This is a genomic window from Paraburkholderia sp. RL17-383-BIF-A (assembly GCF_046028015.1).
Lineage (GTDB): Bacteria > Pseudomonadota > Gammaproteobacteria > Burkholderiales > Burkholderiaceae > Paraburkholderia.
In genome coordinates, this window is record NZ_JARESR010000024.1 from 57672 (window position 1) to 114913 (window position 57242).

At 63.6% G+C, this 57242-nt stretch carries 55 protein-coding genes (1 of these 55 only partly in view); 35 read left to right on the forward strand and 20 right to left on the reverse strand.

The window, feature by feature from the left end:
• The first annotated feature begins 638 nt into the window (after positions 1-638).
• The 3 genes from P0D71_RS24540 to P0D71_RS24550 all read left to right on the forward strand — a co-directional run bounded on the left by P0D71_RS24540 (position 639) and on the right by P0D71_RS24550 (position 2941).
• Positions 639-1865, forward strand: coding sequence for a ribonucleotide-diphosphate reductase subunit beta (locus P0D71_RS24540; protein ID WP_091798990.1), 1227 nt, complete (start codon positions 639-641; stop codon positions 1863-1865).
• Positions 1866-1951: 86 nt separating this feature from the next.
• The gene (locus P0D71_RS24545; protein ID WP_091798993.1) at positions 1952-2278 is read left to right on the forward strand and encodes a hypothetical protein; all 327 of its coding nucleotides are present in this window, start codon (positions 1952-1954) and stop codon (positions 2276-2278) included.
• Between the two features lie 30 nt (positions 2279-2308).
• Complete coding sequence (locus P0D71_RS24550) at positions 2309-2941, forward strand: histone H1-like repetitive region-containing protein (RefSeq protein WP_408186857.1); 633 nt, start codon at positions 2309-2311, stop codon at positions 2939-2941.
• A gap of 252 nt (positions 2942-3193) precedes the next feature.
• Here the strand turns inward: P0D71_RS24550 and P0D71_RS24555 are convergent, their stop codons facing one another.
• The 10 genes from P0D71_RS24555 to P0D71_RS24600 form a co-directional block, all read right to left on the reverse strand.
• Positions 3194-3670 carry an outer membrane lipoprotein gene (locus tag P0D71_RS24555; protein ID WP_091798999.1) on the reverse strand — a complete coding sequence of 159 codons (477 nt, stop codon included), beginning with the start codon at positions 3668-3670 and terminating at the stop codon, positions 3194-3196.
• Positions 3671-3696: 26 nt separating this feature from the next.
• A complete protein-coding gene (locus P0D71_RS24560; protein ID WP_408482554.1) occupies positions 3697-4635 on the reverse strand; it encodes a carbohydrate kinase family protein in 939 nt (312 codons plus the stop codon).
• A gap of 94 nt (positions 4636-4729) precedes the next feature.
• Positions 4730-5230 (reverse strand): thiol peroxidase, encoded by a 501-nt coding sequence (tpx, locus tag P0D71_RS24565; protein WP_091799005.1) that lies wholly within the window; start codon positions 5228-5230, stop codon positions 4730-4732.
• A 73-nt stretch (positions 5231-5303) separates the two neighbouring features.
• Complete coding sequence (locus P0D71_RS24570) at positions 5304-6584, reverse strand: zinc-ribbon and DUF3426 domain-containing protein (RefSeq protein WP_408482556.1); 1281 nt, start codon at positions 6582-6584, stop codon at positions 5304-5306.
• A 48-nt stretch (positions 6585-6632) separates the two neighbouring features.
• A complete protein-coding gene (prmA, locus tag P0D71_RS24575) occupies positions 6633-7535 on the reverse strand; it encodes a 50S ribosomal protein L11 methyltransferase (protein ID WP_408301154.1) in 903 nt (300 codons plus the stop codon).
• Between the two features lie 3 nt (positions 7536-7538).
• Entirely contained in the window at positions 7539-8906 is a 1368-nt protein-coding gene (gene accC / locus P0D71_RS24580; protein ID WP_091799014.1) for an acetyl-CoA carboxylase biotin carboxylase subunit, read from the reverse strand.
• A gap of 132 nt (positions 8907-9038) precedes the next feature.
• A complete protein-coding gene (accB, locus tag P0D71_RS24585; protein ID WP_012434379.1) occupies positions 9039-9509 on the reverse strand; it encodes an acetyl-CoA carboxylase biotin carboxyl carrier protein in 471 nt (156 codons plus the stop codon).
• 69 nt (positions 9510-9578) lie between these two features.
• Positions 9579-10034: a type II 3-dehydroquinate dehydratase gene (aroQ, locus tag P0D71_RS24590; protein ID WP_091799017.1), complete on the reverse strand. Its 456-nt coding sequence runs from the start codon at positions 10032-10034 to the stop codon at positions 9579-9581.
• A 194-nt stretch (positions 10035-10228) separates the two neighbouring features.
• Positions 10229-10780: a TlpA family protein disulfide reductase gene (locus tag P0D71_RS24595; protein ID WP_091799020.1), complete on the reverse strand. Its 552-nt coding sequence runs from the start codon at positions 10778-10780 to the stop codon at positions 10229-10231.
• A 9-nt stretch (positions 10781-10789) separates the two neighbouring features.
• Positions 10790-11443, reverse strand: coding sequence for a UDP-N-acetylmuramate--alanine ligase (locus P0D71_RS24600; protein ID WP_408482557.1), 654 nt, complete (start codon positions 11441-11443; stop codon positions 10790-10792).
• A gap of 279 nt (positions 11444-11722) precedes the next feature.
• On the opposite strand from P0D71_RS24600, the gene mpl reads away from it, so the two are divergent.
• The 5 genes from mpl (at position 11723) to mtgA (ending at position 17663) form a co-directional block, all read left to right on the forward strand.
• Complete coding sequence (mpl, locus tag P0D71_RS24605) at positions 11723-13117, forward strand: UDP-N-acetylmuramate:L-alanyl-gamma-D-glutamyl-meso-diaminopimelate ligase (protein ID WP_408186840.1); 1395 nt, start codon at positions 11723-11725, stop codon at positions 13115-13117.
• Positions 13114-13716 (forward strand): YqiA/YcfP family alpha/beta fold hydrolase, encoded by a 603-nt coding sequence (locus P0D71_RS24610; protein ID WP_091799030.1) that lies wholly within the window; start codon positions 13114-13116, stop codon positions 13714-13716. Before mpl ends, P0D71_RS24610 begins: the two co-directional genes overlap by 4 nt.
• 184 nt (positions 13717-13900) lie before the next feature.
• Positions 13901-16015 carry a ribonuclease catalytic domain-containing protein gene (locus P0D71_RS24615; protein WP_408482558.1) on the forward strand — a complete coding sequence of 705 codons (2115 nt, stop codon included), beginning with the start codon at positions 13901-13903 and terminating at the stop codon, positions 16013-16015.
• Positions 16012-16875, forward strand: a complete 864-nt coding sequence (gene aroE / locus P0D71_RS24620) for a shikimate dehydrogenase (protein WP_091799036.1) — start codon at positions 16012-16014, stop codon at positions 16873-16875. The genes P0D71_RS24615 and aroE overlap by 4 nt, the downstream gene beginning before the upstream one ends.
• A 65-nt stretch (positions 16876-16940) precedes the next feature.
• Complete coding sequence (mtgA, locus tag P0D71_RS24625) at positions 16941-17663, forward strand: monofunctional biosynthetic peptidoglycan transglycosylase (protein WP_408482559.1); 723 nt, start codon at positions 16941-16943, stop codon at positions 17661-17663.
• Between the two features lie 572 nt (positions 17664-18235).
• Here mtgA and P0D71_RS24630 read toward each other — a convergent pair.
• Positions 18236-18688 (reverse strand): hypothetical protein, encoded by a 453-nt coding sequence (locus P0D71_RS24630; protein ID WP_408482560.1) that lies wholly within the window; start codon positions 18686-18688, stop codon positions 18236-18238.
• Between the two features lie 1196 nt (positions 18689-19884).
• Between P0D71_RS24630 and P0D71_RS24635 the strand changes: the two genes are divergently transcribed.
• The 11 genes from P0D71_RS24635 (at position 19885) to pyrF (ending at position 31395) form a co-directional block, all read left to right on the forward strand.
• The gene (locus P0D71_RS24635; RefSeq protein WP_408482562.1) at positions 19885-20865 is read left to right on the forward strand and encodes an IclR family transcriptional regulator; all 981 of its coding nucleotides are present in this window, start codon (positions 19885-19887) and stop codon (positions 20863-20865) included.
• Entirely contained in the window at positions 20862-21941 is a 1080-nt protein-coding gene (locus P0D71_RS24640; RefSeq protein ID WP_408352197.1) for a 2-dehydro-3-deoxygalactonokinase, read from the forward strand. The genes P0D71_RS24635 and P0D71_RS24640 overlap by 4 nt, the downstream gene beginning before the upstream one ends.
• 36 nt (positions 21942-21977) lie before the next feature.
• Positions 21978-22658, forward strand: a complete 681-nt coding sequence (locus P0D71_RS24645) for a 2-dehydro-3-deoxy-6-phosphogalactonate aldolase (protein ID WP_091799049.1) — start codon at positions 21978-21980, stop codon at positions 22656-22658.
• The gene (locus tag P0D71_RS24650; RefSeq protein WP_408482564.1) at positions 22655-23431 is read left to right on the forward strand and encodes an SDR family oxidoreductase; all 777 of its coding nucleotides are present in this window, start codon (positions 22655-22657) and stop codon (positions 23429-23431) included. The genes P0D71_RS24645 and P0D71_RS24650 overlap by 4 nt, the downstream gene beginning before the upstream one ends.
• 132 nt (positions 23432-23563) lie before the next feature.
• Positions 23564-24562, forward strand: coding sequence for an arabinose ABC transporter substrate-binding protein (locus tag P0D71_RS24655; protein ID WP_091799055.1), 999 nt, complete (start codon positions 23564-23566; stop codon positions 24560-24562).
• Positions 24563-24694: 132 nt separating this feature from the next.
• A complete protein-coding gene (gene araG / locus P0D71_RS24660; RefSeq protein WP_091799058.1) occupies positions 24695-26227 on the forward strand; it encodes an L-arabinose ABC transporter ATP-binding protein AraG in 1533 nt (510 codons plus the stop codon).
• 54 nt (positions 26228-26281) lie between these two features.
• Positions 26282-27298 carry an L-arabinose ABC transporter permease AraH gene (araH, locus tag P0D71_RS24665; protein ID WP_091799061.1) on the forward strand — a complete coding sequence of 339 codons (1017 nt, stop codon included), beginning with the start codon at positions 26282-26284 and terminating at the stop codon, positions 27296-27298.
• Positions 27299-27337: 39 nt separating this feature from the next.
• Positions 27338-28138, forward strand: coding sequence for an SDR family NAD(P)-dependent oxidoreductase (locus tag P0D71_RS24670; protein ID WP_408482566.1), 801 nt, complete (start codon positions 27338-27340; stop codon positions 28136-28138).
• Positions 28135-29049 (forward strand): SMP-30/gluconolactonase/LRE family protein, encoded by a 915-nt coding sequence (locus tag P0D71_RS24675; RefSeq protein ID WP_408301178.1) that lies wholly within the window; start codon positions 28135-28137, stop codon positions 29047-29049. Before P0D71_RS24670 ends, P0D71_RS24675 begins: the two co-directional genes overlap by 4 nt.
• 226 nt (positions 29050-29275) lie before the next feature.
• Complete coding sequence (locus tag P0D71_RS24680) at positions 29276-30337, forward strand: aldose 1-epimerase (RefSeq protein WP_091799071.1); 1062 nt, start codon at positions 29276-29278, stop codon at positions 30335-30337.
• 242 nt (positions 30338-30579) lie between these two features.
• Positions 30580-31395, forward strand: a complete 816-nt coding sequence (gene pyrF / locus P0D71_RS24685; protein ID WP_408482568.1) for an orotidine-5'-phosphate decarboxylase — start codon at positions 30580-30582, stop codon at positions 31393-31395.
• Positions 31396-31439: 44 nt separating this feature from the next.
• On the opposite strand, the gene P0D71_RS24690 is transcribed toward pyrF, so the two are convergent.
• The 4 genes from P0D71_RS24690 to thiL form a co-directional block, all read right to left on the reverse strand.
• Positions 31440-31958 carry a cupin domain-containing protein gene (locus P0D71_RS24690; RefSeq protein ID WP_408482569.1) on the reverse strand — a complete coding sequence of 173 codons (519 nt, stop codon included), beginning with the start codon at positions 31956-31958 and terminating at the stop codon, positions 31440-31442.
• 23 nt (positions 31959-31981) lie between these two features.
• The gene (locus tag P0D71_RS24695; protein WP_091799080.1) at positions 31982-32482 is read right to left on the reverse strand and encodes a CinA family protein; all 501 of its coding nucleotides are present in this window, start codon (positions 32480-32482) and stop codon (positions 31982-31984) included.
• 67 nt (positions 32483-32549) lie between these two features.
• Positions 32550-33131 carry a phosphatidylglycerophosphatase A family protein gene (locus tag P0D71_RS24700; protein ID WP_177205066.1) on the reverse strand — a complete coding sequence of 194 codons (582 nt, stop codon included), beginning with the start codon at positions 33129-33131 and terminating at the stop codon, positions 32550-32552.
• Positions 33121-34119: a thiamine-phosphate kinase gene (gene thiL, locus P0D71_RS24705; RefSeq protein WP_408482571.1), complete on the reverse strand. Its 999-nt coding sequence runs from the start codon at positions 34117-34119 to the stop codon at positions 33121-33123. The genes P0D71_RS24700 and thiL overlap by 11 nt, the downstream gene beginning before the upstream one ends.
• Positions 34120-34326: 207 nt before the next feature.
• On the opposite strand from thiL, the gene P0D71_RS24710 reads away from it, so the two are divergent.
• From P0D71_RS24710 to P0D71_RS24720, 3 genes are all read left to right on the forward strand, one after another.
• Positions 34327-36666: an NADP-dependent malic enzyme gene (locus P0D71_RS24710; protein WP_091799086.1), complete on the forward strand. Its 2340-nt coding sequence runs from the start codon at positions 34327-34329 to the stop codon at positions 36664-36666.
• Between the two features lie 442 nt (positions 36667-37108).
• Positions 37109-37525 (forward strand): ribonuclease, encoded by a 417-nt coding sequence (locus P0D71_RS24715; protein WP_408301185.1) that lies wholly within the window; start codon positions 37109-37111, stop codon positions 37523-37525.
• A 16-nt stretch (positions 37526-37541) separates the two neighbouring features.
• The gene (locus P0D71_RS24720) at positions 37542-38102 is read left to right on the forward strand and encodes a barstar family protein (RefSeq protein ID WP_091801013.1); all 561 of its coding nucleotides are present in this window, start codon (positions 37542-37544) and stop codon (positions 38100-38102) included.
• Positions 38103-38254: 152 nt separating this feature from the next.
• Here P0D71_RS24720 and P0D71_RS24725 read toward each other — a convergent pair whose 3' ends face one another.
• From P0D71_RS24725 to speE, 3 genes are all read right to left on the reverse strand, one after another.
• Positions 38255-38995, reverse strand: a complete 741-nt coding sequence (locus P0D71_RS24725) for a 16S rRNA (uracil(1498)-N(3))-methyltransferase (RefSeq protein WP_408482588.1) — start codon at positions 38993-38995, stop codon at positions 38255-38257.
• Positions 38996-39014: 19 nt separating this feature from the next.
• Complete coding sequence (locus tag P0D71_RS24730; protein WP_011489849.1) at positions 39015-39428, reverse strand: VOC family protein; 414 nt, start codon at positions 39426-39428, stop codon at positions 39015-39017.
• Between the two features lie 114 nt (positions 39429-39542).
• Positions 39543-40415, reverse strand: coding sequence for a polyamine aminopropyltransferase (gene speE, locus P0D71_RS24735; RefSeq protein WP_408482573.1), 873 nt, complete (start codon positions 40413-40415; stop codon positions 39543-39545).
• A 279-nt stretch (positions 40416-40694) separates the two neighbouring features.
• Here speE and tkt point away from each other — a divergent pair, with 279 nt between their 5' ends.
• Both tkt and gap read left to right on the forward strand, forming a co-directional pair.
• On the forward strand, positions 40695-42716 hold the full coding sequence (tkt, locus tag P0D71_RS24740) for a transketolase (protein WP_091799099.1): 2022 nt from the start codon (positions 40695-40697) through the stop codon (positions 42714-42716).
• A gap of 95 nt (positions 42717-42811) precedes the next feature.
• Complete coding sequence (gap, locus tag P0D71_RS24745) at positions 42812-43822, forward strand: type I glyceraldehyde-3-phosphate dehydrogenase (protein ID WP_408182856.1); 1011 nt, start codon at positions 42812-42814, stop codon at positions 43820-43822.
• 97 nt (positions 43823-43919) lie between these two features.
• Here the strand turns inward: gap and P0D71_RS24750 are convergent, their stop codons facing one another.
• Complete coding sequence (locus P0D71_RS24750; protein ID WP_091799105.1) at positions 43920-44615, reverse strand: FadR/GntR family transcriptional regulator; 696 nt, start codon at positions 44613-44615, stop codon at positions 43920-43922.
• Positions 44616-44844: 229 nt separating this feature from the next.
• On the opposite strand from P0D71_RS24750, the gene P0D71_RS24755 reads away from it, so the two are divergent.
• From P0D71_RS24755 to P0D71_RS24765, 3 genes are all read left to right on the forward strand, one after another.
• The gene (locus P0D71_RS24755; RefSeq protein ID WP_091799108.1) at positions 44845-46167 is read left to right on the forward strand and encodes a C4-dicarboxylate transporter DctA; all 1323 of its coding nucleotides are present in this window, start codon (positions 44845-44847) and stop codon (positions 46165-46167) included.
• A 121-nt stretch (positions 46168-46288) separates the two neighbouring features.
• Positions 46289-47299 (forward strand): allantoicase, encoded by a 1011-nt coding sequence (alc, locus tag P0D71_RS24760; protein WP_408352180.1) that lies wholly within the window; start codon positions 46289-46291, stop codon positions 47297-47299.
• Positions 47300-47315: 16 nt separating this feature from the next.
• Entirely contained in the window at positions 47316-47828 is a 513-nt protein-coding gene (locus P0D71_RS24765; protein WP_408482575.1) for an ureidoglycolate lyase, read from the forward strand.
• A 118-nt stretch (positions 47829-47946) separates the two neighbouring features.
• Here the strand turns inward: P0D71_RS24765 and fur are convergent, their stop codons facing one another.
• Entirely contained in the window at positions 47947-48375 is a 429-nt protein-coding gene (fur, locus tag P0D71_RS24770; RefSeq protein WP_012434340.1) for a ferric iron uptake transcriptional regulator, read from the reverse strand.
• A 158-nt stretch (positions 48376-48533) separates the two neighbouring features.
• Here fur and P0D71_RS24775 point away from each other — a divergent pair, with 158 nt between their 5' ends.
• The 8 genes from P0D71_RS24775 to P0D71_RS24810 form a co-directional block, all read left to right on the forward strand.
• Positions 48534-49358: an outer membrane protein assembly factor BamE gene (locus P0D71_RS24775; protein ID WP_091799118.1), complete on the forward strand. Its 825-nt coding sequence runs from the start codon at positions 48534-48536 to the stop codon at positions 49356-49358.
• A 201-nt stretch (positions 49359-49559) separates the two neighbouring features.
• The gene (gene dapB / locus P0D71_RS24780; RefSeq protein WP_408482577.1) at positions 49560-50357 is read left to right on the forward strand and encodes a 4-hydroxy-tetrahydrodipicolinate reductase; all 798 of its coding nucleotides are present in this window, start codon (positions 49560-49562) and stop codon (positions 50355-50357) included.
• 100 nt (positions 50358-50457) lie between these two features.
• The gene (locus tag P0D71_RS24785; RefSeq protein WP_408301197.1) at positions 50458-51168 is read left to right on the forward strand and encodes a MotA/TolQ/ExbB proton channel family protein; all 711 of its coding nucleotides are present in this window, start codon (positions 50458-50460) and stop codon (positions 51166-51168) included.
• Between the two features lie 28 nt (positions 51169-51196).
• Complete coding sequence (locus P0D71_RS24790) at positions 51197-51628, forward strand: ExbD/TolR family protein (protein ID WP_408482578.1); 432 nt, start codon at positions 51197-51199, stop codon at positions 51626-51628.
• A gap of 128 nt (positions 51629-51756) precedes the next feature.
• A complete protein-coding gene (gene leuS / locus P0D71_RS24795; protein ID WP_408301201.1) occupies positions 51757-54348 on the forward strand; it encodes a leucine--tRNA ligase in 2592 nt (863 codons plus the stop codon).
• Between the two features lie 91 nt (positions 54349-54439).
• Entirely contained in the window at positions 54440-54991 is a 552-nt protein-coding gene (locus P0D71_RS24800; RefSeq protein WP_091799135.1) for an LPS-assembly lipoprotein LptE, read from the forward strand.
• 66 nt (positions 54992-55057) lie between these two features.
• On the forward strand, positions 55058-56176 hold the full coding sequence (gene holA, locus P0D71_RS24805) for a DNA polymerase III subunit delta (protein WP_408482580.1): 1119 nt from the start codon (positions 55058-55060) through the stop codon (positions 56174-56176).
• A gap of 254 nt (positions 56177-56430) precedes the next feature.
• Positions 56431-57242, forward strand: partial view of a glutamate-5-semialdehyde dehydrogenase gene (locus tag P0D71_RS24810; protein WP_408482582.1) — the 5' portion only. It continues 460 nt past the right edge of the window; only the first 812 of its 1272 coding nucleotides appear in the window; it begins with the start codon at positions 56431-56433; the stop codon falls past the right edge of the window.

Genomic DNA, 57242 nt, shown 5'->3' on the forward strand with positions numbered 1-57242 from the left:
AGTGAAGTGGAAGTGAAGTAGATGAGCAGCGCAGCGAGTGAAACAGGAAGCGCGCCGCTCATCGCAACGCAGCGAAGCAGCGCAGGTCACTGAAGCCGTGACGCGGTCATCGTGACCCGGCCATCGTGACGCGGTCAATCGGCAGTCAGCAGTCGGCAGCACCAGACGAAGCGCGCGACACAGTGCGCGCAGCAAACGCTTCGATCGATGGGTCGATCAACGCAGCCGGCCCGATGCATCGCTCGACATGGCATTGAACTTCACCTCGCCAGCACTGACGAAGCAGCAGATGCGAGGCACATGCGAAGCACACGCAGGGCAAGCGCGGACCACCGCGACGAGTAACGCGACGAGCCACGCAAGTGAGCAGTCAGCAATCGCAAGACGCTACGAGCACGCTCCGCAATACAGATAGATAGAGCAGCGAAACGTCGCATCGACACGTTGCTCTTCGAGCTCGCGAAGCACCTCGACGACACTCGTTCAACACGCTTCACATGAGGTGACGCACACACTCTGTTGAACAAAGTGTTGTATGAACGTAGCAACGCGAATCGAAAACAGGATTTTTCATCAGCGAACTCTTTTATCGCTCGTGAAAAGATGGTACAAACCGTTCTAAATTGATGGTGACATTTATGCTCAACTGGGATGACGAGATCACTGCCGTAACTCCCTCGAGCGCTACGCAACAGAATGTGTTGCGCAACGCTGCGGGATCGGCTGTCGGTTCGCAAGTCGGAACGCGTTCCGCTCCTCATGCTCCCTCGGCTCAAGACGTATTCGCGAACGACATTGCTGTCGCTCCCGTCGCTCATGCTGCTACCGGAACGGCTGCCGTTTCGGAAGCGCGAGTCAACGTCGCCGACAAGCGCATCATCAACGGCCAGACCGACGTCAATCAGTTGGTGCCGTTCAAATACAAGTGGGCTTGGGAAAAGTATCTGGCTGGTTGTGCCAACCACTGGATGCCGCAAGAAGTGAACATGTCGCGCGACATCGCCCTCTGGAAAGACCCGAACGGTCTGACCGAAGACGAGCGCCGCATCGTCAAGCGCAACCTGGGCTTCTTCGTGACGGCCGATTCCCTCGCCGCCAACAATATCGTGCTGGGCACCTACCGCCACATCACGGCGCCCGAATGCCGCCAGTTCCTGCTGCGCCAGGCGTTCGAAGAGGCGATCCACACGCACGCCTACCAGTACATCGTCGAATCGCTGGGCCTCGACGAAGGCGAAATCTTCAACGCGTATCACGAGGTCTCCTCGATCCGCGCGAAAGACGAATTCCTGATTCCGTACATCCACGTGCTGACCGATCCGGCCTTCAAGACCGGCACGCTCGAGGCAGACCAGACGCTGCTGCGCTCGCTGATCGTGTTCGCCTGTGTGATGGAAGGCCTGTTCTTCTACGTCGGCTTTACCCAGATCCTGGCGCTGGGTCGCCAGAACAAGATGACCGGCGCGGCGGAACAGTACCAGTACATCCTGCGCGACGAGTCGATGCACTGCAACTTCGGCATCGACCTGATCAACCAGATCAAACTCGAAAACCCGCAACTCTGGACGGCTGAATTCCGCGCGGAAATCCGCGAGATCTTCCAGCAGGCAGTCGAACTCGAATATCGTTACGCAGAAGACACGATGCCGCGCGGGGTGCTCGGCCTCAATGCGTCGATGTTCAAGAGCTACCTGCGCTTCATCTGCAACCGCCGTTGCCAGCAGATCGGTCTCGATCCGCTGTACCCGAACGAGGAAAACCCGTTCCCGTGGATGAGCGAGATGATCGATTTGAAGAAGGAACGCAACTTCTTCGAGACGCGAGTGATCGAATATCAGACTGGCGGCGCGCTGACCTGGGAGTGATCCGGGTTCGTGCTGCAGATGCATTCTTTGATGGGGATGCCGTTGGCTTGGGCCGCGGCAATTTTGGCTAGGAGCAGAACCGCCTGATGCAAAGCATGCCCGGTGCGCCGCGTGCCTTCGCGGCCCACAACTATGACAGGCACTTTGCGAACCCTTCAGTGGGATGGGCAAACTTCCCCCCGGAAAAAGCCGCTGGCGCGATCGCCGGCGGCTCGATCAAGCAATTGCCGGCGTTGAGTATCAACGCCGATCAGATCTGGCGCGCGGTGCCTTGTGGCACGGCGCGCCTTACCGCATTCATTAGCGTAAGCGCGCAGCACCTGCGTACGCCGATGAATAGCCCGCTTCGTAGCGCGCGCCCTGAGAAGCGTCCGCGGGAAGCGGGTTTTGACGAAGGGTGTAGTTTGAACTGACTCTCATCTGAAAACCTGAAGGAGAAAATGATGGCAACTATCAAGAAAGCGGCTGCTAAGAAGCCCGCAGCAAAGAAGGCTGCTCCGGCTAAGAAGGCCGCACCGGCAAAGAAAGTCGCTGCAAAGAAAGTCGCAGTGAAGAAGGTTGCAGCGAAGAAGGCAGCACCGGCTAAGAAGGTTGCAGCGAAGAAAGCTGCGCCGGCCAAGAAGGTCGCCGCCAAGAAAGTCGCTGTGAAGAAGGTTGCGGCTAAGAAGGTTGCAGCGAAGAAGGCGCCGGCCAAGAAGGCAGCGCCGGCTAAGAAAGCCGCAGTGAAGAAGGTTGCAGCAAAGAAGGCAGCACCGGCCAAGAAGGCTGCAGCGAAGAAGGCTGCACCGGCTAAGAAGGCTGCTGCCAAGAAGGCTGCGCCTGCGAAAAAGGCTGCTGCTAAAAAGGCTGCGCCCGCGAAAAAGGCTGCCGCTAAAAAGGCTGCGCCTGCCAAGAAGGCTGCCGCGAAGAAGGCCGCTGCTCCTGCCAAGAAGGCTGCCCCTGCGAAGAAGGCTGTCGCCAAGAAGGCGGCTCCTGCACCCGCTGCGACTTCTGTCTCGAGCGCACCGGCGGCGACGGTGAAGACCGCGCTGAACCCGGCAGCGGCATGGCCGTTCCCGACGGGCAGCCGTCCGTAAGCCGTAGAAGTACTTCGGCACGTCGTATCGTGTGTCGATGATCGAGTAGCGCTTCAGCAGCATGACCAAGCGCTACTCGGTCAGGGTCCCGTTGCCGGGTTTCTGGCGACGGGATTTTTTTTGCCCCGGTGAAGGCGCCGGCTACGAGAAGCGCTTCAAAATCCGCAGGCGAAAAAAAACGCATGCACAGGGGAGGGCATGCGTGTGAGGTCGCCGCGGCGGCGTAAAGCCTCGCCGCGCGAGAGGGGAAACCTAGTGGGTGACGCGCGTGACGCCACCGCTGGAGAGCAGCCGCACGCGCTCGCCGGCGCGGAAGATCTCGCCCGTGGCGCTTTGGGTAATGGCACGGATGTCGCCGTTGTCGAGCCGCACGGTGATCTCGAGGCCATCGTGCACAGCCACGCCGTTCTCGATCGAGTTGCCGGCTATCGCGCCCGCGAGACCGCCGATGATGCCCGTGACGATCGCGCCGGTGCCACCGCCGATCCTGCTGCCGGCCACCGCACCCAGTGCGCCGCCGCCGATCGCGCCGATACCGCTCGGCTGACCGTTGTTCGAACTGATCTTCACCGCGCGCACGCTGTCGACCGTACCCATGCGGACCGTTTCTTCCCGCTGTGCCTGCGACGCCGTGTACACGTCCGCGGAACTGCTGTTGTACGCACAGCCCGACATGGCAAGCGAACCGGCGATCAAGGCGGCCACTATCAGGCGACTCGTTGTTCTCATTCCCTAAACTCCAATAGCTCTCGGTATTACGGCAGGTCGTATCCGAACGCCTGCTTGAACCGCTCGTTGATCTCCGCCCGGCTGGGCGCGTAGTTTTGCGGGCCCTGGTGTTCGATCTTCAGCGCACCCATCAGACTCGCGAGACGGCCGGTGGTGGCCCAGCCAAGCTTGTTCTCGATGCCGTACAGCAGGCCGCCGCGGAATGCGTCGCCGCAGCCTGTGGGATCGAGCACTTGCCGTGCCTTGACCGCCGGAATGTCTTCGACGCCGCCCGCGTGATGGATCTGCGCGCCTTGCTCGCCGAGCGTGACGATCAGCGCCTCGACCTTGCTGGCGATTTCTTCGATCGACCAACCCGTTTTGTTGCTGACCAGTTTGGCTTCGTAGTCATTGACCGCTACATACGTAGCGAGTTCAATCATGCGTCGCAGCGACTCGCCGTCGAAGAGCGGCAAACCTTGGCCCGGATCGAAGATGAACGGCACGCCCGCGGCCGCCAGATGCTCCGAATGCTGGATCATGCCGTCGTAGCCGTCGGGTGCGACGATACCGAGCGTGATGCCGCTGGCCTGATCGGCCCGGTTCAGATGCGACTGCATCATCGCGCCGGGGTGGAACGCGGTGATCTGATTGTTTTCCAGATCCGTGGTGATCATCGCCTGGGCGGAATAGGTGTCCGGCACCACGAGCACGCTTTCCGTCGACAGGCCGAGTTGCTTGAACCGGTCCATATAGAGTTGCGCGTCGACCGAGCCCAGCGTGCCCATGATGCGCGCGTCGCCGCCGAGCAGATGCAGCGAATAGGCGATGTTGCCCGCACAGCCGCCGAACTCGCGGCGCATGGTCGGCACGAGAAAGCTCACATTCAGGATGTGGACCTGCTCCGGTAGGATGTGCTCCCGGAAGCGGCCTTCGAAAGTCATGATGTTGTCGTAGGCGAGCGAGCCGCAAATGAGCGTAGCCAAGGCGAGCGTCCTGTAAAAACGATAAAGGAAAAGGGAGCGTCGATGCGACAGCGCCGCGCATGAAGCGCGGCGCCGGAGTTCGTACGCGAAGGGTTTACTTCAGCGCGGCGAGTGCTGCGTCGTAGTTCGGTTCGTTCTTGATTTCGCCGACCAGTTCAGCGTGAACGACCTTGTCGTTCTCGTCGATCACCACCACGGCGCGAGCCGTCAGGCCGGTCAGCGGGCCGCTCGTCACGTCGACGCCGTAGGCTTGCGCGAACTCATGGCCACGGAACGTGGACGCCGTGACGACGTTCTCGATGCCTTCGGTCGTGCAGAAGCGCGATGCGGCGAACGGCAGATCGCCCGACACGACGATCACCGACGTGTTGGTCAACTTGGCGGCGGCTTCGTTGAACTTGCGGGTCGAGGTGGCGCAGGTCGGCGTGTCGAGGCTCGGGACGATGTTCAGCACTTTGCGCTTGCCGGCGAAATCGGCCAGCGACACCGGCTTCAGATCCTTGCCGACCAGCGAGAAAGCGGGAGCGGCCTGGCCGACCGACGGGAACGTGCCGGCTACTTCAATCGGGTTGCCACCCAGCGTGACTTGACTCATGTTGTTGTGCTCCGAAAATTCGTCAGTAATGACGGTGGACGTACCCGGTCGGTGCCGGGCACGCAAGAATGCGTTACGGATAAAAAATCTGTACGCGGAAATTGGAAGCGACCGCATTGCCCGTGTCGAGATGCACGATCATGGTCTGGGTCGTGTGGGCGGGCAGGCCGGCCGCGATCGCCGTGCCGGGCGGTACATAGTCTTGCGGCCACAGCACGCGGCGTACCGCGACATTGTTCTGGTCGTCCAAAAGGGTGAGCTCGATGGCCGGATAGGCGAGCGCAATGTTGAAGCGGTTGCGCAGCGGCATCTTCAGTTCGAGCTTGTGCGGGCCGTCGATCTGCCGCAGATCGGAAGGTTCGACCTGCAAGCCGTCGATGTCGTGCGGTGGCGTGACGAGGCAGCCGAGCGTCGCGCAGGCCTTCGCGTAGAGCGTCTGGGAGCGCGGCAAGTACACCATCACCGTTTCGCGCTGCCACCAGGCGAGCTGCGCGAGCAGCGCAATGATCAACAGTCCCGCCACCACCGAACCGACGATAATCCAGCCCGTGCGCCGCGGCTCGGCCGGGCGCGTTTCGCGCACGACGGGGAAGGGCTCGGCGCCGTCGTTGACCGGCTGGACGGAGAAGGGCTCGCCGCTTGCCGGAACCGGGCCGGCGGTAGCGGCCGCGCTGGCACCACCGAAGCTTGCGGCGCCTGCGCCGGCCGCACCTACACCGGCCGCACCTACGCCCGCCGCGCCTACGCCGGCCGCGCCGAAACGCGGCTCATTGTCAGCGACGCCATGCAAAGTCGCCGATTCATCCAGGACCGGCTCTTCGAGCGGCGCGTCAGACGCGCGCTCGGTCTTATGCCAGACGCGCGGCGCTTCTTCGACGGGCGGATCGACGTCATACGCGAACGGGTCGAGCGGCGCGTCCGCCAGAATCGGTTCGTGGTCGGGTGGAATGGGCGCGGTGAATGCGCCGGCCGGCAGTTCGGGCTCCGCGGCGTGGCGCGGCGTGACCGCGACGCCTGCGTCGGTGGAGACCGGCGAGAGCGGCACATTGCCGGCATTGTGCCGCAGACGATTGTCGATGGCGGCGTCGGGTGCCGGCGCCCACGGATCCCAGGCTTCGGCGCTGAAGTCCGGACCTTTCGGACGCACGCCCGACAGTGCTTCGATCGCCGCGGCAGCAGCGACCGGTTTGGCGGAGGAGAAATCACCGCCTTCTGTGATGTCGAACAGGCTGCTCGACGCGTCGAATACTTCGTGGCAATGCCCGCAGCGGACTAGCCCGCGGCGTAGCGCGAGCTGTTCCGTTTGCAGGCGGAAGACGGTTTCACAGAAGGGGCAACGCGTCGCCAGGAGCATATTGAGCCGATAAGCCGGAAGGCCGTTGGTTGGACAATACGCCTTATTCTAATGGCTTTCGCGGCGCGTTCCCGACAGACATACCCAACCTTCGTGTTCGCGCCATACGCTGATATCGATCCATCGTGCGTAGACCTGCGCGACTTCGTCCGCTTGCCGAGCCAGAATGCCGGACAGCGCGATCCGGCCACCCGGCTTGACCTTCGATGAGAGCATCGACGCCATCAGCTTGAGCGGGTTGGAGAGAATGTTGGCGACCACGATATCGAACTCGCCAGTGGGACATTCGTCGGGCAAACCGTACGTGACGTCCGCGCGGTTACGCTCGCTGTTGTGACGCGCCGACTCGACCGCTTGCGGGTCGATGTCGATGCCGTACACCGGATCGGCGCCACACTTCTTCGCCAGAATCGCAAGGATGCCGGAGCCGCAGCCGTAGTCGAGCAATGACTGCCCGGGCTTCACCGATTGCTCCAGCCATTCCATGCAAAGCCGCGTGGTGGGATGGCTGCCGGTGCCGAACGCGAGGCCAGGATCGAGCTCCAGCACGAGTGCTTCAGGGTCCGGTGCGTCGTGCCACGACGGCACGACCCAGATACGTTCGCCGATCTTGATCGGATCGAACTGCGACTGCGTGAGCCGCACCCAATCCTGATCCTCGACTTCACGCACGGTGAATGACGGCGCTGTCTCCAGGCCGATTTCATTGGCTGCTGCGGTCAGCAGCACTGCCGGCTCGTGTTCCGGCGCGAGCAGTGCGATCACGCGCGAACGCTGCCACGCCGTGCGATCCGGCGTGAGACCGGGCTCGCCGAACAGCGGCTGCTCGTCGGGCGTGTCGGCGTCCGCATCTTCGACCGATACGGACAGCGCGCCCAACTCGAGCAGCGCGTCGGAGAATTCCTCCGCGTGCTCGCGTGCCAACTCGGCGATCAGTTCCCGGTAGCTCATGACTTACGCTTCTTCCGGCGCGGCCTGCTGCTTCGCGGCCAACCGGTTTTCGAGGTAGTGAATGCTGGTGCCGCCTTCGACGAACTTCGCGTCCAGCATCAGCTCGCGGTGCAACGGGATGTTGGTTTGAATGCCTTCCACCACCATTTCCGACAGCGCGATGCGCATGCGTTTGATCGCCTGTTCGCGCGTGGCGCCGTAAGCGATCAGCTTGCCGATCATCGAATCATAGTTCGGCGGTACGAAGTAGCCATTGTAGGCGTGCGAGTCGACGCGGATGCCGGGGCCGCCCGGCATGTGCCACGATGTCAAACGTCCCGGCGACGGAGTGAACTTGAACGGATCCTCCGCGTTGATCCGGCATTCGATCGCGTGACCCTTGAACACGATGTCGCGCTGACGGAAGGCGAGCTTCTCGCCGGCCGCAATGCGGATCTGTTCCTGCACGATGTCGACGCCCGTGATCAGCTCGGTCACGGGGTGCTCGACCTGCACGCGCGTGTTCATTTCAATGAAGTAGAACTCGCCGTTTTCGTACAGGAACTCGAAGGTACCCGCGCCAAGATAGCCCATCTTCTTGCAGGCGTCCGCGCAACGATCGCCGATACGGTCGATCAGGCGGCGCGCGATACCCGGCGCCGGCGCTTCTTCGATCACTTTCTGGTGACGGCGCTGCATCGAGCAATCGCGCTCGCCCAGCCAGACAGCATTCTTGAACGAATCGGCCAGCACCTGGATTTCGATGTGCCGCGGGTTCTCCAGGAATTTCTCCATGTAGACCTGCGGGTTGCCGAACGCACGGCCGGCTTCTTCGCGCGTCATGTTGACCGCGTTGACCAGCGCCGCTTCCGTGTGAACCACGCGCATGCCGCGGCCGCCGCCGCCGCCGGCGGCCTTGATGATGACCGGGTAGCCGACCTGGCGGGCAATCTTCACGATCTCTTTCGGATCTTCCGGCAATGCGCCTTCCGAACCCGGCACGCACGGCACGCCGGTCTTGATCATGGTCTGCTTGGCCGTGACCTTGTCGCCCATCATCCGAATCGTTTCCGGACGCGGGCCGATGAAGGTGAAGCCGGACTGCTCGACGCGCTCGGCGAAGTCGGCGTTTTCCGAGAGGAAGCCGTAGCCGGGGTGGATCGCTTCGGCGTCGGTGACTTCCGCCGCGCTGATCAGCGCGGGCATATTCAGATAGCTCAGGTTGGAAGGCGCCGGGCCGATACAGACCGCCTCGTCGGCGAGCTTCACGTACTTGGCTTCCTTGTCGGCTTCCGAATAGACGACGACTGTCTTGACGCCAAGCTCGCGGCAGGCGCGCTGGATACGAAGCGCGATCTCGCCACGATTGGCAATGAGGATTTTTTCAAACATAGCGGGTTTTCGACTCATCAATGGGCGCCGGGTTGATCACAACGCCGGCTGCCTCAGAGGATCGGTCGCGCGCCTTGGGGACTGCGGGCGCGCGGGCGGCATGCGCAAAAAAGAAGCGCTAAGCGTGCCGCGTCAGCCGACCACGAACAGCGGTTGGCCGTACTCGACCGCCTGGCCGTTTTCGACGAGGATTTCCTTCACCACGCCGGACTTGTCCGACTCGATTTCGTTCAGCAGCTTCATCGCTTCGATGATGCAGATCGTCTGGCCTTCCTTGACCGTGTCGCCCACCTGGACGAACGGGTCGGCGCCCGGCGACGGCGCGCGGTAGAACGTGCCGACCATCGGCGAGGTCACCACGTGGCCTTGCGGCGCGGCGGCGGCCGGCGTGGCCGGCGCAGCTGCGGCAGCGGCCGGCGCTTCACCGCCGATGGCCGGCGCCGGTTGCGCGTATTGCGGCGCATACGAGGCGGACGGTTGCACGTAAACCGGCGGCGCATTCTTGACGATGCGAACCTTGCCTTCGCCCTCGGTCACTTCGAGTTCGGAAATACCGGACTCCGAGACGAGGTCGATCAGAGTTTTCAGTTTACGTAGATCCATCAGGAAGCCCCTTTCAATGCGAAAAGTGCCGGCGCATACGCAGCCGGCGCAAATTAGACGTGTTTGGAATCAGCCGCGCGACGAGCCGGCGGCGAGCCGGTCGAGCGCGAATTCGAGCGCGTACAGATAACCCTTCCAGCCGAGGCCGCAAATGACGCCCTCCGCCTGGTCGGAAAAATACGAGTGATGCCGGAACGGTTCGCGACGATGCACGTTCGACAGATGAATCTCGACGAACGGGATGCCGACCCCCGCCAGTGCGTCCCGAATCGCCACGCTCGTGTGCGTGTACGCGGCGGGATTGATCAATATGAAATCGGTCTGTTCAGTCCGGGCGGATTGGATGCGGTCCACCAGAGCGCCTTCATGGTTGCTCTGGAACGACGCGAGTTCGACGCCGGCGTCCGCTGCGCGGTCCGCCAGCGCCTGATCGATCTGCGGCAAGGTCACGCGACCGTAGACCTCGGGTTCCCGGGTGCCGAGAAGGTTGAGGTTGGGTCCGTGCAGTACCAGCAGTCGCGTCATGGTCGCTTCTTTTTCCGTGGAATTGGGCGCACTTTAGCGCTGATTAGAGAAACTTGTCTAGTTTCCCGAACGTACGGTTAGATTACGGCGGCATTTTGCCGCCGCGCCGGGCGCCCATCTTCTCTCAAATCCGAGCGATTTGCGCGCATTTTTGCGCGTTCTGCGAGTATTTGAGTGTCAAAAGAATGTGAAATTTAAAGCGCGTCGAGGGTCTTTTTCAGCGCTTGCGGATCGATTTGTCCTAATTTTGTCGAGCGAATCTCACCTTTTGCGTCGATTACGACGGTAAAGGGCAGGCCGCCCGCCGTATTACCGAAGGCCCGCGCGAGGTCGGCCCCGCCGAAGCCCGTGACATACACCGGGTAGGCCACTTTCACTTTCTGCAGGAACGCCTGAACGTTTTTGTCCGAATCGACGCCAAGTCCGACGAACTGGATGCCTTTTCCTGCGTAGTCGCGCTGAAGCTGGGACAACGCCGGCATTTCTTCGACGCAAGGCCCGCACCACGAGGCCCAGAAGTTGACGACGATTGGGTGTCCTTTAAGCGAACTTAAGGTTTGCGGCTTGCCGTCCACGGTGGTCACCGGAGCGCTCCACAGTTGGGCGACAGCGCTTTCGCCGGAAGCCGGCTGTGCATTGGGCGCGACTTCGGTGTTGCCGCCGTTCAGCCAGTGGCTCGCCAGCACACCGCCGCCCGCGGCGACGATCGCGACAAGCGCGCCCGCCAGAATCCGTCTCGTGTTCATCTTGTCAGTCTAGTTAGTTGATGGGGCGACGTCGCTGCCGTCGAGCAGCGTCTGTACGGCTTGCAGATTCGCGCGCGCGGTACGGCCGCGCGCGTCGGCCCGTACCGCGCCGCGCAGGTCGTTCGTTTCGTAGAGCGCGACGTGCACGCCGACCGGTTCCGCCTCGCGCCCTTCATTGGTGGGGCGCCACAGGAAGCTGAGCGTCTCGACATAGCCGCGGCCGGCGAAATGCCGCGTTTCCGAAACGTCGTACTGGATGTTCGCGTTCAGGAAGTAGATCGCGACTTCTTTCGGGTTGTCGCAGAAAACCTGCAGGTGAATGTCCGAGTGTTCGCCGGCTGTGCCGCCGAGCACCGCGCCGGTCAGATAGGGGTTGAACGGCGCGAGCCGCTCCATCCAGTCGACCGCGATACGGCGCAGGCGCCGCAATAGAGCAGGCTGGCTGTCGCCCTGGAACAGCGACTGATATTCCCGGATTTCTTCTTCAATCTGGTCGTTATCCGGCAGCCATTCGCCGGCAACACGGCTCTCGCCGACCACCTGCCGGGCCGCTTTGCGCTTCGCCGTGGCGTAGTCCAGACCGTCTTCGGCGATCATGCGCGCAGCCGCGATGGCGATTTCCTCGCGCACGCGCTGCGGATCGAAATGTGATTTGCGAACCATCCCCCGATCATACTAGAGATTGATGACAGCCTTTCCTGGCGGGTCGCACCGCGCGGCCGGGCACGGGAAGTACGGGCAAGCGTTCATAGGGCGATCGGGAGGCGTCGGTTACAATAGCGTCCTTTGCAGACGGTCGATTCGGCCGCTCTTCTGCGCTCCCATCCCTCTCAGGAAAACGCCGGCCCGCCCCAAGTTTTCTTGCCCCTCTGGGGGCCTGGCGCGAAGCGGCAGGTTTAGGGGGTCGTTCCAGAAAAAACGCCCGCGCGGCACGACAGGCTTATGCACATCCACATCCTCGGTATCTGCGGCACGTTCATGGGCGGTCTCGCGGTCCTCGCGCGCGGCGCGGGCCACACCGTGACGGGTTGCGACGCCGGCGTCTATCCGCCCATGAGCACCCAGCTCGAGGCACAGGGTATTCGTCTGATCGAAGGTTATGACGCGGACCAGTTGAACGGTCTGAATGCCGACCTGTTCGTGATCGGCAACGTCGTCTCACGCGGCAACCCGCTGATGGAAGCCATTCTCGACCGCGGTCTGCCGTACACTTCCGGCCCGCAATGGCTCGGCGAGCACGTGCTGAACGGCAAATGGGTGCTGGCGGTGGCCGGCACGCACGGCAAGACGACCACCAGCTCCATGCTGACCTGGCTGCTCGAAGACGCTGGCCTCAATCCGGGCTTTCTGATTGGCGGCGTGCCGCTGAATTTCGGCGTGTCGGCCCGGCTGACCGATTCGAGCTTCTTCGTGATCGAAGCCGACGAGTACGACACGGCCTTTTTCGACAAGCGCTCGAAGTTCGTCCACTACCGGCCCAAAACCGCCGTGCTGAACAACCTCGAATTCGATCACGCGGACATTTTCCCCGATCTGGCCGCGATCGAAACGCAGTTCCATCATCTGATCCGCACCGTGCCGGGCATTGGCCGCATCGTGACGAACGGCCGTGAAGACGCGCTGGAGCGCGTGCTGACGCGCGGCTGCTGGAGCGAAGTGGAGCGTTTTGGTGTGCAGGGCGGCTGGGAAACCTTGCCCGCGGAAGACGGCGTGCCGGTCGACGAGCGTTTCGCCGTCTATCACAACAGTGAGCGCGTCGGCGTGGTCGAGTGGCAGGTGCAAGGCGAGCACAACCGCATGAACGCGCTGGCCGCGATCGCCGCCGCGCGCCACGTCGGCGTGCCGCCGGCGCAGGCGGCCAGGTCGCTGGCGAGCTTTCGCAACGTCAAGCGCCGCATGGAAGTGCGCGGCAGCGTGGACGGCGTGACGGTCTATGACGATTTCGCGCACCATCCCACTGCCATCGACACGACCGTCGCGGGGCTGCGCGCCCGCGTAGGGCGCGAGAACACGCGCATTCTCGCCGTGCTGGAGCCGCGCTCCAACACCATGAAGCTCGGCGTGATGAAAGCGCAATTGCCGGCCAGCCTCGCCGACGCCGATCTCGTGTTCGGCTACGGCGCGCCGACCGGCCGCGACGCGCTCGGCTGGAATCTCGGCGAGGCGCTCGCGCCGCTCGGCGGCAAAGCGCAGGCTTTCGACAATCTCGACGCGCTGGTCAAAGCGGTAGTCCACGCCGCGCGCCCCGGCGATCAGATTCTGGTGATGAGCAACGGCGGCTTCGGCGGCGTGCACCAGAAGCTGCTCGACGCTCTTTCCGCGCGAGGCACTTCGTGATCCTCTATCTGCACGGTTTCCGCTCGTCACCCAATTCGTTCAAGGCGCGCGTGCTGGCGGCGCGGCTCGTCGAACTCGGCCGCAGCGACGAATGGTGCTGTCCGATGCTGCCGGTCTCGCCGTTCGAGACGGTGGCGCTCGCCGAGTCGCTGGTGGCCGAAGCCAAGCCGAAAAACGTCACGCTGATCGGCAGTTCGCTCGGCGGCTATTTCGCCACTTATCTGGCGGAGAAGCATGGCTGGCCGGCGGTGCTGCTCAACCCGGCAGTCGTGCCGCAGCGCGACCTGAGCGCCTATCTCGGCGAGCAGCCGTTGTGGCACGGCGGCGGCAGCATCGTCGTCGAGCCGCATCATCTGGATGAATTGCGCGCGCTCGGCGTCGCGTCGATCACGCGGCCCGATCGCTATTATTTGATGGCCGCGACCGGCGACGAAGTGCTCGACTACCGCGAAATGCTCGCGCACTATCCCGGCGCACGCACTACGCTGATCGAAGGGAGCGACCACGCGATCAGCGAGTTCGCGCAATACGTCGACGAGGTGCTGGCCTTTTGCGACGCGGAAGACGTCGAACCGCCCGCCCCGCGCGAAGCAGCGTAGGGTCGGCCAGGCCGGGCTTTCCAGCAGCGAGACATTGGCTGCTGATCAGATTCATGCCGCCGGCGCGCGTGTAACGCGTCGCGGATCCACTACCACGAACACGTTGCCGTGCCGCGCATGCAGTGACCAATCGCAGAGCAAGATCGGGCGCGCCGGCAGATGCAAGTCAGAACGAGAGTATTGAGTGAACGTTTTCTTCGAGGAATCGGGCAGTTTCAAGGCGGGCAGCGTGCTGTCGCGCCAGGGCGATGCGTTTCAGGTCGAACTGCCGGGCGGACGCCGCGCCAAGGTGCGCGCGAAAGACGTGCTGATCGAATTCGAAAAGCCGACTGCGGCCGAGTTGATGCAACAGGCCGACGCCGCCGCGCAGGAGATCGACCTGGATTTCCTGTGGGAATGCGCGCCTGACGACGAATTCCCGTTCGCCACGCTCGGCGCCGAGTATTTCGGCGAGCGCTTCGGCTCGATCGAGCGCGCCGCGCTGGTGTTGCGCATGCACGGCTCGCCGGTGTACTTCCGCCGCAAGGGCCGCGGCATGTATCAGCGCGCGCCGCAAGAACAACTGAAGATGGCGCTTGCCGGACTCGAGCGCAAGCGTCAGCAGGCGCTGGTGCAGGCCGGCTATGAGGAAGAGCTGAAGGCCGGCCGTTTGCCGGAAGCCTTCACCGGCAGCAAGGCGCTGGCGCTGTTGACCAAGCCCGACAAGAACACGATCGAATACAAGGCGCTCGAAGGCGCGGCGGCGGCGCGCGGCATTTCGCAAGCGCGCCTGATGCTCGAATGCGGCGCCATTCCGTCGGCGCGCGCATTGCACGAGGCGAAGTTCCTCTCGGAGTTTTTCCCGCATGGCACCGGCTTCCCGCCGGTCACCGTCGGCGCGTTGCCCGAAGATCTGCCCGAAGCGAACGTGCAGGCGTTCTCGATCGACGACATCACCACGACCGAAATCGACGACGCCTTTTCCGTCGAGCATCTGGCCGATGGCCGTGTGCGGATCGGCGTGCACATTGCCGCGCCGGCGCTCGGTATTCAGCGCGGCGACGAGGTCGATGCGATCGCGCGCACGCGCCTGTCGACCGTGTACATGCCGGGCGACAAGATCACCATGTTGCCCGACAGCGTCGTCGAAGCGTTCACGCTGGCCGAAGGCGGCTTGCGCCCCGCGCTTTCGCTGTATGTGATCGTCAATCGCGAGACGCAGGAGATCGTCGCGAGCGAAACGCGCGCCGAGCGCGTGTTCGTGAAGAACAATCTGCGCCACAACACGCTCGACGAGCTGGTGACTGAAGAGGCGCTCGCCGCCGGCACCGGCGACTATCCGCACAAGGAAGACATCGCCGTGCTGTGGCCGTTCGCGCAGGCGCTGTTCGAAAAGCGTCAGACCGCGCGCGCCGGTTACGGTTTGCGTCGCGAAGTGCAGCGCAATACGGATTTCAACTTCTACGTGGAAGGCGAGCACATCACGATCACGCCGCGCCGGCGCGGTTCGCCGCTCGACACGATAGTCGCCGAGCTGGCGATTCTCGCCAACTCGTCGTGGGGCGCGTTCCTGCACGACCACGGCGTGCCGGGCATTTATCGCACGCAGCGCGCGTTCGGCGCCCCGACCGGCCCGAAGCGCACGCGCATGCAAACCAACGCCGCGCCGCATGAAGGCCTCGGCGTCACGCAGTACGCGTGGAGCACGTCGCCGCTGCGCCGTTATGTCGACCTGGTGAACCAGTGGCAGTTGATCGCCTGTGTGCAGCACGGCGTGACCGCCAAATTGGCCGCACCGTTCAAGCCGAAAGACGCCGACCTGTTCGCCGTCGTGCAAGGTTTCGACGATACCTACACCGCGTATGCCGATCATCAGCGCCGCATGGAGTACTTCTGGTGTCTGCGCTGGCTGAAGCAGGAAAACAGGAAGCAGGTGGTGGCATCGGTCGTGAAGGGCGATCTGGTGCGTCTCGAAGAGATTCCGTTGCTGCTGCACGTGCCGGGTCTCGGCGTGCACGCGCGCGGCACGCGCTTGCAGATGGAAGTGATGTCGATCGACGAGTTGACCGTCGAAGCGTCCGTGCGTCTCCTGCACGTGCTCGACGCGCCGACCGTGACGAGCGGCAGCGAGGCTGAGGAAGCGGACGAGAGCGAAGAGGAAATCATCGACGCTGCCGACGAGAGCGCCGAAGGCGAAGCCGAGGCTCAGGCCGAAGCCGAACTCGAGGGCAACGAGGCGGCCACGCCGAGCGACGCCGCCAATGGCGATGGCGCGAACGATCCCGCCACTCAACAGCAGATTGCGGAGCCCGGACGATGAGCGCCAACGATTCACTCGACCGTTATGCGGTCATCGGCAATCCGGTCGGCCATAGCAAATCGCCGTTCATTCATGGACGTTTTGCCGAACAGACCGGCGAGCCGGTCGAGTACGGCCGTCTGCTCGCGCCGGTGGATGCGTTCGTGCCGCATGTGCGGGCCTTCATCGAGGCAGGCGGGCGCGGGCTGAACGTCACCGTGCCGTTCAAGCTCGAAGCGCATGCGTTGGCCGACACGTTGTCGCCGCGCGCGGCGGCTGCGGGCGCGGTGAATACGTTGCGCGTCGACGCGAACGGTATTTTCGGCGACAACACCGATGGCTTCGGTCTCGTGCGCGATATCGAGGTGAATCTCGGCGTGTCGCTGAAGGGCGCGCGCATTCTGTTGCTGGGCGCGGGCGGCGCCGCACGTGGCGTGGTTCTGCCGATGCTCGAGCGCGCGCCGCATACGCTCACCATCGTCAATCGTACGGCGGAGAAGGCCGAAGCATTGGTCGGCCAGTTCGCGCAGGCCGCGAGTGACGCCTCGTGTCGTCTGAGCGGTGGTAGCGCGCGGGTGATCGAAGCGAGCGCGTATGACGTGATCGTCAATGCGACGGCGGGTAGTCTGGACGCGTCGTTGCCCGAGTGCGACGACCGCGCGTTCGGCAGCGGCACGCTCGCCTACGACATGATGTACGGCGCGCATCCGACGGTATTCATGGAGCACGCGCGGAAGCTGGGTGCACGCGGCGCCGATGGACTCGGCATGCTGGTCGAGCAGGCGGCCGAGTCGTTTTACGTTTGGCGCGGCGTGCGGCCCGACGGCGCGCCGGTGCTGGCCGAATTGCGTGCGCAGTTGGCTGCGCCGTCGCACGCTTAACTGCGCGTCACGCTAACGCTGCGTCTTACCTTGCCGAATTCAATGACACGAGGACCTGGAGCACGATGACAGCAACGCGGCGCGTGAGCCGGCCAGGTCCGGTGCGATGGATCGTCTATCTGGGCACGGTGGTGGCGATCGCTTGGATTGCGACGCAGGCGTTTTATTTCGCGCAGATCGCCGTTTGGAATTACGTCAATCCACGCAGCACTGCGTTTATGCGTTCGGACGCGTGGCGCTTGTCGCAGGATCGGCCGGATCTTTCCGTGCAGCATACGTGGGTGCCGTATGACCAGATTTCGCGCAATCTGAAACGCGCGATCATCGCTTCCGAGGATGCGAATTTCGTCAATAACAATGGGTATGAGACGGACGCTATCTTGCAGGCCTGGGAGCGGAATAAGGCCAAGGGCAAGATTGTGCGCGGTGGGTCGACCATTACTCAGCAGTTGGCGCGCAATCTGTTTTTGTCGCGGGAGAAGAGTTATATCCGCAAGGGGCAGGAACTCATCATTACGTGGATGCTTGAGGCCTTGATGGATAAGGAACGGATCTTTGAGATTTATCTCAACTCCGTTGAGTGGGGGAATGGGGTTTATGGGGCTGAGGCCGCGGCTCGTTATTACTATAAGACTTCAGCGAGTAAGTTGACTGCTGCGCAGTCGGCCCGGTTGGCTGTTATGTTGCCGCAGCCTAAGTATTTTGATGAGCATCGAGGGTCGCCTTATCTTGCGCAGCGGTCGCGGGTTATTGCTCGCAGGATGGGGGCGGCGGAGTTGCCCGATTAGTTTTTTTTTGCCTTTGCGGCGTGGTTGTGGTTTTGTTCTTTGGGTTTTTGGCCTTTCCTTGATTTGTTTGTGGTCTATTGGCGTTGCCCCTGTGCGGGGCGGCACCTACTTTCTTTGCCGCGGCAAAGAAAGTAGGCAAAGAAAGCCGCTTTGAACCGCCAGCCCATAAGCGGGTCCCCCGCACAGCCACGATAGTGGTGCATCTGGAGTCGGCGTTCTCGCACACTCGGCCTTCGTGACATGGCCGTCATGCCTTCCGCCTCACGCTACGCGTTCGCCGGAACGGTCTGCTCAAAAACATTGGTTGCGTTTGTGCGCTGTGGGGGCCGTGGGCTTCGCCTCGGCGAAATGCCGTAGTGTGCACCTCTTTTTTTTGATGCGGCTCCGCACTGGTGTTCACCAGAGCGCTCATGGTGGACGCATGATTCGCGCTTGGGTTAGTGTCGCAGTGCCCTCTAGACGATTAGGGCGCGTAGGTGGCGGCTTCGTCACGTAGCGACGCGATGCTTCAGCTTTTGGCGACGCGGTGCTTCTAGCTTTTCAGGTGCCTGTCGTAGTGGGGCATTGCGCCGTCAATGTGCCGTGGTAGTTGCTCGCGCGATCGTTCGGAAGCGGGTCCGTCCGTTCTCCAGCGTTCTCGTGGCGCCAATGCGTTCGCGCTTTTCTGATGCAGTCTGCGTAGCCTTCGAGAGAAGGTCCGCTGCGTGTCGCGCTGTGATGCGGTTTTGAGCAACGCCCTTCGCGTCGAGCGCGATGACCTGATACAACTCACGGTCGATTTCGACTTCGCGCTGGTAATCCTCCCCAGTGTCGATTAACAGTTCCAGCAACTTCCGCTGACTATGTCTCTCATCTCGCGTCACTGCCGGACTCCTAACTATTGAGGCCGCAAGCTTGATCAGTTTGTCCAGTTGGTCTAGTTGCCTTTCAACTAAACCGAAAGCGGATAGGGCGAGCTTTTCGTATTGAAGTGCGTCAACGGGTGGGCGCGACGTGACTCGAGAATTCTTGATGGATTTACTCATGGCGCGATCTCCCTGAAACTTGACTGGATCGCCCGTCACGCGCTTGGAGGGTGGTGAGCGGGCACAGTGACAGGTCGACAGACCGGCGTAGAACCAAACCGGCAGACCCGTAGGTCTCCATGCCAAGGCCCGCCCATGGAAAGGAGGCGTGCTTAAGCTAACGCGCGCCTGCGATACAGACGCGCGGGTTCTACTCTACGCATCAGGCTGTCGAACCTGAACCATCGCAATCGCGATGGCAAACCAAGTTTAGACAAGTCGCGCCGACAGTGATCACCTACCCAAGCTAAAAGGTGCGCGCCGCCATCATTTCCGAAATTTCCTAGGCACTTCGTCGGAATCGCGGCGACCGCACTAAGTAACTTCCGAGGGAATGCATCAAAAAATGGTGTTGTTGGCCGTCACGCACATGGCGATCAACTTCCGCGGCCGTGTCCGCGATCGCGTCCGCGAGGGTGCGGCTAGGCTTGGCAGGGCGTAACCGCCCAAAGGGACAGCACGGTGTGTCAGACCGCTGGCGATTGGATCGCCGGCGCTGACATTTCAATGATTGGCATCACGCCGAGGCGAAGCCGACGGCCCCCCGGCGCACAGATAAATCCACTTCAAGGCAGACCGTTCCGGCGAGTGCGCAGCGCGAGTCGGGAGGTATGACGGCCTTGTCACTTGCGCCGAATGTGCGAGAACACCGATTCCAGATGCACCACTACCGTGACTGTGCGGGGGACCCGCTTATGGGCTGGCGGTTCAAAGCGGCTTTCTTTGCCTACTTTCTTTGCCGCGGCAAAGAAAGTAGGTGCCGCCCCGCACAGGGGCAACGCCAATAGACCACTAAGAAAGCAAGGAAAGGCCAAAAACCCAAAGCGGCCACAAAAAACCCAAGGCACCAACCTTCCCATTATATGGATCAACCACTCACATATTGGAGGTTTCCCAAAAACCGCCCTACAATCCGAACCAACACGCAAAGCGCAACAAAGCAACGGCAAAAAAAGCCACGCAGCGCGAAAGCGACAGCAAAAAAACCGGAGACAAAGCCAACCATGCCCAAGGCAAAAAGGCAGCATCACGACGCCCAAAGCATCGCCCAAAGCATCGCCCAAAGCATCGCCAGAACGGCGCGCACGGCGAGCACCCAAGGCCCCCTCTCCGGCCCCGCGCTGTAAGCGCAAAAAACCACCGAAAAGCGAATCGCCATGAACAAAGCGATGCCCACTCACGCCGCGTCCGCGCCCGAAGCCGATCTGGCGTCATCCGCCGATCAAGCGACCCGCGCCGCGCCGCGCCCCGCGCCGGCCACGAAAGCGCCCCGCGCCAGCGCCGCTGTCCAACCGGCGCCGGTCGACGGAATCGCCTTACCCAGCACGCTGCTCGACATCACACCACAGCAAGCGGGCACGCAAACGCTCCTGCGCGGCCTGGCGATCCTGGAGGCAGCCGCGGCCGGCGTGCGCGACCTGCGCACCTTCGGCGCCGCGCTCGGCACGACCCGCAGCACGACGCATCGGCTGGTGAGCAGCCTCGTGCAGGCCCGCTATCTCCGCCAGGTGCAAGGCGGCTACCTGCTCGGCCCGAAGCTGATCGAACTCGGCACGATCGCCCTCGAACAGATGCCGCTCACCGCGGTCGCGCGTCAGCATCTCGAATCGCTCGCGGAACAGACGCTCGACACGATCCACCTCGGCGTGCGCGATGGCGACGACGTGCTGTACATCGACAAGATCCCCGGCACGCGGGGCCTCGAAATGCGCTCGCGCGTCGGGCACCGCATGCCGCTGGCGTCGACGGGAATCGGTAAAGCCATGATGCTCGATCTCACGCCGGACGTCTGGCAGTCGCTTTTCGATGCATCGCGTCGCGCGCTCGCCGGCGTCAGCTTCAAGCCGGATAACCGTCCCGACGCGCAGACCTTCATGCAGCGCATGACCAACTACGCCGCCGGCGGCTACACCTTCGACCTCGAAGAAAACGAGGCGTCGATCCGCTGCGTCGCGGCCCCGGTGCGCGATGCGTCGGGCGCGGTGGTGGCGGCGCTCTCGGTGGCGAGCACGATTCCGTATATGTCGCTCGAACGCATGGACGAACTGATTCCGGTCGTGCAGCGCGAAGCGCGCGCCATCTCGGAAGAACTCGGCTGGCGCGCCCCGCAACCGGCAACCCGCAGGATCAAGCGATGAAGCAAGCGGGTTCTCCCACCCCGGCAGCCAGCCACGCCGCAGCAGGCGCAGTCGACACCACGCACGCGCACGCCGCGCTGATCGCGCTCGATTGGGGCACGACCTCGCTGCGCGCGTATCTGTATGACGCGTCCGGCAATGTGCTGGCCACGCGCGCATCGACGGCGGGCATCATGAATCTGCCGCGCAGCGCGGAGCAGGGCGGCTTCGACGCGGCTTTCGAGGACGTCTGCGGCGCCTGGCTCGCAGACGCGCCCGGCGTGCCGGTGATCGCGGCAGGGATGGTCGGCAGCGCGCAAGGCTGGCTGGAAGCGCCTTATGTGGATACGCCGGCGAGCGCCGATGCGCTGGTGGCCGGCATCGTCCGCGTCGAGGCAGCCTGCGGTGTGACGCTGCATATCGTGCCGGGCGTCCTGCAGCGCGGCGAACTGCCCAACGTCATGCGCGGCGAAGAAACGCAGATTTTTGGCGCGCTCGGCGAAGAAGCGAACGTGACTAACGCCACGAACGCCACGCATCCCGCCGACAGCAAGCGCGCACTGATCGGTTTGCCCGGCACTCATGCGAAATGGGCGGTGGTGCAGGCGGGCCGGATCGAACGTTTTCACACCTTCATGACCGGCGAAGTGTTCGCGGCATTGCGCGAGCACACGATCCTCGGCCGCACGATGCTCACGCCGGATCTGCCGGACACCGGCGCATTCCTGCACGGCGTGAACATCGCGCGGGAAAAGGGTCAGGCGGGTGTGCTCGCGACCATATTCAGCTCGCGCACGCTCGGCCTCACCGGACAACTTTCGCGCGAACAACAGCCCGACTATCTGTCGGGATTGCTGATCGGGCACGAACTGGCCGGCCTCGACGCGGTGCTCACGCAACAGCAAAGCACGCTCGCCGGGCAGAGCCTGCGCCTGATCGGCAACGAAGCGCTGTGCGAGCGCTACCGCCTCGCGCTGGCGCAGTTCGGCTGCACTCAGGCGGAATTGGTCAAGCACGCCACCGAGCGCGGCCTGTGGCGCGTCGCCTCACAGGCAGGGCTGGTCAATCCGGCCGCTCACGCGGCACGCGCCGGCTAACCGGCAACGCCGCCGCTCACGAAACAAGGAACCGACATGCAACCTCACATCAATCTGCCCGCTCCGTACATGCCGCACGCGGGTTTGATCGCGGCGTTCGAGGCCTGTCCGCTGATCGCGATCATGCGCGGCGTGACGCCCGCCGATGCCGCCGAGCACGGCCAGGCGCTTTACGAAGCCGGCTTCCGGATCGTCGAAGTGCCGCTGAATTCGCCGCAGCCGTTCGACAGCATCGCTGCGATCCGCAAGGTGTTGCCGGCGGATGCGATCGTCGGCGCGGGCACGGTGCTGCATCCGAGTTTCGTCAACGACGTGAAGTCGGCGGGCGGCGAACTGATCGTGATGCCGCATAGCGATCCGGAAGTGGTCAGCGCCGCGAAAGCGCGAGGCATGGCCTGCGCGCCGGGCGTCGCGACGCCGACGGAAGCGTTCATCGCGCTGAAGAACGGCGCGGACGTGCTGAAGATGTTCCCCGCCGAACAACTCGGCTGCCAGGTCGTGAAGGCATGGCGCGCGGTGATCGCGGCGGAAGTGCCGCTGGTGCCGGTCGGCGGTATCACGCCCGACAACATGGGGCCGTTTCTCAGCGCGGGCGCGAACGGCTTCGGCCTCGGCTCGGCGTTGTACAAGCCGGGTCAGAGCGCGGCCGTGACCGCATCGCACGCGAAGGCGTTCATCAACGGTTTGCGCATTGCCCGCGCGGGTGCGAAGAAATGAAGCGGCTCGCCGGCAAAGTTGCTCTCGTCACCGGAGCCGGTCGCGGCATCGGCGCGGCGATCGCGCATGCGTTCGCGCGCGAGGGCGCGGCAGTCGTGCTGGCCGAACTGGACATCGAAACCGCGCAGCAGACGGCGGAGCATATCAAGTCGCAAACCGGCGCGCGCGTGCTCGCGGTGCCTACGGACGTGACGCAGGCGGCTTCGGTTCAGCACGCGGTGAGCGAAGCCGAACGCGCATTCGGCTCGGTCGACGTGCTGGTGAACAACGCCGGCATCAACGTGTTCTGCGATCCGTTGACCATGACGGACGACGACTGGCGCCGTTGCTTCGCCGTCGATCTCGACGGCGTGTGGAACGGTTGCCGCGCGGTGCTGCCGGGCATGGTCGAACGCGGCGCGGGGAGCATCGTGAATATCGCGTCGACGCATTCGTTCAAGATCATTCCGGGCTGCTTTCCGTACCCGGTGGCCAAGCACGGTGTGATTGGCCTGACCCGCGCGCTCGGCATCGAATACGCGCCGCGCAACGTGCGGGTCAACGCAATCGCGCCGGGTTACATCGAAACGCAATTGACGCACGACTGGTGGAACCAACAGGCCGATCCGGCCGCCGCGCAGCAGGCGACGCTGGATCTGCAACCGATGAAGCGCATCGGCCGCCCGGAAGAGGTGGCGATGACGGCGGTGTTTCTCGCCTCGGACGAAGCGCCGTTCATCAACGCCACCTGCATCACCGTGGATGGTGGGCGCTCCGCGCTGTATCACGACTGATTTTTGCAAGACCCGGATTGCGCAGGGGCGCAAGAAGTACACCGGACGACGCGCTGGCCGCGTGTGTCACAACCGGTACAAGAAGACGCGGCCGATACCTTCTCGTTACCAATTAGTCAGGAGACACGCATCATGAAACGTAGAATTTTCCTCACGCTGGCAGCAGCGGCGACGGGTGTGCTCTTCAACGCACCGGTCGCGCAAGCCGCTGATCCGGTGAAGATCGGCTTCCTCGTGAAGCAGCCGGAAGAGCCGTGGTTCCAGGACGAGTGGAAGTTCGCCGAAATCGCCGCCAAGGAGAAGGGCTTCACGCTGGTGAAGATCGGCGCGCCGTCGGGCGAGAAGGTGATGAGCGCAATCGACAACCTGTCGGCGCAGAAGGCGCAAGGCTTCGTGATCTGCACGCCTGACGTCAAGCTCGGACCGGGCATCGTCGCGAAGGCGAAGGCCGACGGCCTGAAGATGATGACGGTGGACGACCGTCTGGTCGACGGCGCGGGCAAGCCGATCGCGTCGGTGCCGCATATGGGCATCTCGGCATACAACATCGGCAAGCAGGTCGGCGACGGCCTGGCGGCGGAAATCAAGAAGCGCGGCTGGGACATGAAGGACGTGGGCGCAATCGACGTGACCTACGAACAGTTGCCGACCGCGCATGACCGCACGAGCGGCGCGACTGACGCCCTGATTGCCGCCGGCTTCCCGAAGGCGAACATCATCGCCGCGCCGCAAGCGAAGACCGACACGGAAAACGCGTTCAACGCCGCCAACATCGCGTTGACGAAAAATCCGAACTTCAAGCACTGGGTGGCCTACGCGCTGAACGACGAAGGTGTGCTCGGCGCGGTGCGCGCAGCGGAAGGCCGCGGCTTCAAGGCGGACAACATGATCGGTATCGGCATCGGCGGATCGGAATCGGCGCTGAACGAGTTCAAGAAGCCGTCGCCGACGGGCTTCTACGGCACGGTCATCATCAGCCCGAAGCGCCATGGCGAAGAAACCTCCACGCTGATGTACGACTGGATCACGCAAGGCAAGGCACCGCCGGCACTGACGCTGACCAGCGGCATGCTGGCCACGCGTGACAACGTTGCCGACGTGCGCCAGAAGATGGGCCTCGCGGCGAATTGAGCTGGTTGACTCAGTAGGTGATGAAATGAAGTGAACTGCCGGCGCGCCTTCTTACAAAGATCGGCGCGCCGGCAACAGCAAAAAAGATGAGTAGTAAAGACAGACGGTTCACACGAAGCATTAGGAGGCGAAGTGTCAGCGACGCTACGTTTTGACAATATCGGCAAGGTCTTTCCAGGCGTGCGCGCGCTCGACGGTGTGTCCTTCGACGTCAACGTCGGCCAGGTGCACGGCCTGATGGGCGAAAACGGCGCAGGGAAATCGACCCTGCTGAAGATTCTCGGCGGTGAATATCAGCCCGACTCGGGCCGCGTGATGATCGACGGCAACGAGGTGCGCTTCTCGAGCGCGGCGTCGTCGATCGCGGCGGGGATCGCGGTGATTCACCAGGAACTGCAATACGTGCCCGATCTCACGGTCGCGGAAAACCTGCTGCTTGGCCAGTTGCCGAACTCGCTCGGCTGGGTCAACAAGCGCGAAGCCAAACGCTTCGTGCGCGAACGCCTCGAAGCGATGGGCGTGGCGCTCGATCCGAACGCGAAGCTGCGCAAGCTCTCGATCGCGCAACGCCAGATGGTGGAAATCTGCAAGGCGCTGCTGCGCAACGCGCGCGTGATCGCCCTGGACGAGCCGACCAGCTCGCTGTCGCATCGCGAGACCGAGGTGCTGTTCAAGCTCGTGCGCGACCTGCGCGCCGACAATCGCGCGATGATCTACATCTCGCACCGCATGGACGAGATCTACGAGCTATGCGACGCCTGCACGATCTTCCGCGACGGCCGCAAGATTGCGTCGCACCCGACGCTCGAAGGCGTGTCGCGCGACACCATCGTCAGCGAGATGGTGGGGCGGGAAATTTCGGATATCTATAACTATTCGGCGCGGCCGCTCGGCGAAGTGCGCTTCGCGGCGAAAGCGATCGAAGGCCACGCGCTTGCGCAACCGGCCAGCTTCGAAGTGCGGCGCGGCGAGATCGTCGGCTTCTTCGGCCTGGTGGGCGCGGGCCGCAGCGAACTGATGCATCTGGTGTACGGCGCCGATCACAAGAAGGGCGGCGAGCTGGTGCTCGACGGCAAGCCGATCAAGGTGCGCAGCGCGGGCGAAGCGATCCGGCACGGCATCGTGCTGTGTCCGGAAGACCGCAAGGAAGAGGGCATCGTCGCGATGGCGACCGTGTCGGAGAACATCAACATCAGTTGCCGCCGTCACTATCTGCGCGCGGGGATATTCCTCGATCGCAAGAAGGAAGCGGAAACCGCGGACCGTTTCATCAAGCTCCTGAAGATCAAGACGCCGAGCCGCCGTCAAAAGATTCGCTTCCTCTCGGGTGGTAATCAACAGAAGGCGATTCTGTCGCGCTGGTTGGCCGAGCCGGATCTGAAAGTGGTGATTCTCGACGAGCCGACCCGCGGTATCGACGTCGGCGCGAAGCACGAAATTTACAACGTGATCTATCAGCTTGCCGAACGCGGCTGCGCGATCGTGATGATTTCGTCGGAGTTGCCGGAAGTGCTCGGCGTGTCCGACCGGATCGTCGTGATGCGCCAGGGCCGGATTTCCGGCGAACTGGCGCGCAAGGATGCAACGGAACAATCGGTGTTGAGCCTCGCGCTGCCGCAAAGCTCGACCGCGCTGCCCGAAACTGCTGCCCAACAGGCGGCCTGAACATCATTCGGACGAAAGTCCGGCAACCCGTGGGGAACGGGAGGAGTCTTCAACATGCAAGCCAGAGAAAACCTCGCGCAACAGGCCGCCAAGAGCGCCGCTGATGCGCTGATTCCGCAGTCCAACGACAAGGCGAAATGGTGGCAGCAGATCACCGAGTACAGCCTGATCGTGATCTTCGTCGTGATGTTCGTCACGATGTCGCTGACCGTCGATCACTTCTTCTCGATCGAGAACATGCTCGGCCTCGCGCTGTCGATTTCGCAGATCGGCATGGTCGCGTGCACGATGATGTTCTGTCTGGCCTCGCGCGACTTCGACCTCTCGGTCGGTTCGACGGTCGCGTTCGCCGGCGTGCTGTGCGCGATGGTGCTCAACGCCACCGGCAACACGTTCATTGCGATCATCGCCGCGGTGGCGGCGGGCGCCGTAATCGGTTTCGTCAACGGCGCGGTGATCGCGTATCTGCGCATCAACGCGCTGATCACGACGCTCGCCACGATGGAAATCGTCCGCGGTCTCGGCTTTATCGTCTCGCACGGTCAGGCGGTCGGCGTGTCGTCGGACACGTTCATCGCGCTCGGCGGCTTGAGCTTCTTCGGCGTGTCGCTGCCGATCTGGGTCACGCTGCTGTGCTTCATCGTGTTCGGCGTGATGCTCAACCAGACCGTGTACGGCCGCAATACGCTCGCCATCGGCGGCAATCCGGAAGCGTCGCGTCTGGCCGGTATCAACGTGGAACGCACGCGCGTCTACATCTTCCTGATTCAGGGCGCGGTGACCGCGCTGGCCGGTGTGATTCTGGCCTCGCGTATCACGTCCGGTCAGCCGAATGCCGCGGAAGGTTTCGAGCTGAACGTGATCTCGGCGTGCGTCCTGGGCGGCGTCTCGCTGCTCGGCGGCCGCGCGACGATTTCCGGCGTCGTGATCGGCGTGCTGATCATGGGTACGGTCGAGAACGTGATGAACCTGATGAACATCGACGCGTTCTATCAGTACCTCGTGCGCGGCGCGATCCTGCTCGCCGCCGTGCTGCTCGACCAGTTGAAGAACCGCGGCTCGCGGGATTAAACGCGCGACCCACTCACTTGCTCTAAAAGGAATCGAACGATGTCGTCTCCGGCCAATGCAAACGCCCGTCTCGCGGACAGCACCTTCGCACGCTATCCGAGTCTTGTGGATCGCACGGTATTGATCACGGGCGGCGCGACCGGCATCGGCGCATCGTTCGTCGAGCATTTTGCGGCGCAAGGCGCACGCGTCGCGTTCTTCGATATCGATGCGAGCGCCGGTGAAGCGCTCGCCGACGAACTCGGCGATTCGAAGCACAAGCCGCTGTTTTTGCCGTGCGATCTCACCGATATCGACGCGCTGCAAAAAGCGATCGCCGACGTGAAGGCCACGCTTGGGCCCATTCAGGTGCTGGTGAACAACGCCGCGAATGACAAACGCCACACGATCGGCGAAGTCACGCGCGAGTCGTTCGACGCGGGCATCGCGGTGAATATCCGTCACCAGTTCTTCGCGGCGCAAGCGGTGATGGAAGACATGAAGGCGGCCAACAGCGGCTCGATCATCAACCTCGGTTCGATCAGCTGGATGTTGAAGAACGGCGGCTATCCGGTGTATGTCATGTCGAAGTCGGCGGTGCAGGGTTTGACGCGCGGTCTCGCGCGCGACCTCGGTCACTTCAATATCCGCGTCAATACGCTCGTGCCGGGCTGGGTGATGACCGAGAAGCAGAGGCGCCTGTGGCTCGACGACGCGGGCCGTCGCTCGATCAAGGAAGGGCAGTGTATCGACGCCGAGCTGGAACCGGCCGACCTCGCCCGCATGGCGCTCTTCCTCGCCGCCGACGACAGCAAGATGATCACCGCGCAGGACATCATCGTCGACGGAGGCTGGGCGTGAGTGCGAACGCTTCGTCAGGCGCGGCTGCACAGCGCGCGGCGCTGCTGCTCGACACGAAGTGCACGCTCGGCGAAGGCGCGACATGGTGCGCGCAAACCGGCCGCTTCTACTGGACGGATATCGAAGGCGCGCGCCTGTGGCGCTATGACCCGAGCGACGGCCGCAGCACGTTCTGGCGCATGCCCGAGCGGCTTGCCACGTTTGCGCTGTGCGCCGATCCGCATTACCTGTTGCTTGGTCTCGCCACGCATCTCGCGTTCTTCGATCTGGCTACCGGCGAGACACGGCGCATCGTCGACGTCGAACCCGGTTTGAACACGCGCGTGAACGACGGCCGCTGCGACCGTCAGGGCCGCTTCGTGTTCGGGACCAAAGATGAGAGCGCGCCGGTGCAGCCCGTCGGCGGGTTCTACCGTCTCAATCACGATTTGTCGCTGGAGCGTTTGCCGCTGCCCGCGCCGGCGATCTCGAACAGCATCGCGTTCAGTCCCGACGGCGCGACGATGTACTACTGCGATTCGCCCACGCGCGAAATCCGCGTCTGCGACTATCGCGCGGATGGCAGCGTCGCCAACGATCGCCTCTTCACGCGCCTGACCGACGCCACCGGCGAACCCGACGGCTCGACTGTCGATCGCGACGGCGGGCTGTGGAACGCGCAGTGGGGCGGCCGGCGGGTGGTGCGTTATGGCCCGGACGGCGTGGAAACGGAGCGCGTCGACGTGCCGACCGCGCAGCCCAGTTGCGTCGCGCTGGGCGGGGCGCAACTCGGCACGCTGTACATTACGAGCGCGCGTTGCGACCTCGATGCTGCCGCGCTCGCCGACGATACGCGGGCGGGCGGCGTGTTCATCGCGACGCCCGGACGGCGTGGTTTGCCGGAACCGGTGTTCCAAGGCGCGCCTGCTTAGCGCAGAATGACGCTGCCTCGGTCTCGAGGCAGCAACGAAGCAACGCAGCAACGAAGCGCAATGAGGCATTGAATCTGAAAGTGTGTCGCAAGTTGATGTTGCAATACCAGTGGCAGCAAATCGGCAGCATGCAGTTCGGACCCAGAGGCGACCCGGTCAAGAAAATCGCCCTACAGCATCCGTCAGCAATGACGGCAACGTCCCAAGCCTCTCGATGGAGCCAGATATGACTGTTGCGAATCTCGTTTCCTCCTCCCCACAGACCTCTCAGAGCCGACGCTCGCGACTCGCCGCGGCGGCCAATCCGGTGCTTCCGGGTCCCAGCACGTCGGCGGTGGCCGTCGGCGAAACCAGCGGCGGCGATGTCGCGTGCATTACGCTCGCCAATGCGCATTTGCGTCTCGATGTCGCGCCGACGCTCGGTGGCGGCGTCACCCGTTTCGACTGGCGCAACGACGGCGCGCTCACGCCGATCTTCCGGCGCTGCCGCCATGTCGGGGTCGATACGCAGCCGAACGAACTCGCGTGCTATCCGCTGCTGCCGTATTCGAACCGGATCGGCGGCGGCCATTTCAACGTGGCGGGCCGTCGCGTCGAGGTGCCGCGCAATCGCGCCGACGAACCCCTGCCGATTCACGGCGACGGTTGGCAATCGGCCTGGCAGGTCGCCGAGTCGGACCGTGAAAACGTGCGGCTCACGCTCGATCGCCGCGATGGCAAGCCCTACGCATACAGTGCGACGCAAACCTATACGCTGGACGGCCCGACGCTCGTCGTGACGCTCGAAATCGAAAACGCCGGGCGTGAAGCGCTGCCTTTTGGGCTGGGCGTACATCCCTTCTTCGTGCGTGACGCGGACACCGAGTTGTCGGCGGCGGCCGGCGGCCTGTGGCTCTCCGGCGACGACTGGCTGCCCGTGCGGCACGTGCCGGCGCCGCCCGCCTGGCAATTCGGCGTGGCGTATCCGCTGCCGGAAACCATCGTCAATCACGCTTTCACCGGCTGGAGCGGCCAGGCGGCGGTGGTGTGGCCCAAGCGCCGCCTGTCGCTGAACATTGCCGCCGATACCGACTACTACGTGCTATACACGCCGCCGGGCGAAGACTTCTTCTGCTTCGAACCCGTCGATCATCCGATCAACGCGATGAATCTGGCCGGCGGCGCGAGTGAAAACGGCATGACCTTGCTGGGACGCGGCGAGCGTCTCACGCGCACGTTCCGCTTCACCGTCGAGCGCACCGGTTTGCGCTCGATGCCGGGAGCGCGCGGCTCGAAGCGCAAGCAGTAGCGGGCGAGGGTGGCGCGACAGGGCGGACGTGTGCATGCCCTGATGCGCTGCGGGCAATCGGCTCGCACGCTTCGCGAGCGCCAGGCCGATGCCGTGCGCACCTAGGGCGCGTTGCGGACGCTAGCCTCGCCTGTCCGCATCTCGCTCCGGACCAACGCTGCGCACGCTCGCAGCGCGGCCCGCTCTGCATGACAGGTAAAATACGCGCCTCTTCCGTTTTCCTGCTCGCCGCGAGACCCACCATGTCCAATTTCATCCAGACACTTAACGACGCCTGGCAGCGCACCAACTCGCTGCTGTGCGTCGGCCTCGATCCCGAGCCCAGCAAATTCCCGGGCGCGCTCGCGGGCCGGCCCGAAGCGATTTTCGACTTCTGCCGCACGATCGTCGACGCAACGGCGCCGTATGCGTCGTCGTTCAAACCGCAGATTGCCTACTTCGCGGCACATCGCGCGGAAGACCAGCTCGAGCAGTTGATCGCCCACATTCACGCGAACCATCCGGGGCTGCCGGTGATTCTGGATGCGAAGCGCGGCGACATCGGCAGCACCGCCGAGCAATATGCGCGCGAGGCGTTCGAGCGCTATCAGGCCGACGCGGTCACGGTGAATCCGTACATGGGTTTCGATTCGATCCAGCCGTATCTGGAGCACGAAGGCAAAGGCGTCATCGTGCTGTGCCGCACGTCGAACGCGGGTGGCTCCGATCTGCAATTCCTGGAAACGGGCGGCCGTCCGCTGTATCAGGTCGTCGCGCAACTGGCGGCTGACAAATGGAATGCAAGCGGCCAACTGGGCCTGGTGGTCGGCGCGACGTTCCCGAAGGAAATCGAAGTGGTGCGGGGGATTGTCGGCGATATGCCGCTGCTGATTCCGGGCATCGGCGCGCAAGGCGGCGACGTGCAAGCCACGGTCAACGCCGGCCGTACCGCGAATGGCACGGGCATGCTGATCAACTCGTCGCGGGCGATTATCTACGCGGGCAAGGGTGACGATTTCGCCGAAGCCGCAGCGAAGGCCGCGATGGAAACGCGCGACCGGATCAACGCGTTCCGGTAATCGCAGGCTGTTTTTTCGAAGACAGCTTCATGAGCGGGTGGGGTTCAAACGGGCCCTAGCCGCTCGATCAACGCCGCATGCTGCGGATGCCGCGCTTTCAGCGCATCGACATCCGCCAGCTCGAATTCGCTGAATTCAAAACCCGGCGCGACGGTGCAGCCCACCAGCGCGAAGGTCGCCGGATCCGCGCACTCCGCCGCGAACCACAAACCTGCGGGCACCACGGCCTGAAACACAGCGTCGGCATGCGTCAGCGCGTTGCCGAGTCTGTGCGTCACCAGCGCGCCGGTCTCGTCGAGCACGTGAACGTGCAACGGCTCGCCCGCATAGAAATGCCAGACCTCGTCGGATTTGATCCGATGCCACGCCGAATGCGCGCCGTCACTGAGCAGGTAGTAGATCGCTGTCGACGCCGAGCGGGTTTCCGTGGAACCGCCGCCGTTTTTGTCGCGCATCACGCGCTCCGCCGACCGATATGTTTCGCTAAAAAATCCGCCTTCGGGATGCGGCTTGAGATCGAGGCGGCGGACCAGTTCGTCTTTGACTGCGCGCGAATCAGGCATGGGCTTTCCGCGTTGAAGAAGGGTTAATGCTCGCGCTCGTCGAGCAAGGCGAGTACCCCGCGCAAGGCATGTGCGGCGGCCTGCACGCGAATCTTTTCGCGGTCGCCCTTGAAAATCTTCGTTTCCACCGACGTATGCAGCCGGTTGCTCCAGCCGAACGACACCATGCCGACCGGCTTGGTCTCGGTGCCGCCACCCGGACCGGCGACGCCGGTAATCGACAGCGAAACCTGCGCGCGGCTATTGCGCAGCGCGCCTTCGGCCATGGCGCGCGCCACCTGCTCGCTCACCGCGCCGTGCTTCTCGATCAACTCGGCGGGCACGCCGATCATTTCGCTCTTCGCCTGATTCGAATACGTGACGAAGCCGCGCTCGAACCAGCCGCTGCTGCCGGAAATGTCGGTGATTGCGGTCGCCACCATGCCGCCCGTGCAGGACTCGGCGGTGACGAGCATCAGGCGCTCGTCGCGCAGACGGTTGCTCACGCGAATGGCGAGCTGATGAACGACGGAATCGGTAGGCATGGCGTCAATCCGGAGAGCAGGGGACCGGCGGTGGCTGCCCGGCGGCGCGCGGGCCGCCGGGCAACGGTTATACGGACATGCGCCAGAGCGCAATCACGAGCAGCGTGAAAAACGCGGCGACCAGGTCATCGAACATGATGCCAAAGCCACCTTTCAGACGTCGATCGAAATAACCGATGGGCGGCGGTTTCACCATGTCGAAGAAGCGGAACACGATGAACGCCCACAGCTGGCCGGTCAGCGTGACCGGCGTGACCATCAGCAGCACCAGCCAGAAGGCGATGATTTCGTCCCACACCACGGGCGACGGATCGTCGATGCCGAGCTTCTTCGCGGTAAACCCGCAAATCGCAATCCCGCCGAAGAAGCCGGCGACGATCAGCGCGCCCCATTCGACCACCGTCAGGTAGCGGCTCAGGACGGCGAACGAGGCCCACGCGAAGAGCGTGCCGATCGTGCCCGGCGCGACTGGCGACAAGCCGCTGCCAAACCCCAGCGACAGGATGTGCAGCGGATGCGACAGCATGAAGCGCGCGGTGGCACGGCGCGGCTGACGGCCCGGCGGACGCGGATCGGGCGCGCGCGGCGCGCGGGGCGGTTCGCCGCCGATGAGTTTGTCGGCAGCGCCGAGCGGGGGATCAGTCTGCATGAAAGTGGTCGAAGCCTTGCAACGTCAGTGTGAGCGGCGCGCCAGCGGTGTCGTGCCAGCTGATCGCCGGGCGCTCGGCCGCCGCCTGGAGAGCGCTTATTGTACCGATGCGGGTGACCGGCACACCCACCTCGCGACCTGCCGCTTCGATCGAGGCGCGCGCCGAGGCCGGCGCGGTGAAACACAGCTCGTAGTCGTCGCCGCCGGCGAGCGTGCAGCGGCGCTGGATCTCGGGCGAGAGGCGGCGCAGCGCGTCCGAGCGCGGCACGGCGTCGACGTCGACGGCGGCTCGAAGATTCGATCGTTCGAGGATGTGCAGCAGGTCGCCGGCGAGGCCGTCCGAGAGGTCGAGCGCCGCGTGGGCGATGCCTCGCAGTGCCAGCCCGAGCGCGACACGTGGCTCCGGGCGTTCGAGGGCGCGACGAAACGTCGCAGCGTCGCTGGCATCCGCGGACCACTCACCGCGCTGCACGCCGAGGCCGGCGCGCGCGTCGCCGAGCGTGCCGGAAATCCAGATATCGTCACCCGGCTGCGCGGCGTCGCGGCGCAGCGCCGCGCGCGGCGGCACGCTGCCGAACACGGTGATGCACAAATTCAGCGGGCCCCCCGTCGTATCGCCGCCGACCAATTCGCAGCCGTAGCGTTCGGCCAGCGCGAACAGCCCTTCGCTGAACGCGGCGAGCCACGCTTCATCCGCTTTCGGCAGGGCGAACGCCAGCGTGAACGCCAGCGGTTTGGCGCCCATGGCGGCGAGGTCCGACAGATTGACCGCCAGCGCTTTGTGACCCAGCGCCTCGGGATCGACGTCAGGAAAGAAGTGGCGGCCTTCGACGAGCATGTCCGTCGAAATCGCCAGCATTTCGCCTGCGGGCGGCGCGAGCAGCGCACAGTCGTCGCCGATGCCGAGCGTGCCGCCCGCGGCGTCGGAGGGCCGCGCCGCAGCGCGGCGGGCGAAGAAGCGATCGATCAGCGAAAACTCGGAGAGCATGGTGGCGATGGATGAACGGATAAGTGCCGCGAAGTTCGGCTAACGGCGCGCATTGTACGAAGTGCACAAAGGGTCGAGACTCGATCCGCCGGCAACTCCGAGACGGGTGACGTTCGGGCGCCAGCAGGTTACGCCAGCCTTTCGCTCTGTTTCAGTCGCGGCAGTTGTACCCGTATTGAAGGAATTGGGCCGGCAATTGGGGCTACAATGCCGTCGAACGTCTATTCTAATCTGCCCTTCGAAGCCCGCCTTATGTCGACTCCCGTCAATAGCAAACTCCGCGAAGCCGCCCTCGATTACCACGAGTTTCCCACCCCCGGGAAGATCGCGATCGCCCCGACCAAGCAGATGATCAACCAACGCGACCTCGCGCTGGCGTACTCGCCGGGCGTGGCATTCGCGTGTGAGGAAATCGTCGAGAACCCGCTGAACGCCGCGCGCTTCACCGCGCGCAGCAACCTGGTCGGCGTGGTCACGAACGGCACCGCGGTGCTCGGTCTGGGCAACATCGGGCCGCTCGCCTCGAAGCCGGTCATGGAAGGCAAGGCCGTCCTGTTCAAGAAATTCGCCGGCATCGACGTGTTCGATATCGAACTGAACGAGTCCGACCCGCACAAGCTGGTCGACGTGATCGCGGCGCTGGAGCCGACCTTCGGCGGCATCAACCTCGAAGACATCAAGGCGCCGGACTGCTTCATCGTCGAACGCGAATGCCGCAAGCGCATGAAGATTCCGGTTTTCCACGACGACCAGCACGGCACGGCGATCGTCGTCGCGGCGGCCATCACCAACGGTCTGAAGGTGGTCGGCAAGGACATCAAGGAAGTCAAACTGGTGTCCTCGGGCGCGGGCGCGGCGGCGCTGGCCTGTCTGGACCTGCTGGTCGACATCGGCTTGCCGCTCGAAAACATCACCGTCACCGACCTGGCCGGCGTGGTCTACAAGGGCCGCGTCGAACTGATGGACCCGGACAAGGAGCGTTTCGCGCGTGAAACCGACGCCCGCACGCTTGCCGAAGCGATCGGCGGCGCGGACGTTTTCCTCGGCCTCTCGGCCGGCGGCGTGCTCAAGCAGGACATGGTCAAGCAAATGGCGGACAAGCCGCTGATTCTGGCGCTGGCCAACCCGACGCCGGAAATCCTGCCGGAACTCGCACTGGAAGTGCGTCCGGACGCCGTGCTGTGCACGGGCCGCACGGACTACCCGAACCAGGTGAACAACGTGCTGGTGTTCCCGTTCCTGTTCCGCGGCGCGCTGGATGCGGGCGCGACCACGGTGACGCGGGAAATGGAAATCGCGGCGGTCAATGCGATCGCCGAACTGGCGCGCCAGGAGCAGAGCGATATCGTCGCGACGGCGTATGGCATTCAGGACCTGTCGTTCGGCCCTGAGTATCTGATTCCGAAGCCGTTCGATCCGCGCCTGATCGTCAAGGTCGCGCCGGCCGTGGCGAAGGCCGCGATGGATTCGGGCGTCGCCGAGCGTCCGATCGAGGACATGGATGCTTACGAACAGCATCTGCAGCAGTTCGTGTATCACAGCGGCACGACCATGAAGCCGATTTTCCAGCTGGCGCGCGGCGTCGAGCCGGAGAAGAAGCGCATTGTGTTCGCGGAAGGCGAAGAAGAGCGCGTGCTGCGCGCGATGCAGATCATCGTCGACGAAAAGCTGGCCAAGCCGATTCTGATCGGCCGCCCGGCTGTGATCGAGCAGCGTATTGCGCGCTACGGTCTGCGTCTGGTCGCGGGTCAGGACTACACGGTCGTGAACACCGACCACGACGAGCGTTACCGCGACTTCTGGCAGGAATATCACAAGATGATGTCGCGCAAGGGCATCAGCGCGCAGATGGCCAAGCTCGAAATGCGCCGCCGCACCACGCTGATCGGCGCGATGCTGGTGGAAAAGGGCGAAGCCGACGGCATGATCTGCGGCACGGTGTCGACCACGCATCGGCACCTGCACTTCATCGATCAGGTGATCGGCAAGAAGGAAGGCGCGAAGGTCTACGCGGCGATGAACGCGCTGGTCCTGCCGAATCGTCAGATCTTCCTCGTGGATACGCACGTGAACGTCGATCCTACGCCGGAGCAACTCGCCGAAATCACGATCATGGCGGCGGAAGAAGTGCGCCGTTTCGGTATCGAGCCGAAGATCGCGCTGCTGTCGCATTCGAACTTCGGCACCAGCAACGCGCCGACCGCGCAGAAGATGCGCGACACGCTGGCCATCCTGCGCGAACGCGCGCCGGACCTGCAGGTGGACGGCGAAATGCACGGCGACATCGCGCTCGACGCGAATCTGCGCCGCGAAGTGATGCCCGACTCAACGCTCGAAGGCGACGCGAACCTGCTGGTGCTGCCGAACATCGACGCGGCCAACATCTCGTACAACCTGCTGAAGACCGCCGCGGGCAACAACATCGCGATTGGTCCGATGCTGTTGGGCGCGGCCAAGCCGGTGCACGTGCTGACGGCTTCGGCGACGGTGCGCCGGATCGTCAACATGACGGCGCTGCTGGTGGCGGATGTGATCGCGGCGCGTTAATTCGCGATCCAGACAAAGCATGGCGCGGGAACGTCCGCGCTTTGAAAAAAAAGGCGTGCCCGCAACGGGCACGCCTCAGGGTGAACAGGGGATACCTCACCCTAAAAACGGCAAGTCAGACAAAATTCCGCCTTCAAAGAGCGCTCAACGGCTATAAGCCATTGCAACGGCGCATTCAGATGCTTGCAGACGCAGACGCAGCGGCCTGCCGACCACCCCCTCACACGCCCGCCTTCACTCCATTTGCACCGTTAGAATAAATTTTAGCTTGACTAAGCTATTTATTCTGTCAAAAGTCGTCAAAGTCCCTCCGGTGGGCCATTCCCGCCTGATTGCAAGTTTGGGGTCGGCTGGCGAGCGTTGATTCCGGGGGCCATTAGCGATACCCTTACGTCTTTCATGGTCGTCAAACTCGTGATCTAACAGCGGGGAACCTTGATACATGGCACGCAAGTGGCAACGCATGAAAGGCGTGCTGATCAGTGCTGTTACGCTGTGCGCTCTATCTGGCCCCGTGCCTGGCGCGTATGCACGCGACTCCACGGCGCCCGCCGACTCGAACGCGCAGTTTCAGGGCACGATCGCGCTGGCGCAGTTGCCACGCGAAGCGGTCAATACATTGAACTTGATTGCCGCAGGCGGGCCTTACCCGTATGAGAAGGACGGCATCGTATTCGGCAATCGCGAACGGTTGCTGCCGGCCCATCGGCGCGGCTATTACCACGAATACACCGTTTCCACGCCTCGCTCACGTAATCGCGGGGCGCGTCGCATCGTCTGCGGAGGTCCGCTGAAGCGAACCGACAATTGTTACTACTCGGACGACCACTACACCAGTTTTAATCGTATTGTTGAATGACATCGGGATGAACGGCATGAGCGACAACGTCTACGCGCACGACTCCGGAGTCGCGACGGATCTTTTCGCGGCCGGCGACGGCAATCTGTTCCAGCGCGTCATGCAGATGCGAGCCGCCGATCAGGGCCGCGAGAACCAGAGCGAAGCAGGCACTGTGGTTTCATCGAACGAGGAGCCCATGAGTCTTTTCAAGACCGTACGACCGAACATCGTACAGTCGATCCGCGCGTTCCGCGTGCAGGATCTGGCCGACGAGGCCAACCAGCTCGGCCAGCATTTTCTGTATGCGTATTGCGCCAATGCGCAGTCCAAACAGGAAGTGCTGGAGACTATCGCGACGTCGTTCCTGTTTCCGAAACACTTCGGCAAGAATTACGACGCGCTTTACGACTGTTTGACCGATCTGGTTCATAAGGCGGGTGCGCAGCCGGGCTTCGTGATTGTCCTCGAGCAGTTGCCGGTGGCGCAGAAGTTCGACAAGGAAGGGCGCGAAACGCTGCTGGACGTGTTCCGCGAAGCCTCCGAATTCTGGGCCGAGCGCAAGGTGGCATTCCGCGTGTTTTACTCGTTCGCCTGAGATTTTCGTTTGTATTTTTGCCCGAGCGTTTCCTGCTTGGGCTAAGTGACAAAGGCCCGCCAATGGCGGGCCTTTGTTTTTGCTGCTGTAGATGCCGACGTGACCTGCGCCGCCCCGATCCATGCATGCGGCAAACCCTGCACGCAGACGGCTTACCAGCCGCCCCAGCCGGCCGCCAGCGCCGAGAGCACGGCGATGCCGGCAGTTTCAGTGCGCATCACGCGCGGGCCGAGGCCGACGGCAGTGAATCCGTGGTCGGTCGCGGCTGCTTCCTCTGCGGCGGAAAAGCCGCCTTCCGGGCCGACCAGCACTGTCACGCGGCCTTTTGGCGGCTCGGCGGGCAACGCGGAAAAGCTGATACTGGCCCGCGGCGACAGCAGAATGCGCAAGTCGCCTTCGTCAGGCGTGCGAGGCATGGCGCCCAGCCAGGTGGCGATCTCGCGCACCGGCATGACTTCCGGCAGGCGATTGCGCCCGCACTGCTCGCACGACGCCCGCACGATCCCTTGCCAATGCGCATGGCGCCGCTGCGCGCGCTCGCCCGACAGACGCACGACGCTGCGGGTGGTGGTCAGCGGCACAAAGGCTGCCGCGCCGAGTTCGACGGCCTTTTCGATCAGCCAGTCCATCTTGTCGCCGCCGGCGATGCCCTGCGCGAGCGTGAGGCGATACGGCGCCTCGACTTCGATATTGCGGAATTCGCGGATTCTTACCTTGGCCGAGCGGCGCTCGACCTCGACGAGTTCGGCGCTATATTCGCCGCCTTCGCCATTGAACAGCACGATGGAATCGCCGGGCTGCAAACGCAGCACGAGCACATGCCGAACGACGTCATCGGGAAGCTGCATGATGTCGTCGGGTCGAAGGGGCGTTCCGACGAAGAAGCGTGGCATCAGAAAAATACTCATTGGTTCACGAAAGGTGGCGAGCGAGCGCCCAGCGGTAGCCGTCCAGATCTTCGACCTGGGCGAAGCGGTCGCCCCAGAACTGATCCTGTGGCTCGCTCAGCGATTTTGCGCCGGCGGCCAGCGCCCGCGCGTAAATCGCGTCGACATCGTCGACATAGACATAGAACGATTGCGGTGCGATCGCGCCCGCGCTTTTCGGTGTTTTCGCAGCCGAGCCGAACGCGCCTTCCGGTGCGAACATCACGATCAACTGGCCCTGGTAGGTCATCTCGACATGCATGACGACACCGTCGTCCTGGACACTGTCGCGCACTTCGAAGCCGAACGCCGCTGTGAAGAACGCGGACGCGGCACGTGCATCGCGCACCGTCAGATAGGGGGTCAACCAAGGCACACCGGCGGGGCGGGAGGCGGTCATGGAGTTCTCCGGATCCAAAGGGTTGGCGGGGCATAGGCGGCAAGTCCAGGCGGACGGTCGCGCATCGAGATGCCGATAGCGCAGTCCGACGGAACCGAGCATTTTGCCCACGCGTTAGCTTGCTGGCTTTAAGAATTGACTTAGTTTATCGCGCACTGAGCGGGATGCCGAGAACAGTCCGGCGTGCGTGGCCGTGTCGTAGTGCATCAGGTCGTCGATCTGGCGCGCGGCGAGGCGGGCCGCGAGCGTATCGGCGGTGAGGGCGGCCGGGTCGAGCGTGTCGCTGGCGGTGGCCATCATCCAGAGCGAGCCGTACAGAGGGATGAACGTGCTCATGGTGCGGACAATGGCGAACGCCGCGCGCAGGTCGCCGAGCAGGCGCGCAATGCGCTCACCGTGAAAATACGGCGAGCCGAGGTGTACGGAGACGGCGGCCGTCGGGCTCATGCTCCGCTTGAGCTGCTGATAGAAGGCTTGCGTGTAGAGGCCGGCAGCGGGTGAGTCGGGCGGCGTCAGGTCGAACACGACCAGATCGAATTGCGCCGGCGCCGCGGCTTCGACGTAATGCGCGGCGTCGCCGATCACCAGTTCGACGCGAGGGTCGTCGAAGGCGCCACCGTGCACTTCCGGCAGATGCTCGCGCGTCAGGCGGACCACTTCGGCGTCCAACTCCGCCACCACGATCCGTTCGATACCCGCATGCCTCAGCAATTGCCGCGCGGCGCCGCCGTCGCCGCCGCCCAGCACGAGCGCCGCTTGCGGCGATGGATGCGCCAGCGCGGCCGGGTGCACCATGCATTCGTGATAGATGAACTCGTCGCCGGCGGACGTCATCGGACGGCCGTCGAGCGTGAAGAGCCGGCCGAGCTGCGGCGTGTCCCAGACTTCGATCCGCTGGAAAGGTGAATCGGCGTGCGCCACCCGCTTCGCATGCGGAAATCCGTAGACGGCGTCGGGACTCGGTCGGAACAGCAGCGGAGCGCTCACGGCTGGCGGGCTCCGTGCGGAGCGCGGTGGGTTGAGGTTGTGCAATTGTAAAGGGCGAAGCACGGCGCGGCCTCGGCGGACACACCGAGCCGCGCGACCCGTCGGCTTTCGGGGCGGGGGGCGGGCAACGTTCTGTTAGAATGTCACGCTTTCAGCCTTGTCCGTTTGCTCTGCCCGTTTCGCGTCTCCTGGCGCCGCACCGTGCGCCCGAGTGAGCTGGCATTCGAGCATCCGGGCCTCAAGCGCGTACCGCCTTCTGACTCTGTCTCCGGACTCGACATGACGACCCCGTCTCCCGCACCCACTTCCTTGATGGCCAACGCAATCCGCGCGTTGTCCATGGACGCCGTTCAAAAAGCGAACTCCGGCCACCCCGGCATGCCGATGGGCATGGCCGAAATCGGCGTGGCTTTGTGGTCGCGTCATCTGCGCCACAACCCGAAGAACCCGCAATGGGCCGATCGCGACCGTTTCGTGCTGTCGAACGGCCACGGCTCGATGCTGCTGTATTCGCTGCTGCACCTCACCGGCTACGATCTGCCGATCGAAGAGCTGAAGAACTTCCGCCAGATGCATTCGAAGACGCCGGGCCACCCGGAATACGGCATCACGCCGGGCGTCGAAACGACCACGGGCCCGCTCGGCCAGGGTCTGGCGAATGCGGTCGGCATGGCGCTCGCCGAGTCGCTGCTCGCGACCGAGTTCAACAAGCCTGACGCAACCATCGTCGACCACCACACGTACGTGTTCGTCGGCGACGGCTGCCTGATGGAAGGCATCTCGCACGAAGCGTGCTCGCTCGCGGGCGTGCTGAAGCTGAACAAGCTGATCGCGTTCTACGACGACAACGGCATCTCGATCGACGGCGAAGTGGTGCACTGGTTCCACGACGACACGCCGAAGCGCTTCGAGGCGTATGGCTGGAACGTGATCCCGAACGTGGTCGGCCACGACGTCGAGGCAGTCGACGCAGCCATCAAGCAGGCCAAGCAATCCGACAAGCCCACGCTGATCTGCTGCAAGACGGTGATCGGCGAAGGCTCGCCGAACAAGGCGGGCAGCCACGATTCGCACGGCTCGGCGCTCGGCGACAAGGAAGTCGCGGCCACGCGCGAGAAGATCGGCTGGAAGTGGGAACCGTTCGTGATCCCGCAAGAGGTCTACTCCGCATGGGACGCAAAGGAAGCCGGCGCACGCAACGAAGCCGAGTGGGACAAGGCGTTCGCCGCGTACGCAGCCAAATATCCGCAGGAAGCCGCTGAATTCAAGCGCCGCGATGCGAAGCAGTTGCCGGCCGACTGGAAGGAAAAGGCCAAGGCGATCATTGCCGGCGCGAACGAGCGCGCGGAAACCGTCGCAACGCGCAAGGCATCGCAACAGGCTATCGAGGCGTTGTCGGCCGTGCTGCCGGAACTGCTCGGCGGCTCCGCCGACCTGACCGGATCGAACCTGACCAACTGGAAGGCCGCCAAGCCAGTGCGCGTGAATGCCGAAGGCAAGGCTGCCGGCAACTACGTCAACTACGGCGTGCGCGAATTCGGTATGAGCGCCGCGATCAACGGCGTCGCGCTGCATGGCGGCTTCAAGGCTTTCGGCGGCACGTTCCTGACGTTCTCGGACTACAGCCGCAACGCGCTGCGCGTCGCCGCGCTGATGAAAGCGCCGTCGATCTTCGTGTTCACGCACGACTCGATCGGTCTGGGCGAAGACGGCCCGACCCACCAGTCGATCGAACATGTTGCGAGCCTGCGTCTGATTCCGCACCTGCAGGTGTGGCGTCCGGCTGATACCGTGGAGACGGCGGTGGCCTGGACTCACGCGGTCGAACATCACGGCCCGTCGGCCCTGATCTTCAGCCGTCAGAACCTGCCGTTCTCGGAACGCACGGACGCGCAGATCGCCAACATCGAGAAGGGCGGTTACGTGCTGCGCGACTGGAACGACGAAATCGTCGCGCGCAAGATCATCCTGATCGCCACCGGTTCGGAAGTCGAACTGGCGCTGAACGCGGTCGAGCCGCTGGCGCGCGAAGGCATCGCGGCGCGCGTCGTGTCCATGCCGTCGACCACTGTGTTCGACAAGCAGGACGCCGAATACCGCGAGCGCGTGCTGCCGCAAGGCGTGCGCCGCGTCGCGATCGAAGCGGGTGTTTCGGATTTCTGGCGCAAGTACGTGGGTCTGGAAGGCGGCGTGGTCGGCATCGACACGTTCGGCGAATCGGCCCCGGCTGGCGTGCTGTTCAAGCATTTCGGCTTCACCGTCGAACACGTGGTAGAGACGGCAAAAGCCGCACTCGGCTGATCCTGGACAAGCGTTGCCGTTTGCGTGCGAACGCGCGGCAACGCTGTCAGTCAGACGAATCTGGACGAATTTTTTTAGCCATCAGGAGATAGACCATGACGATTCGCGTCGCAATCAACGGCTACGGCCGGATCGGCCGCAACACGCTGCGCGCCTTCTATGAAAACGGCAAGAAGCACGATATCGAAATCGTCGCCATCAACGATCTCGGCGATGCCAAGACCAACGCTCACCTGACGCAATACGACACGGCGCACGGCAAGTTCCCGGGCGAAGTGTCGGTGGACGGCGACTACCTGGTTGTCAACGGCGACAAGATCCGCGTGCTGGCCAACCGCAACCCGGCTGAACTGCCGTGGGGCGAGCTGAACGTCGACGTCGTGCTGGAATGCACGGGCTTTTTCACGACCAAGGAAAAGGCGAGCGCGCACATCAAGGGCGGCGCGAAGAAGGTGATCATTTCGGCGCCGGGCGGTAAAGACGTCGACGCCACGATCGTCTACGGCGTGAACCACAACGTGCTGAAGGCATCGGACACGGTCATTTCGAACGCCTCGTGCACGACGAACTGCCTCGCACCGCTCGTCAAGCCGCTGAACGACAAGATCGGCCTGGTGAACGGTCTGATGACCACGATCCACGCATACACGAACGACCAGGTTCTGACGGACGTGTACCACGAAGACCTGCGCCGTGCGCGCTCGGCCACGCACAGCCAGATCCCGACCAAGACCGGCGCTGCTTCGGCGGTCGGTCTGGTGCTGCCGGAACTGAACGGCAAACTGGACGGCTACGCGATTCGCGTCCCGACGATCAACGTGTCGGTCGTCGACCTGTCGTTCATCGCCGCGCGCGACACGACGGTCGAAGAAGTCAACGCGATCATGAAGGAAGCGTCGGAAGGCTCGCTGAAGGGCATCCTCGGCTACAACGATGCACCGCTGGTGTCGATCGACTTCAACCACAACCCGGCTTCGTCGACGTTCGACGCGACGCTGACCAAGGTGTCGGGCCGTCTGGTGAAGGTGTCGAGCTGGTACGACAACGAGTGGGGCTTCTCGAACCGCATGCTGGACACGGCTGTGGCGCTGGCCAACGCGAAGTAAATCACGGCGCTTCGTGCGCTAGCTATGCCTGACAAAGCCGGTTTGAGTCGGCGGTGGCAGGCGTAAAAAACCGCTCTTCGGAGCGGTTTTTTTTCGCCTACTGCGGTTGCGGAGTCGGGAAATAGACGCCGGCGCGCTGCGCGGCGTTCGAGATATGCGTTTCGATGGCCTTGCCGGCCGCGGCGGAATCGCGCGCCTTCAGCGCATCCAGAATCACGCGATGCTCGTTGTAAGTGGACAGCACCAGTTCACGCCGGTAATACGGCATGCGCTGGCTTTCCTTCATGATCTCCGCGCTGCTGCTCAGGATCGACTCGATCGCCGCATTGCCGGCAATGCTGACGATCCGCATGTGGAAGTCGTAGTCGAGCCGGGCGGCTTCATCGAGTTCGTCGCAGGCGAGCGCTGTTTGCATGGCCGTGATGTTCTCTTCGAACCACGCGAGGTCGGAATCGCTGACCGCGAGCGCCGCCATGCGCGCGATAAAGCCTTCCAGCGCGAAGCGCATCTGATACGTATCAGGCAGTGACGATTGCTCCGCGAAGCGCCACGGTTGCGCGGCCGACGCCTGCGCGCTTTCTACGTACACACCCTTGCCGGGCCTGATTACCAGCAAACCGAGCGCTTCGAGCGTGGAGAGCGCTTCGCGCAGCGAAGCGCGGCTGATGGCAAGTTCTTCGGACAGTTGACGCTGGGCCGGCAGCAAGCTGCCTACGGGATAGACGCCCGCTTCGATCCGTTCGCGGATGGTCGCGATGGCGGCATCGGTAACGGTATGCGGGACGTTTTTCATCGTTGTCTCACTTTGGAATCGCGGTCTGACCAGCATTGTAATACGCGGTCCGAACGCTCGTGCAGCTTACCGTCTGCTGACGCCGATCCGGCCAAAAACCGCTGCAAAAACAGCGGGTAAACACTGTTTTATGAAACCTTGACGTCAGTATATCGGCTTCCTACTATTCGACATAACAGCACTGGTCGGACCAGTCTGAACAGACGTGAATCGTAACCAGGAGGAAGCCGTGTTGAAATTTTTCAATTCGCTGTTTGGCCGGGTCGTCATAGCGCTGGTGGCCGGTATCGTGATCGGCGCCGTATTCCCGCATTTCGCCCAATCGCTGCGTCCGCTCGGCGACGGCTTTCTCAAGCTGATCAAGATGGTGATCGGCCCGATCGTCTTTTGCGTCGTGGTCAGCGGCATGGCGCATGCCGGCGACTTGCGCAAAGTGGGCCGCGTCGGCCTGAAGGCCGTGGTCTACTTCGAGGTGATGACGACGATCGCGCTCGTGATCGGCGCAGTCCTAGCGTACGTTACGCGTCCTGGCGTCGGCATGAATATCGATCTGCGCTCGCTGGATCCCGCGTCGCTCTCCACGTACACCGAGCACGCCAAAAGCCTGAAGGACACGGCCGGCTTCCTGCTGAAAATCATCCCCGACACCGCGATCAACGCTTTCGCCACCGGCGACATCCTGCAAATTCTGGTGTTTTCGGTGCTGTTCGGCTCGGCGCTGTCGCTGCTCGGCAATAAGGCTCAGCGCGTGAGCAGCCTGATCGACGAACTGTCGCAAGTGTTTTTCCGCGTGATGGGTTTCATCATCAAGCTCGCGCCGCTCGGCGTGCTGGGGGCGATCGCCTTCACCACCGGCACCTATGGCGTCGAGTCGCTCAAGCAACTCGGCTTGCTGGTGCTCGTGTTCTACGCGAGCTGCTTCGTGTTCGTAGTCGTGGTGCTGGGCGTCGTCATGCGGCTCGCCGGCTTCAGCATTTTCAAGCTGATTCGCTACCTGCGCGAAGAGTTGTCGATCGTGCTCGGCACCGCTTCGTCCGACGCCGTGCTGCCGCAGATCATGCGCAAGCTCGAATGGATGGGCGTCAAGGATTCGACCGTCGGCCTCGTCATTCCGACCGGCTACTCGTTCAATCTGGACGGCTTTTCCATCTACCTCACGCTCGCCGTGATTTTCATCGCGCAGGCCACCAACACGCCGCTGTCGATGCACGACCTGATCGTGGTGGTGCTGGTTTCGCTGGTGACCTCGAAGGGCGCGCACGGCATTCCCGGCTCGGCCATCGTGATTCTGGCCGCCACGCTGTCCGCGATTCCGGCGATTCCCGTGCTCGGCCTCGTGCTGATCCTGCCGGTCGACTGGTTCGTCGGCATTGCGCGCGCGTTGACCAACCTGATCGGCAACTGCGTGGCGACAGTGGTGGTCGCCGTGTGGGAGAACGATATCGACCGGGCGCGCGCTCATCGCGTGCTGAATCGCGACGCGGCATTGCGCTACGTGCCGGCCGGCGACGACGCCGCGCCCGCCACTGGCGAACACGCTCCTGCCGTCTAAACCGCCTGAAATCTGCTTCCGAATCCGCGCGCGCCCACGCAGCAGCGCGCGTTCTGCGCCGGCAGAGGCTGCACATGCCGGCTCTCCTTCACTTTTTCGCGCCTGACCGAGACTAGAGACAATGGCTAATCCGATCCTCGACCCCAACGCTCCTGCTTTCACCCGTCGCTATATGAACCTCGCCGACCCGCGCCTGGGCGCGAAGGCGCTCTTCGCCAGCGACGAATTCTTCGCGCCGAAAGAACGCATGCTCGAACCGCAACCGGCGGTGTTCATTCCCGGTAAGTACGACGACCACGGCAAGTGGATGGACGGCTGGGAAACCCGCCGCAAGCGCACCACCGGTCACGATTATTGTGTGATTCGCCTCGCGCACCCGGGCGTCGTGTACGGCGTGGATCTGGATACGAGCCATTTCACCGGCAATTTTCCGCCGGCCGCGTCGATCGACGCCTGCTACGTGGAGGGTGACGTTCCGCCCGACAACGCCGACTGGCAAACGCTCGTGCCGGCTACCACGTTGCAGGGTAACCAGCACCACTACGTCGACGTGAGCGACGCGCGCGCCTTCACTCATCTGCGTGTGAATCTGTACCCGGACGGCGGCCTCGCCCGCCTGCGCGTGTACGGCCAGCCTAAGCGCGATTGGGAGCGCGTTGAGCGCGGCACGCTGCTGGACCTGGCCGCCATCGAAAACGGCGCGTATCTGGTCGCCGCGAACAACCAGCATTTCGGGCCGGCCTCGCAGATGCTGATGCCGGGCCGTGGCGTCAACATGGGCGACGGCTGGGAAACCCGGCGCCGTCGCGAGCCGGGCAACGACTGGGCGATCGTCGCGTTGGCGCGGCCGGGCGTGATCCGCAAGATCGAAGTGGACACGGCGCACTTCAAGGGCAATTTCCCGGACCGCTGTTCGCTGCAAGCCGCGTCGGTGACGGGCGGCACGGACGATTCGCTCGTCACACAGGCGATGTTCTGGCCGGTGCTGCTCGGCGAACAAAAACTGCAGATGGACCACGTCCACACCTTCGCGGACAACCTCGCGTCGCTGGGTCCGGTCACGCATGTGCGTTTCAATATCTTTCCGGACGGCGGCGTGTCGCGTCTGCGCCTGTGGGGCGAAATCGCATAACGGAGGAGCGGCGTCGATGAAGACATTGCAGATGGAACGGCTCACGCGCGCGGCTTTCGCGCCGTTCGGCGACGTTATCGAACTGGACGGCGCACGTCATTTCGCCATCAATGGCGGCACGACCGAGCGTTATCACGACCTCGCCTGCGTCGACGTGACGGAGCACGGCGGGCGGCCGCTGATCAACCTGTTTCGCGCACAGCCGCGCGCGCTGCCGGTCGAGATCACGATGATGGAGCGGCATCCGCTCGGCAGCCAGGCTTTCATTCCCTTAACGGCCGGCCGCTATCTGGTGGTGGTCGCGCCGGCGGGCGAATTCGATCCGTCGCAAATGCGCGCCTTCTGGACCGATGCGTGGCAGGGCGTGAACTATGCGAAAGGCGTCTGGCATCACCCGTTGCTCGCGCTCGATCGGGTGAGCGATTTCGTGGTGGTCGATCGGGGCGGCGAACAGCCTAATTGCGACGAATTGTCATTGGTAGAGCCGTGGCGGCTGACGTTCGAAGCTAGCGCCGAGCTGGTGGGCTAGGGGCGTCAACGGCTCGCGTACAGAATCGCGTCGCAGATGCAAAAAGACCCGGCCGATTTGCATCGGCCGGGTCTTTTTTGCCCGCCGGACCGCGCACCCCAGCGCGGCCGGCCTCGCGTCAATGCTTGCGATGCGGGCAGTTCTCCTTGGTGCAGGCACCGTACAGAGCCAACGCGTGCTCCTGTAGCTTGAAGCCGCGTTCCTTCGCGATGGACTGCTGACGGCTCTCGATTTCGGAGTCGAAAAACTCTTCGACGAGCCCGCAATCGAGACACACGAGGTGGTCGTGGTGCGACCCCTCATTCAGTTCGAACACCGCTTTACCCGACTCGAAATTGCTGCGCGAGAGCAGGCCGGCCTGCTCGAATTGCGTCAGCACGCGATACACGGTTGCAAGCCCGATATCGAGTTCTTCGTGCAGCAGGTTGCGGTACACATCTTCGGCGGTCAGGTGACGCACCGGGCTGTGCTGGAAAATCTCAAGGATTTTGAGGCGCGGAAGGGTCGCCTTGAGCCCGATATTCTTGAGATCGGTTGGATTGGTCATGACAAGGGATCCCTAGAGTACAATGCTGGGCTCTCATAGTAATGTGTTTTTGGCGTTCTGGTCATCTTCGATGGAATGAAACTCGCGCGGCTCGTCAGCGGGCCCGCACGGTGAGTGAAATGATTTCAAAATCTCAATTGATCTACCGGGGGAGCCGCATGCGGGGTACCTTGATCGCTGTTGCGACTGTCGCGGTTCTTGCCGGATGTTCCACTTACGACAGCCTGACACAGCGTATTGCCCAAAGCATCACGCCGTACCGTATCACGGTGGTGCAAGGCAATTTCGTCTCGAAAGAAGCGGCTGCACAGATGCAGGTCGGCCTGACCCGCGCGCAGGTCAAGCAATTGCTCGGCACGCCGCTCCTGACCGACATGTTCCACGCGGACCGCTGGGACTACGTGTTCTATTTCAAGCGTGGCTCGACGAGTGTCGTCCAGCAGCGCGACTTCGTGGTCATGTTCGCGGGCGACCGCGTCGCCAGCTGGTCGGGTGGTGACGATCTGCCGTCCAACCTCGAATTGCTGGCCGAAATCGACGGCGACAAGCTGGGCAAGAAGAAGGCCGCCACTGCCGTGGCGAGCGGCGCGAGTGGCGCGAGCGATGCAGCCGCGGCGGCGCCGGTCACGCTGGACACCGTGCGTTCGCCGTCCGTCGCTGGCGCTGCCGGCGCGGCGACGCCGTCAACGGACGCCAACGCGGAAGCCGCGCAAGCCGCCAATCGTGCGACCAATGCGGTGCAACTGTCGCCCGCGCGTCCGAGCGTGCCGAGCGCGCCGACGGCGAACGGCGGCGGCATCCCGCAGCAAAGCCCCACGGGCAATGGGCAGCCGCAGTTCCAGTTCCATCGTCCGCCGCCGCCGCAGAATCCGGGTACGGACAACAGCAATCCGGTCGGCCCGACGGGACCGCAGAGCAGCAACGGTGGCCCGACGCACAACGCGCCGCTGACCTCGTCCTCGTCTACGGGAACGGGCGGCTAATTGCGCTGTCCCTGTCTTAAGACTCATGCTTAAGACTCATGCTTAAGACTCACGCTTGAGACGAACGCCGCGCACGGGCAGCCGCAGTGCGCGGCGTCCGTGCGGTTCTCTGCTTTTTCAGTCATGCGCGGCGCACGGGTGCTGCCCGCCGCCGCTTTCGCCCGCCTTTGCCGGGTTTTGCCTTTTCGAACCCTCGTAGCCATGAAAATTGCCATTGCTGGCGCATCGGGCCGTATGGGCCGCATGCTCATCGAAACAGTCCTCAACGATACCGACGCCACGCTGTCCGGCGCACTCGATCGTGCGGGCTCCCCGCAACTCGGCCAGGACGCCGGCGCGTTTCTCGGCAAACAGACGGGCGTCATGCTAACCGACGATGTCGAGCGCGTATTCGCCGAATCCGACTACCTGATCGACTTCACGCGCCCCGAAGGCACGCTGATGCATCTTGAAGCGGCGCAGCGTCACAACGTGAAAATGGTGATCGGCACCACCGGCTTCGACAACGAGCAGAAGGCGCAACTGCGCGCCGCGGCTGACAAGATCGCCATCATGTTTGCGTCGAACATGAGCGTCGGCGTGAACGTTACGCTGAAGCTGCTCGAATACGCCGCGAAGCACTTCGCGACGGGCTACGACATCGAAATCATCGAGGCGCATCACCGTCACAAGGTCGACGCGCCGTCCGGCACGGCGTTGACCATGGGCGAAGTGATCGCCAACGCGCTCGGCCGCAATCTCGACGACTGCGCGGTCTACAGCCGCGAAGGCGTGACTGGCGAACGCGACCCGTCCACGATCGGTTTTTCGGCGATTCGCGGCGGCGACATTGTCGGCGACCATACGGTGCTGTTTGCGGGCATCGGCGAGCGAATCGAGATCACGCACAAATCGGCGAGCCGTCTGTCGTATGCACAAGGCGCGCTTCGTGCTGTCCGTTTCCTCGAAGGCCACTCCATCGGCTTTTTCGACATGCAAGACGTGCTCGGCCTGCGTTGAACGCTGAATTCAACGCTGTGTCCGACGTATTCTGAGCGAAGGCCGGGGGCACGGCGTCTCCCGGCACCCTCCTGAAATCACTACTCCACGGCGAGGTCAGATGGCAGGCAGCAGCGGCATCATCCATTACCTGCAAACCAGCGACGCGATCACGCATGGCGTCGCTTACGTGCTGCTGGCCATGTCGATTGCGAGCTGGTGCTTTCTGATCGTCAAAAGTTGGATCCTCACGCGCGCGAAACGTCAGGCCACGCGCGCGATCGCGCAGTTCTGGCAGGCGCCCACGTTGTCCGAAGGTGTCGCGGCGCTCAGGCGCGCGGACCGCGAACGGGTCTTCACGCCGCTCGCGGAAGCGGCGCTTCATGCGGCTGAGGTGGATATTCCGGGCGCGCTGCTCGCCCGCGTCGAGCGTGGCGAGCGGGTGCTGCGAGCGCTGCGCCAGGCGCTCAATGCGTCGCAGCGGCGGCTCGAATTCGGCCAGGTGCTGCTGGCCTCGGTGGGCAGCACGGCGCCGTTCGTCGGCTTGCTCGGCACCGTGTGGGGCATCTATCACGCGCTCGGCAGCATTGCGGCGAGCGGTCAGGCGCAGATCGAAAATGTCGCCGGGCCGGTTGGCGAGGCGCTCATCATGACCGCTTTCGGCCTCGTGGTCGCGATTCCGGCGGTGCTCGCGTACAACGTGCTCGGCCGGCTCGTGCGGCAGTTGTCGGAAGAGCTCGACGGCTTTGCGCACGACCTGCACGCCTACGTGTGCGCGCCGGCGGAACAGGTTCCAGCGCACGCGCGCGCCCACCAGGCCTCGACCCACTAGGCGCGCCGCTCAGGCAGAAGGAGGCGACATGGCATTCGGCGGACTCGAGAAAAAGCAGACGGCCGCGCCCATGGCCGAGATCAACATGACGCCGCTGATCGACGTGATGCTCGTGCTGCTGGTGATTTTTATCATTACCGCGCCTTTGTTCACGCACGCGATCCGGCTCGATTTGCCGAAAGTCGCGGCCGCGCCCGCGCGCGAGACGTCGCAAACCATTTCCCTTTCCATCGACGCCGCCGGCAAACTCTATTGGAACGGCACCGTCATCACGCTCGAGCAGATGCGCGCGCGCTTCGCGCAAGCGGGCAAGCAGAGCGACCAGCCCGAGATCCATCTGAGCGCCGAGCGCTCCACGCGCTACGAGGTGATCGCGCAGGTCATGGGCGCGGCGCAGCAGGCCGGCCTCGAGCGGATCGGTTTCGTGACCGACCCGCCGCCGCCGGCCGCCAGGCCGTAGGCGCGGCGTACCCGTCCGCGGACGGTATAATCAGCCCTTTCCCCCGCAGAAGGGGAATCAACGCCATTTCATCCAGCAGAGCACCAGGCCCGGTGCGAAAGCACCGAACCCAGCGATCCCATCACACCATGCACGAAAAATACGTTCCCTCCGACGTCGAATCCGCCGCGCAAGGGCAATGGCGCGCCATCGACGCGTACAAGACGACGGAAGTCACCGACAAGCCCAAGTTCTATTGCGTCTCGATGCTGCCGTACCCGTCGGGCAAGCTGCACATGGGTCACGTGCGCAATTACACGATCAACGACGTGATGTACCGCTATCTGCGGATGAACGGCTACAACGTGCTGATGCCGATGGGTTGGGACGCGTTCGGCATGCCGGCGGAAAACGCCGCGATGGCCAACAACGTGCCGCCCGCGCAGTGGACCTACGACAACATCGCTTACATGAAGAAGCAGATGCAGTCCATGGGCCTCGCGATCGACTGGTCGCGCGAAGTCGCGACCTGCAGCCCCGACTACTACAAGTGGAACCAGTGGCTGTTCCTGAAGATGCTGGAAAAGGGCATCGCGTACAAGAAAACCGGCACCGTCAACTGGGATCCGGTCGATCAGACCGTGCTCGCCAACGAGCAGGTGATCGACGGCCGCGGCTGGCGTTCGGGCGCGCTCGTCGAAAAGCGCGAAATCCCGATGTACTACATGCGCATCACGCAGTACGCGGACGAGCTGCTGAACGACCTCGACGGCCTCGGCTGGCCCGAGCGCGTCAAGATCATGCAGCAGAACTGGATCGGCAAGAGCTTCGGCGTGAATTTCGGCTTCCCGTACGAGATCGACGGCGAGCAGAAGCTGCTGCGCGTGTTCACCACGCGCGCCGACACGATCATGGGCGTCACCTTCTGCGCGGTCGCCGCCGAGCATCCGCTCGCCACGCGCCTCGCGCAAGACAAGCCGGAACTGCAGGCCTTTATCGAGGAATGCAAGCGCGGCGGCGTGGCTGAAGCCGACGTCGCGACCATGGAAAAGAAGGGCATGGCCACCGGCTTCACCGTCACGCATCCGCTGACGCAGGAGCAGGTCGAGGTGTGGATCGGCAACTACGTGCTGATGAGCTACGGCGAAGGCGCGGTGATGGGCGTGCCGGCGCACGACGAGCGCGACTTTGCGTTCGTGAAGAAATACGGTCTGCCGATCAAGCAGGTAGTCGCGGTTGAAGGCAAGGAATACTCGACCGATGCCTGGCAGGAATGGTACGGCGAGAAGACCGGCACGCTGATCAACAGCGGCAAGTACGACGGCCTTAACTACGAACAGGCAGTCGACCGCATCGCCGCCGACCTGAAGGAACTCGGCCTCGGCGACAAGCAGATCACGTGGCGTCTGCGTGACTGGGGCGTGTCGCGCCAGCGCTACTGGGGCACGCCGATTCCGATCATCCACTGCCCCACGTGCGGCGACGTGCCGGTGCCGGAAAAAGATCTGCCGGTGGTGCTGCCGGAAGACCTCGTGCCGGACGGCACGGGCAATCCGCTCGCCAAGTCTGAAGCGTTCGTGAACTGCACCTGCCCGACCTGCGGCGGCGCGGCCAAACGCGAAACCGACACGATGGACACCTTCGTCGATTCGTCGTGGTACTTCTACCGCTATGCGTCGCCGGGTGCGAAGACCATGGTCGACGAGCGCACCGACTACTGGGCGCCGATGGATCAGTACATCGGCGGCATCGAGCACGCGATTCTTCACCTGTTGTACTCGCGCTTCTGGGCGAAGGTGATGCGCGACCTCGGTCTGATCAAGTTCGGCGAGCCGGCCAAGAATCTGTTGACGCAGGGCATGGTGCTCAACGAAACCTACTATCGTGAAAACGAAGCAGGCAAGAAGACCTGGTACAACCCGGCCGACGTGACCGTCTCGTTCGACGACAAGGGCCGCCCGGTCGGCGCGATCCTCAACGCGGACGGCCAGCCGGTGGTGCTCGGCGGCGTCGAGAAAATGTCGAAGTCGAAGAACAACGGCGTCGATCCGCAATTGCTGATCGACCAGCACGGCGCGGACACCGCGCGTCTGTTCGTCATGTTCGCCGCACCGCCCGAGCAGTCGCTCGAATGGTCCGGTTCGGGCGTGGAAGGCGCGAGCCGCTTCCTGCGCCGTGTGTGGAGTTTCAGTCAGACGAACGAAGCCGCGTTGCGCCAGGGCGGCACGTTCGACGCCGCGCAACTGAGCGACGTCGAGAAAACCTTGCGCCGCGAGATTTACAGCGTGCTGAAGCAGGCCGACTTCGACTATCAGCGTCTGCAATACAACACGGTGGTGTCGGCCGCGATGAAGATGCTCAACGCGCTCGACAGCGCGAAGGGCGCCCGGCCGGCCGTGCTGCGCGAAACCTGCAGCGTGATGCTGCGCGTGCTGTATCCGGTCGTGCCGCACCTCACGTTCCAGTTGTGGCAGGAACTCGGTTACGCCGACGAACTCGGCTCGCTGCTCGACGCGCCGTGGCCGAAGGTCGACGAGAAGGCGCTGGAGCAGTCCGAGATCGAACTCGTGCTGCAGGTGAACGGCAAGGTGCGCGGCGCGATCACGGTGGCCAAAGACGCCTCGCGTGAAGCGATCGAACAGCTTGCGGCCGCTCACGAGATGGTCGCCAAGTTCAGCGAAGGCAAGGCGCCCAAGAAGATCATCGTGGTGCCGGGTCGTCTCGTGAACGTGGTCGTGTGAGGATCAACGAAGACATGACAGCAGGCAGGACGCCGCCGCGTGCGGCGGCGCTTGTCCACGCTGCGGAATCTACTGCGAACCAGGAGCCAATGTGACTCGCAGATCGTTTTTGACGCTGGCTTGCAGCGTGCTGATGTTGTCCGCCTGCGGCTTCCAGCTGCGCGGCCAGCAGGACTACGCATTCAAACGCCTCTTTATCGCAGGCGGTTCTCCATCGGCGGCCGCGCGCTTGACGCGTATCGTGCAAGGCGGCAGCGACACGGTCGTGGTCACGTCGGTCGCGAATGCCGACGCCACGTTGCAGATCACCGAAGGCCGTGGCACCAGCACGCTGACGCTGAACTCGCTGGGCGCGGTCGAAGAGTACGCACTGAATCTTTCGATGACCTATTCGCTAACGGCCAAGGACGGCACGCTGCTGATTCCGCCGAGCGTGATCGCGCTGAACCGCGCGATGACCTATAGCGATCAATATTCGCAAGCGAAAGCCGCCGAAAGCGAAATTCTCTTCGCCGATATGGAAAACGACGCGATCGACCAGCTCACGCGACGTCTGTCTGTCGTTCGCACGATGCACCCGGCGCCGGGCCAGGAAGTGCCGTCGATTGCGCCGCGCGCGCCGTTGCCGCCGCCGCCGCTGTGAGCGTCGTGCCGCGTTCTTTGTTTCGCTTAATGTGCCGCACCTGTTCAACCTCGTCGATCGGTAGCCATGCAACTGCGACTTGACGCGCTCGAAGCGCATCTCGCCAAGGGACTCGCCGGACTGTACGTCGTGTACGGCGACGAGCACCTGCTCGCGCAGGAAGCGTGCGACCGGATTCGCGCCACCGCGCGCGCGGCCGGCTTCACCGATCGCTCGGTGTTCACGGTGGAGCGCGGGTTCGACTGGAGTTCGCTGCTGGGCGCGAGCCAGTCGATGTCGCTGTTCGGCGACCGTCAACTGGTCGAGTTGCGCATTCCGTCTGGCAAGCCAGGCAAGGAAGGCGCGGACGCGCTGAAAGCGCTGGCCGCCGCCGTGAACGACGACGTGCTCACCATGATCACGCTGCCGCGGCTCGATGCGGCCACGCAGAAGTCGGCATGGTTCACGGCGTTGTCCGACGCGGGCGTCGCGCTGAAAATCGATCCGGTCGAGCGTGCGCAGTTGCCGAATTGGGTTGGCCAGCGGCTCGCTGCCCAGGGGCAACGTGTAGCCGCCGGAGAAGAAGGGCGGCGCGCGTTGGCCTTTATCGCCGAGCGTGTGGAGGGCAATCTGCTTGCCGCGCATCAGGAAATCCAGAAGCTCGGGCTGCTGTATCCGGCCGGGTCGCTGAGCTTCGAGCAGGTTCAGGACGCCGTGCTCAACGTCGCCCGTTATGACGTTTTCAAGCTGAACGAAGCGATGCTGGCGGGCGACGTCAGCCGCCTGTCGCGCATGCTCGACGGTTTGCGCGGCGAAGGCGAGGCCGCGGTGCTGGTGCTGTGGGCCGTGGTGGAAGAAATACGCACGCTGCTGCGCATCAAACGCGGCGTCGCGGCCGGCAAGCCGCTTGCGATGCTGGTGCGCGAGAACCGCGTATGGGGTCCGCGCGAACGGTTGATTGGGCCGGCCTTGTCGCGGGTCAGCGAAGGCACGCTGGAAAAGGCGCTTGCGCTGGCGGCGCGGCTGGATCGGCAGGTCAAAGGTTTGTCGGGCGGCACGCCGGGCAATCATCGCAACGATCCGCCGCCTGATCCGTGGGATGGCCTGTTCGAATTGGCCATGACGGTGGCTTCGCCGAAAACATCGCCTGTGCCACCGCCACGACCTCGACCTGGAACTGCTGCACCGGCACGAAGGCCGGCCTGAACGGCAACGCCAGGCCAGCCGGCAAGCTGTGAGGGCGCTTTTGAGTCGCTTATGAGTCACTCTTGAATCGCATCGTAATGCGTTCCTGAAGTGCGAGAGAACCGGCAAGCCTGCTGCGTTCCTCGTGCGCCGGCGTGAAGGACAACCCGCCCGGCGCCAAGCAAAGCGCCTTCGCCCGACTTACAATCGCTGAATCATTCGCTCATTCTGTCCGTCCGCCGCACCTCGATGTGCGCGGCACCACGAGAATTTCCATGGATATCGACCAGTACATGACCGACCTCGGCCGTCGCGCCCGCCAAGCATCGCGGGCGATGGCGCGGGCGTCGACGGCGGCGAAGAACGCCGCGCTCGCAGCCGTCGCCGAGGCGATCGAGCGCGACGCCGCCTCGCTGAAAGAAGCGAATGCGCGCGACGTGGCCAAGGCTCGCGAGAAAGGCCATGACGCCGCGTTCATCGACCGTTTGACGCTGTCGGACAAAGCGCTGAAGACGATGGTGGAAGGTCTGCGGCAAGTCGCCGCGCTGGCCGATCCGATCGGCGAGATCAGCAATCTGAAGTACCGGCCGAGCGGCATTCAGGTCGGTCAGATGCGCGTGCCGCTCGGCGTGATCGGCATCATCTACGAATCGCGTCCGAACGTGACGATCGACGCCGCGGCGCTCTGCCTCAAGTCGGGCAATGCGACGATTTTGCGCGGCGGTTCCGAAGCGCTCGAATGCAATTCGGCGCTGGCGAAGCTGATCGGCGAAGGCCTGGAAGCCGCCGGTCTGCCGCAAGACGCCGTGCAAGTGGTGGCCACCTCGGACCGCGCGGCGGTCGGCAAGCTGATCACCATGACGGAGTACGTCGACGTGATCGTGCCGCGCGGCGGCAAGAGCCTGATCGAGCGCCTGATGAACGAAGCGCGCGTGCCGATGATCAAGCACCTCGACGGCATCTGCCACGTGTACGTGGACGATCGCGCCGATCTGACCAAAACGCTGACGGTCTGCGACAACGCCAAGACGCACCGCTACGGCACCTGCAATACGATGGAAACGCTGCTGGTCGCGCGCGGTGTCGC

Coding starts and splice junctions, on each gene's coding strand:
- P0D71_RS24635 (WP_408482562.1), top strand. CDS start 19,885: ATGAACAAAGCGATGCCCACTCACGCCGCGTCCGCGCCCGAAGCCGAT.
- P0D71_RS24600 (WP_408482557.1), bottom strand. CDS start 11,443: ATGGTTCGCAAATCACATTTCGATCCGCAGCGCGTGCGCGAGGAAATC.
- P0D71_RS24725 (WP_408482588.1), bottom strand. CDS start 38,995: ATGCCACGCTTCTTCGTCGGAACGCCCCTTCGACCCGACGACATCATG.
- P0D71_RS24595 (WP_091799020.1), bottom strand. CDS start 10,780: ATGAACACGAGACGGATTCTGGCGGGCGCGCTTGTCGCGATCGTCGCC.
- P0D71_RS24670 (WP_408482566.1), top strand. CDS start 27,338: ATGTCGTCTCCGGCCAATGCAAACGCCCGTCTCGCGGACAGCACCTTC.
- P0D71_RS24765 (WP_408482575.1), top strand. CDS start 47,316: ATGAAGACATTGCAGATGGAACGGCTCACGCGCGCGGCTTTCGCGCCG.
- P0D71_RS24680 (WP_091799071.1), top strand. CDS start 29,276: ATGACTGTTGCGAATCTCGTTTCCTCCTCCCCACAGACCTCTCAGAGC.
- P0D71_RS24630 (WP_408482560.1), bottom strand. CDS start 18,688: ATGAGTAAATCCATCAAGAATTCTCGAGTCACGTCGCGCCCACCCGTT.
- leuS (WP_408301201.1), top strand. CDS start 51,757: ATGCACGAAAAATACGTTCCCTCCGACGTCGAATCCGCCGCGCAAGGG.
- tpx (WP_091799005.1), bottom strand. CDS start 5,230: ATGAGTCAAGTCACGCTGGGTGGCAACCCGATTGAAGTAGCCGGCACG.
- accC (WP_091799014.1), bottom strand. CDS start 8,906: ATGTTTGAAAAAATCCTCATTGCCAATCGTGGCGAGATCGCGCTTCGT.
- P0D71_RS24715 (WP_408301185.1), top strand. CDS start 37,109: ATGGCACGCAAGTGGCAACGCATGAAAGGCGTGCTGATCAGTGCTGTT.
- P0D71_RS24720 (WP_091801013.1), top strand. CDS start 37,542: ATGAGCGACAACGTCTACGCGCACGACTCCGGAGTCGCGACGGATCTT.
- P0D71_RS24540 (WP_091798990.1), top strand. CDS start 639: ATGCTCAACTGGGATGACGAGATCACTGCCGTAACTCCCTCGAGCGCT.
- mpl (WP_408186840.1), top strand. CDS start 11,723: ATGCACATCCACATCCTCGGTATCTGCGGCACGTTCATGGGCGGTCTC.
- mtgA (WP_408482559.1), top strand. CDS start 16,941: ATGACAGCAACGCGGCGCGTGAGCCGGCCAGGTCCGGTGCGATGGATC.
- P0D71_RS24710 (WP_091799086.1), top strand. CDS start 34,327: ATGCCGTCGAACGTCTATTCTAATCTGCCCTTCGAAGCCCGCCTTATG.
- thiL (WP_408482571.1), bottom strand. CDS start 34,119: ATGCTCTCCGAGTTTTCGCTGATCGATCGCTTCTTCGCCCGCCGCGCT.
- P0D71_RS24695 (WP_091799080.1), bottom strand. CDS start 32,482: ATGCCTACCGATTCCGTCGTTCATCAGCTCGCCATTCGCGTGAGCAAC.
- P0D71_RS24775 (WP_091799118.1), top strand. CDS start 48,534: ATGCGGGGTACCTTGATCGCTGTTGCGACTGTCGCGGTTCTTGCCGGA.
- aroQ (WP_091799017.1), bottom strand. CDS start 10,034: ATGACGCGACTGCTGGTACTGCACGGACCCAACCTCAACCTTCTCGGC.
- P0D71_RS24730 (WP_011489849.1), bottom strand. CDS start 39,428: ATGACCGCCTCCCGCCCCGCCGGTGTGCCTTGGTTGACCCCCTATCTG.
- P0D71_RS24700 (WP_177205066.1), bottom strand. CDS start 33,131: ATGCAGACTGATCCCCCGCTCGGCGCTGCCGACAAACTCATCGGCGGC.
- fur (WP_012434340.1), bottom strand. CDS start 48,375: ATGACCAATCCAACCGATCTCAAGAATATCGGGCTCAAGGCGACCCTT.
- P0D71_RS24655 (WP_091799055.1), top strand. CDS start 23,564: ATGAAACGTAGAATTTTCCTCACGCTGGCAGCAGCGGCGACGGGTGTG.
- P0D71_RS24555 (WP_091798999.1), bottom strand. CDS start 3,670: ATGAGAACAACGAGTCGCCTGATAGTGGCCGCCTTGATCGCCGGTTCG.
- P0D71_RS24640 (WP_408352197.1), top strand. CDS start 20,862: ATGAAGCAAGCGGGTTCTCCCACCCCGGCAGCCAGCCACGCCGCAGCA.
- tkt (WP_091799099.1), top strand. CDS start 40,695: ATGACGACCCCGTCTCCCGCACCCACTTCCTTGATGGCCAACGCAATC.
- alc (WP_408352180.1), top strand. CDS start 46,289: ATGGCTAATCCGATCCTCGACCCCAACGCTCCTGCTTTCACCCGTCGC.
- prmA (WP_408301154.1), bottom strand. CDS start 7,535: ATGAGCTACCGGGAACTGATCGCCGAGTTGGCACGCGAGCACGCGGAG.
- P0D71_RS24550 (WP_408186857.1), top strand. CDS start 2,309: ATGGCAACTATCAAGAAAGCGGCTGCTAAGAAGCCCGCAGCAAAGAAG.
- pyrF (WP_408482568.1), top strand. CDS start 30,580: ATGTCCAATTTCATCCAGACACTTAACGACGCCTGGCAGCGCACCAAC.
- accB (WP_012434379.1), bottom strand. CDS start 9,509: ATGGATCTACGTAAACTGAAAACTCTGATCGACCTCGTCTCGGAGTCC.
- gap (WP_408182856.1), top strand. CDS start 42,812: ATGACGATTCGCGTCGCAATCAACGGCTACGGCCGGATCGGCCGCAAC.
- P0D71_RS24690 (WP_408482569.1), bottom strand. CDS start 31,958: ATGCCTGATTCGCGCGCAGTCAAAGACGAACTGGTCCGCCGCCTCGAT.
- P0D71_RS24750 (WP_091799105.1), bottom strand. CDS start 44,615: ATGAAAAACGTCCCGCATACCGTTACCGATGCCGCCATCGCGACCATC.
- P0D71_RS24650 (WP_408482564.1), top strand. CDS start 22,655: ATGAAGCGGCTCGCCGGCAAAGTTGCTCTCGTCACCGGAGCCGGTCGC.
- P0D71_RS24790 (WP_408482578.1), top strand. CDS start 51,197: ATGGCATTCGGCGGACTCGAGAAAAAGCAGACGGCCGCGCCCATGGCC.
- dapB (WP_408482577.1), top strand. CDS start 49,560: ATGAAAATTGCCATTGCTGGCGCATCGGGCCGTATGGGCCGCATGCTC.
- P0D71_RS24645 (WP_091799049.1), top strand. CDS start 21,978: ATGCAACCTCACATCAATCTGCCCGCTCCGTACATGCCGCACGCGGGT.
- araH (WP_091799061.1), top strand. CDS start 26,282: ATGCAAGCCAGAGAAAACCTCGCGCAACAGGCCGCCAAGAGCGCCGCT.
- P0D71_RS24785 (WP_408301197.1), top strand. CDS start 50,458: ATGGCAGGCAGCAGCGGCATCATCCATTACCTGCAAACCAGCGACGCG.
- P0D71_RS24570 (WP_408482556.1), bottom strand. CDS start 6,584: ATGCTCCTGGCGACGCGTTGCCCCTTCTGTGAAACCGTCTTCCGCCTG.
- aroE (WP_091799036.1), top strand. CDS start 16,012: ATGAGCGCCAACGATTCACTCGACCGTTATGCGGTCATCGGCAATCCG.
- P0D71_RS24545 (WP_091798993.1), top strand. CDS start 1,952: ATGCAAAGCATGCCCGGTGCGCCGCGTGCCTTCGCGGCCCACAACTAT.
- holA (WP_408482580.1), top strand. CDS start 55,058: ATGCAACTGCGACTTGACGCGCTCGAAGCGCATCTCGCCAAGGGACTC.